The 57,671-nt window shown below is 67.3% G+C and carries 50 protein-coding genes (1 of these 50 running past the window's edge); 18 read left to right on the top strand and 32 right to left on the bottom strand.

Annotation, left to right across the window (positions count from 1 at the left end; all coding sequences use genetic code 11):
• From AC5RWT_RS08485 to AC5RWT_RS08465, 5 genes are all read left to right on the top strand, one after another.
• Positions 1-1,758: the 3' portion of an Hsp70 family protein gene (locus AC5RWT_RS08485; RefSeq protein ID WP_494079900.1), read on the top strand. The gene continues 126 nt to the left of window position 1, outside the view; 1,758 of the gene's 1,884 nt are visible here — the last part of the coding sequence; the start codon falls outside the window, past its left edge; the stop codon is at positions 1,756-1,758.
• Positions 1,755-4,346, top strand: coding sequence for a helix-turn-helix transcriptional regulator (locus tag AC5RWT_RS08480; RefSeq protein WP_494079899.1), 2,592 nt, complete (start codon positions 1,755-1,757; stop codon positions 4,344-4,346). Before AC5RWT_RS08485 ends, AC5RWT_RS08480 begins: the two co-directional genes overlap by 4 nt.
• A gap of 210 nt (positions 4,347-4,556) precedes the next feature.
• Positions 4,557-5,912 (top strand): IniB N-terminal domain-containing protein, encoded by a 1,356-nt coding sequence (locus AC5RWT_RS08475; RefSeq protein WP_494079898.1) that lies wholly within the window; start codon positions 4,557-4,559, stop codon positions 5,910-5,912.
• Between the two features lie 94 nt (positions 5,913-6,006).
• Entirely contained in the window at positions 6,007-7,851 is a 1,845-nt protein-coding gene (locus AC5RWT_RS08470) for a dynamin family protein (protein WP_494079897.1), read from the top strand.
• Positions 7,848-9,416, top strand: coding sequence for a dynamin family protein (locus AC5RWT_RS08465; RefSeq protein WP_494079896.1), 1,569 nt, complete (start codon positions 7,848-7,850; stop codon positions 9,414-9,416). Before AC5RWT_RS08470 ends, AC5RWT_RS08465 begins: the two co-directional genes overlap by 4 nt.
• On the opposite strand, the gene AC5RWT_RS08460 is transcribed toward AC5RWT_RS08465, so the two are convergent.
• From AC5RWT_RS08460 to AC5RWT_RS08430, 7 genes are all read right to left on the bottom strand, one after another.
• Positions 9,324-9,749, bottom strand: a complete 426-nt coding sequence (locus AC5RWT_RS08460; protein ID WP_494079895.1) for a hypothetical protein — start codon at positions 9,747-9,749, stop codon at positions 9,324-9,326. The genes AC5RWT_RS08465 and AC5RWT_RS08460 overlap by 93 nt on opposite strands.
• A 254-nt stretch (positions 9,750-10,003) precedes the next feature.
• The gene (locus AC5RWT_RS08455) at positions 10,004-11,920 is read right to left on the bottom strand and encodes an APC family permease (RefSeq protein WP_494079894.1); all 1,917 of its coding nucleotides are present in this window, start codon (positions 11,918-11,920) and stop codon (positions 10,004-10,006) included.
• Between the two features lie 166 nt (positions 11,921-12,086).
• Complete coding sequence (locus AC5RWT_RS08450; protein WP_494079940.1) at positions 12,087-12,533, bottom strand: cation diffusion facilitator family transporter; 447 nt, start codon at positions 12,531-12,533, stop codon at positions 12,087-12,089.
• A gap of 108 nt (positions 12,534-12,641) precedes the next feature.
• Positions 12,642-13,046: a cation diffusion facilitator family transporter gene (locus AC5RWT_RS08445; protein ID WP_494079893.1), complete on the bottom strand. Its 405-nt coding sequence runs from the start codon at positions 13,044-13,046 to the stop codon at positions 12,642-12,644.
• Between the two features lie 25 nt (positions 13,047-13,071).
• Positions 13,072-13,821, bottom strand: a complete 750-nt coding sequence (locus AC5RWT_RS08440) for a ZIP family metal transporter (protein WP_494079892.1) — start codon at positions 13,819-13,821, stop codon at positions 13,072-13,074.
• A gap of 140 nt (positions 13,822-13,961) precedes the next feature.
• On the bottom strand, positions 13,962-14,597 hold the full coding sequence (locus AC5RWT_RS08435; RefSeq protein WP_494079891.1) for a uracil-DNA glycosylase family protein: 636 nt from the start codon (positions 14,595-14,597) through the stop codon (positions 13,962-13,964).
• 212 nt (positions 14,598-14,809) lie between these two features.
• Positions 14,810-16,399 (bottom strand): molybdopterin-dependent oxidoreductase, encoded by a 1,590-nt coding sequence (locus AC5RWT_RS08430; protein WP_494079890.1) that lies wholly within the window; start codon positions 16,397-16,399, stop codon positions 14,810-14,812.
• 399 nt (positions 16,400-16,798) lie between these two features.
• Between AC5RWT_RS08430 and AC5RWT_RS08425 the strand changes: the two genes are divergently transcribed.
• Positions 16,799-17,341, top strand: coding sequence for a YceI family protein (locus AC5RWT_RS08425; RefSeq protein ID WP_494079889.1), 543 nt, complete (start codon positions 16,799-16,801; stop codon positions 17,339-17,341).
• 145 nt (positions 17,342-17,486) lie between these two features.
• Positions 17,487-18,434, top strand: coding sequence for a D-2-hydroxyacid dehydrogenase family protein (locus tag AC5RWT_RS08420; RefSeq protein ID WP_494079888.1), 948 nt, complete (start codon positions 17,487-17,489; stop codon positions 18,432-18,434).
• Between the two features lie 91 nt (positions 18,435-18,525).
• On the opposite strand, the gene AC5RWT_RS08415 is transcribed toward AC5RWT_RS08420, so the two are convergent.
• The gene (locus tag AC5RWT_RS08415) at positions 18,526-19,764 is read right to left on the bottom strand and encodes an ROK family transcriptional regulator (protein ID WP_494079887.1); all 1,239 of its coding nucleotides are present in this window, start codon (positions 19,762-19,764) and stop codon (positions 18,526-18,528) included.
• Between the two features lie 52 nt (positions 19,765-19,816).
• Here AC5RWT_RS08415 and gap point away from each other — a divergent pair, with 52 nt between their 5' ends.
• A complete protein-coding gene (gene gap / locus AC5RWT_RS08410; protein WP_494079886.1) occupies positions 19,817-20,836 on the top strand; it encodes a type I glyceraldehyde-3-phosphate dehydrogenase in 1,020 nt (339 codons plus the stop codon).
• A 124-nt stretch (positions 20,837-20,960) separates the two neighbouring features.
• Here the strand turns inward: gap and AC5RWT_RS08405 are convergent, their stop codons facing one another.
• The 4 genes from AC5RWT_RS08405 to hpaH all read right to left on the bottom strand — a co-directional run bounded on the left by AC5RWT_RS08405 (position 20,961) and on the right by hpaH (position 24,566).
• Positions 20,961-21,713 (bottom strand): ArsR/SmtB family transcription factor, encoded by a 753-nt coding sequence (locus AC5RWT_RS08405; RefSeq protein ID WP_494042943.1) that lies wholly within the window; start codon positions 21,711-21,713, stop codon positions 20,961-20,963.
• 49 nt (positions 21,714-21,762) lie between these two features.
• On the bottom strand, positions 21,763-22,830 hold the full coding sequence (locus tag AC5RWT_RS08400; RefSeq protein ID WP_494079885.1) for a zinc-dependent alcohol dehydrogenase: 1,068 nt from the start codon (positions 22,828-22,830) through the stop codon (positions 21,763-21,765).
• Positions 22,831-22,977: 147 nt separating this feature from the next.
• Entirely contained in the window at positions 22,978-23,796 is an 819-nt protein-coding gene (locus tag AC5RWT_RS08395) for an HpcH/HpaI aldolase family protein (protein WP_494079884.1), read from the bottom strand.
• Positions 23,781-24,566 (bottom strand): 2-oxo-hept-4-ene-1,7-dioate hydratase, encoded by a 786-nt coding sequence (gene hpaH / locus AC5RWT_RS08390; RefSeq protein WP_127512373.1) that lies wholly within the window; start codon positions 24,564-24,566, stop codon positions 23,781-23,783. Before hpaH ends, AC5RWT_RS08395 begins: the two co-directional genes overlap by 16 nt.
• 242 nt (positions 24,567-24,808) lie before the next feature.
• On the opposite strand from hpaH, the gene AC5RWT_RS08385 reads away from it, so the two are divergent.
• The 4 genes from AC5RWT_RS08385 to AC5RWT_RS08370 all read left to right on the top strand — a co-directional run bounded on the left by AC5RWT_RS08385 (position 24,809) and on the right by AC5RWT_RS08370 (position 29,729).
• The gene (locus AC5RWT_RS08385; RefSeq protein WP_494079883.1) at positions 24,809-26,095 is read left to right on the top strand and encodes an MFS transporter; all 1,287 of its coding nucleotides are present in this window, start codon (positions 24,809-24,811) and stop codon (positions 26,093-26,095) included.
• A 203-nt stretch (positions 26,096-26,298) separates the two neighbouring features.
• Complete coding sequence (locus AC5RWT_RS08380; RefSeq protein WP_494079882.1) at positions 26,299-27,981, top strand: FAD-dependent oxidoreductase; 1,683 nt, start codon at positions 26,299-26,301, stop codon at positions 27,979-27,981.
• 2 nt (positions 27,982-27,983) lie between these two features.
• Positions 27,984-29,216, top strand: coding sequence for a cytochrome P450 (locus tag AC5RWT_RS08375; RefSeq protein ID WP_494079881.1), 1,233 nt, complete (start codon positions 27,984-27,986; stop codon positions 29,214-29,216).
• Positions 29,217-29,258: 42 nt separating this feature from the next.
• The gene (locus AC5RWT_RS08370) at positions 29,259-29,729 is read left to right on the top strand and encodes a hypothetical protein (protein ID WP_494079880.1); all 471 of its coding nucleotides are present in this window, start codon (positions 29,259-29,261) and stop codon (positions 29,727-29,729) included.
• 54 nt (positions 29,730-29,783) lie between these two features.
• On the opposite strand, the gene AC5RWT_RS08365 is transcribed toward AC5RWT_RS08370, so the two are convergent.
• The 11 genes from AC5RWT_RS08365 to AC5RWT_RS08315 form a co-directional block, all read right to left on the bottom strand.
• A complete protein-coding gene (locus AC5RWT_RS08365; RefSeq protein ID WP_494079879.1) occupies positions 29,784-30,383 on the bottom strand; it encodes a protoglobin domain-containing protein in 600 nt (199 codons plus the stop codon).
• Between the two features lie 81 nt (positions 30,384-30,464).
• On the bottom strand, positions 30,465-31,994 hold the full coding sequence (locus AC5RWT_RS08360; protein WP_494079878.1) for an MFS transporter: 1,530 nt from the start codon (positions 31,992-31,994) through the stop codon (positions 30,465-30,467).
• 12 nt (positions 31,995-32,006) lie between these two features.
• The gene (locus AC5RWT_RS08355; RefSeq protein WP_494079877.1) at positions 32,007-33,233 is read right to left on the bottom strand and encodes an amidohydrolase; all 1,227 of its coding nucleotides are present in this window, start codon (positions 33,231-33,233) and stop codon (positions 32,007-32,009) included.
• Positions 33,234-33,455: 222 nt separating this feature from the next.
• On the bottom strand, positions 33,456-34,913 hold the full coding sequence (locus tag AC5RWT_RS08350; protein ID WP_494079876.1) for an aldehyde dehydrogenase family protein: 1,458 nt from the start codon (positions 34,911-34,913) through the stop codon (positions 33,456-33,458).
• A gap of 64 nt (positions 34,914-34,977) precedes the next feature.
• Entirely contained in the window at positions 34,978-36,093 is a 1,116-nt protein-coding gene (locus AC5RWT_RS08345; protein ID WP_494079875.1) for an NAD(P)-dependent alcohol dehydrogenase, read from the bottom strand.
• 138 nt (positions 36,094-36,231) lie between these two features.
• Complete coding sequence (locus tag AC5RWT_RS08340; protein ID WP_494079874.1) at positions 36,232-37,329, bottom strand: branched-chain amino acid ABC transporter permease; 1,098 nt, start codon at positions 37,327-37,329, stop codon at positions 36,232-36,234.
• 3 nt (positions 37,330-37,332) lie between these two features.
• Positions 37,333-38,199: a branched-chain amino acid ABC transporter permease gene (locus AC5RWT_RS08335; protein WP_494079873.1), complete on the bottom strand. Its 867-nt coding sequence runs from the start codon at positions 38,197-38,199 to the stop codon at positions 37,333-37,335.
• A gap of 7 nt (positions 38,200-38,206) precedes the next feature.
• Entirely contained in the window at positions 38,207-38,935 is a 729-nt protein-coding gene (locus tag AC5RWT_RS08330; RefSeq protein WP_494079872.1) for an ABC transporter ATP-binding protein, read from the bottom strand.
• Entirely contained in the window at positions 38,932-39,795 is an 864-nt protein-coding gene (locus AC5RWT_RS08325; protein WP_494079871.1) for an ABC transporter ATP-binding protein, read from the bottom strand. Before AC5RWT_RS08325 ends, AC5RWT_RS08330 begins: the two co-directional genes overlap by 4 nt.
• On the bottom strand, positions 39,792-41,099 hold the full coding sequence (locus tag AC5RWT_RS08320; protein WP_494079870.1) for an ABC transporter substrate-binding protein: 1,308 nt from the start codon (positions 41,097-41,099) through the stop codon (positions 39,792-39,794). Before AC5RWT_RS08320 ends, AC5RWT_RS08325 begins: the two co-directional genes overlap by 4 nt.
• Positions 41,100-41,312: 213 nt before the next feature.
• Positions 41,313-41,903, bottom strand: coding sequence for a helix-turn-helix domain-containing protein (locus AC5RWT_RS08315; protein WP_494042925.1), 591 nt, complete (start codon positions 41,901-41,903; stop codon positions 41,313-41,315).
• Positions 41,904-41,945: 42 nt separating this feature from the next.
• Between AC5RWT_RS08315 and AC5RWT_RS08310 the strand changes: the two genes are divergently transcribed.
• On the top strand, positions 41,946-42,437 hold the full coding sequence (locus AC5RWT_RS08310) for a DUF2127 domain-containing protein (protein ID WP_494079869.1): 492 nt from the start codon (positions 41,946-41,948) through the stop codon (positions 42,435-42,437).
• A gap of 14 nt (positions 42,438-42,451) precedes the next feature.
• Here the strand turns inward: AC5RWT_RS08310 and AC5RWT_RS08305 are convergent, their stop codons facing one another.
• The 3 genes from AC5RWT_RS08305 to AC5RWT_RS08295 form a co-directional block, all read right to left on the bottom strand.
• A complete protein-coding gene (locus AC5RWT_RS08305; protein ID WP_494079868.1) occupies positions 42,452-43,057 on the bottom strand; it encodes an isochorismatase family protein in 606 nt (201 codons plus the stop codon).
• 116 nt (positions 43,058-43,173) lie between these two features.
• Entirely contained in the window at positions 43,174-44,106 is a 933-nt protein-coding gene (locus AC5RWT_RS08300; RefSeq protein WP_494079867.1) for a hypothetical protein, read from the bottom strand.
• 55 nt (positions 44,107-44,161) lie between these two features.
• Complete coding sequence (locus AC5RWT_RS08295) at positions 44,162-44,578, bottom strand: ChaB family protein (protein ID WP_494079866.1); 417 nt, start codon at positions 44,576-44,578, stop codon at positions 44,162-44,164.
• 83 nt (positions 44,579-44,661) lie between these two features.
• Between AC5RWT_RS08295 and hrpB the strand changes: the two genes are divergently transcribed.
• Positions 44,662-47,391: an ATP-dependent helicase HrpB gene (gene hrpB, locus AC5RWT_RS08290; protein WP_494079865.1), complete on the top strand. Its 2,730-nt coding sequence runs from the start codon at positions 44,662-44,664 to the stop codon at positions 47,389-47,391.
• Positions 47,392-47,417: 26 nt separating this feature from the next.
• Here hrpB and AC5RWT_RS08285 read toward each other — a convergent pair whose 3' ends face one another.
• Complete coding sequence (locus AC5RWT_RS08285; protein WP_494043484.1) at positions 47,418-48,560, bottom strand: acyl-CoA dehydrogenase family protein; 1,143 nt, start codon at positions 48,558-48,560, stop codon at positions 47,418-47,420.
• A 282-nt stretch (positions 48,561-48,842) separates the two neighbouring features.
• Here AC5RWT_RS08285 and AC5RWT_RS08280 point away from each other — a divergent pair, with 282 nt between their 5' ends.
• The 4 genes from AC5RWT_RS08280 to AC5RWT_RS08265 all read left to right on the top strand — a co-directional run bounded on the left by AC5RWT_RS08280 (position 48,843) and on the right by AC5RWT_RS08265 (position 52,728).
• On the top strand, positions 48,843-49,940 hold the full coding sequence (locus AC5RWT_RS08280) for a LolA family protein (RefSeq protein ID WP_494079864.1): 1,098 nt from the start codon (positions 48,843-48,845) through the stop codon (positions 49,938-49,940).
• A complete protein-coding gene (locus AC5RWT_RS08275) occupies positions 49,937-50,902 on the top strand; it encodes an ABC transporter ATP-binding protein (protein ID WP_494079863.1) in 966 nt (321 codons plus the stop codon). The genes AC5RWT_RS08280 and AC5RWT_RS08275 overlap by 4 nt, the downstream gene beginning before the upstream one ends.
• The gene (locus AC5RWT_RS08270) at positions 50,892-51,839 is read left to right on the top strand and encodes an ABC transporter permease (RefSeq protein ID WP_494079862.1); all 948 of its coding nucleotides are present in this window, start codon (positions 50,892-50,894) and stop codon (positions 51,837-51,839) included. Before AC5RWT_RS08275 ends, AC5RWT_RS08270 begins: the two co-directional genes overlap by 11 nt.
• Positions 51,840-51,942: 103 nt before the next feature.
• On the top strand, positions 51,943-52,728 hold the full coding sequence (locus tag AC5RWT_RS08265; protein WP_494079861.1) for an isocitrate lyase/PEP mutase family protein: 786 nt from the start codon (positions 51,943-51,945) through the stop codon (positions 52,726-52,728).
• A gap of 92 nt (positions 52,729-52,820) precedes the next feature.
• Here AC5RWT_RS08265 and AC5RWT_RS08260 read toward each other — a convergent pair whose 3' ends face one another.
• The 5 genes from AC5RWT_RS08260 to AC5RWT_RS08240 form a co-directional block, all read right to left on the bottom strand.
• Positions 52,821-54,872, bottom strand: a complete 2,052-nt coding sequence (locus tag AC5RWT_RS08260; RefSeq protein ID WP_494079860.1) for a purple acid phosphatase family protein — start codon at positions 54,870-54,872, stop codon at positions 52,821-52,823.
• Positions 54,873-55,198: 326 nt separating this feature from the next.
• A complete protein-coding gene (locus tag AC5RWT_RS08255) occupies positions 55,199-55,492 on the bottom strand; it encodes a hypothetical protein (RefSeq protein WP_494079859.1) in 294 nt (97 codons plus the stop codon).
• 228 nt (positions 55,493-55,720) lie between these two features.
• On the bottom strand, positions 55,721-56,176 hold the full coding sequence (locus AC5RWT_RS08250; RefSeq protein WP_494079858.1) for an SRPBCC family protein: 456 nt from the start codon (positions 56,174-56,176) through the stop codon (positions 55,721-55,723).
• Positions 56,169-56,513, bottom strand: coding sequence for an ArsR/SmtB family transcription factor (locus AC5RWT_RS08245; protein WP_494079857.1), 345 nt, complete (start codon positions 56,511-56,513; stop codon positions 56,169-56,171). Before AC5RWT_RS08245 ends, AC5RWT_RS08250 begins: the two co-directional genes overlap by 8 nt.
• Before the next feature lie 85 nt (positions 56,514-56,598).
• On the bottom strand, positions 56,599-57,671 hold a 1,073-nt coding region (locus AC5RWT_RS08240), incomplete at its 5' end, for a DUF5129 domain-containing protein (protein ID WP_494079856.1).

The raw sequence follows: 57,671 nt of genomic DNA, 5'->3' as shown, positions 1-57,671 counted from the left end.
CGGCGGATCGGCGATTCTGTGCCGATCATGGTGGGGGACCTGTTCGTCACGCCCGAGAGTATTTTCGCCACGGTAGTCCGATGGGTTGTCGACAGGACTCAGGAACGCGAAGGCGAGGCCCCGGAGAGCGTGGTGGTTTCCCATCCGGCTAGCTGGGGCGACTACAAGACGGGACTGATCCGGGACGCACTGGCCGCCGCCGGACTGGCCGACGTGGTGCTGCTGAGCGAGCCTGAAGCTGCGGCCTTGCACTACGCCTCGCAGACACGTGTGGCGGCCGGAAGCCTGATCGCAGTCTATGACTTCGGCGGCGGCACCTTTGATGCCGCCGTTTTGCACAAGGACGACGCATCCTCGTTCACCCTGCTGGGCAGGCCCGAAGGCCTTGAGCGGGTGGGTGGAGCGGATGTCGACGATCTTGTCTTTGCCCACGTGGCTGCAAACCTCGACGGCGGATTCGGCGGCGTAGACCTCAGCGCACCGGAGACGCGTCTGGCCCTGGACCGAATCAGGCGCGAGTGCGTCGAAGCCAAAGAAGCCCTCTCAGCGGATTCCGAGGCGACGATCCCCGTTTTACTGCCGGAGTTGCAGGCGGGAATCCGGCTGGTGCGGACAGAATTCGAAGGCCTGATTGAGTACTTGGTGCGCGATACTATCGGTTCCCTGCACCGGGCACTCGAGGCGGCGGAGATTGACTCCGCTGACCTGACTGCTGTCCTGCTGACCGGGGGCTCGTCCCGGATCCCGTTGGTCGCTCAAATGCTGTCCGCCGAGTTGGGGCGTCCCATCGCCATAGACGCGGATCCGAAGGCTTCGATCAGCTTGGGCGCCGCCTACTTCGTGGCGCGAAACAATCTGGCCCTGGCCCACGAGCGCAGTGTGGAAGACGGAGCAGCAGGGACGAATATTGCGGACGAACGGAAGGTTCCGTCCTTCGAGCCTCCTGCCGATGTCGCGTCGACGACCCACAGCGTGGGAGCCGCCCGGAAGCCCGCCTTCGCCATGCGTGCCGCCGCTGTGACAGTGGCGGCGGCCGCCCTGACGGCGTTGACCGCAACCGCCGCTTACAGTCCCCATGATTTCGGTTTGTTCGGCTCATTGCCGGGGATTGCCCAAGGCAGCGCCGCAGAACGGAACAGCTACATACCCGGAAGTGCTTACCAGCAGAGCGAAGGCGCCGGTCCGGCAAATTCCGTGCTGGCCGCTGAGACACCTCCGCCCGGTTTGAGTCCTGTCGTTTCGTGGGACACCCCGGATACAGAGACGGCCGACAAGGCCGGCCAGAGCGCCGAAGATGCGCCCACGTCGGACCCCAACGGGAACGCCCCGCAGGATCAGACGGCGGGAACGTCAACGACGGCGCCGAACGGCACACCGGGGACTGCTCCGGGCAGGACCCCCGCGACAGGTACCGGCAGCACATCGACTGGTAATCCCGGCACGACACCCGATTCCGGCACCAACAGCGGCACCGGCACTCCTGCTCCGGCAAATCCTGGAACTCCGGTGCCGACCCAACCGTCACAGCCGAGTCCGGCGCCCGTACCTTCCACCTCCGTGCCGGACCCGGTTGTTACTCCTGTACCGACCACCGAACCAGAGCCTGTGCCGGCGGAGCCAGCCCCGGCGCCGGAGCCGACGCAATCGGACGCCGCTGTCGAAGCTCCGCCAGCCGACGTTCCGACATCACCGGCTTCGACAGGCGCCGAGCCACCGACTGCTCCGGCCGCCGAGGCGACTCCTTCGGTGCCGGCATGACGGCTGCGAGAGCCGTCCACGCGGCCGCTGTGCGGCGGCTGGTGAACCGGAAAGCCATGCAATTGTTGACGGAGGCCTCAAGGGACCCTCGGTCACAATTGCTGGCCAGCGTGTCCGGGCCGGGCGGCTCGGGCAAGAGCACCCTGCTGGAGAACTTGGCGATGGTCTACAGCGAGGCAGGAATCGCCGTCAGTTCGGGAAGGCACGTCCTGCAGCACGGCACCGTGGACGAGGGCACTACCGTACTGATCGACGATGCACATCAGTGGAACGACCTCGACTTGGAACGCATCCACCGGCTGGTCGACGGGCAGCCTGTCAACGTCGTCGTCGCGTATCGCTTGTGGCCCCAGCTGCCGGCTCTGAAACGGCTGACGGCAAAGTTAGAGGCCCACCGCCGGCCGGTCCTGCTGGGATCATGGACCCGGGACGACGTCGCCGCCCACGCCGCGGCCACCCATGGGGAAGCGCTTTCCGGTTCCGTCGTTGACCGGATCTTCGAACTCACAGGCGGCATGCCGTGGCTGGTCCAGCACGCCTTGGAAGCGGTGGACGATGGAAGCCGCACGCTGCCGAAAGATCCGCTGGAGTTCGGCGGGTTAGTCGACCAGGTGGGCTATGAACTGGAACGGCTGGAGCCGGAACTTCGCGAATTGCTGCTGGCCCTGGCGGTCGGTTTCGATCCAGCCGGGCCCCTGCCGGCCGGCGTGGAGGACGCATCGGGCGGCATCGACCCTCTGATGTCACAGGCGGCGGCCGCCGGATTGATCCTGCCGGAGGGCTGCCTTCCCCCGCTGATGCGCAGCGTCCTGCTTCAGACCACCCCGCTGCACCAGGTGCGGACGGCCCAGCTTGCCTTGGCCGACCTCCTGTCCACCGGCAATACCCCGGATCCCACTGACATGGCCCGTGGTCTGGCCCAAGGGGGATTCCAAGATCCGCGGGTGGCCAGCACCCTCCAATCAGCAGGCGATAGTGCCCTGGCGACGGAGCCGCACTTGGCTGCAATGCTCTACGAGGAAGCGACGGCTGCCGGTGCGCCGGAAGTGTCGACGGCGGCGCGCCGCGCCCAGGCGGCTTTGGCCACCGGTGACCTTGAGGGCGCCGGCCGGCTTGTGGACCCCCTCCTGTCGCAACCCGAGGCACCAGACAAACACCGGGGCGCGGATGTGGCGGCGTCGTTGTGGGCTCAGCGGGGCATGCTGGCGCGCAGCGCCCAGGTTTACCGCTGGGTTGGCGCGCCTGCCGCCGACGCGTCCAAGGCCCTCGCCGCCGTCGTAATGATCGGCACTGGTGACCGCACCGCCGCCCGGAGCCTGCTCGCCGCCGGCCGGCCGGAAGAATCACCAACGCTGACGAACGTCGCCGTTTCGCTCATGGGACAAGGCATCGCGGAATCCGTTGGTGAACACACCGAGCGCGCACTTCCAGCCCTGGTCCGTGCCTCCGACATGCTGACTGCCTCCGGCGCCGCGATCCCACTGCCCGACAGCCCGGCGGCACTTGCCGCCCTGGTGGCACTGCACAGCGGGGAGCTTTCGGTGGCCGAATCCGTGCTCGACGATGCGCTGCGCGGGGGCCAGGGCGGGCGGGCCGGTCGGCTCCGGTTGCTGCTTCTGCGCGCATGGGTCGCCATGCTGCAGGATCATCCAGACAACGCCAGTGCTGCTATAGCGGAGGCCACCGCCGGCGGAATCCGTCCTACTCCGCGCGACGAATTGTTGCTGGACGCCTTGCACGTGGGCCTGGCCCGCCGGACCGATGACATGGCTGGTTTGGTGCGTGCCTGGGAACGTGCGCGGGGACGGCTGCTGCACGTCGCCGTCGACCTCTATAACCTCTTGCCGCTGGGCGAACTGGCGGTGGCAGCCGCCCGCCTGCGCGATTCCGAACGGCTTCGTCCGCATCTGGCCGACGCGTGGGCGCTGTTGGAAAAGCTGGACGAACCTGCGTTATGGTCCACCCCGCTGCGCTGGTACGCCGTCCAGGCCGCCATCCTGGCGGAGAAGCCAACCGAGCTGGCACCCCACGCCTCGGCGCTGGTGCGGGCCTCGGGAAAGTATCACTTGGCCGCCGTGCTCGCGGCAGCCGGCCGGTGCTGGGTTTCCGTCCTCGCGGGCAGGATTGAACCGCGGACCGTTGAGGAATCCGCCCGCGCGCTCGCGGCCGCCGGCCTGACCTGGGACGGGGCCCGGCTGGCCGGGCATGCAGCAGCGCACGCCGAAGAGCGCAAGGACATGAGCCGACTCTTGGCCTGCGCCCGGGACCTACACCCAGGGACGCGAGGCACAACCGAGGCTAACCATCCCGCCCAGTCCACCGCCGCCGAGTACGAGCCGCGGATGACCGCCACCACCGGAAAGGCATCTGCTCCGGAGGCAGCCTTGAGCGAGCGGGAGCGCGAAGTGGCCCGGCTGGTTTTGGAGGGCAAGACCTACCGAGAGATCGGCGCCGCGATTTTCATCTCGCCGCGCACCGCCGAACATCACATCGCGCGGATCCGACGGCGGTTAGGGGCTTCAAACCGCTCCGAGCTGTTGACCCAGCTGCGGCTTGCGCTGGGCGAGGACGGCTCGCAAGGCCCGTAGTTCCGCGTCGTAGCGGGACCTGGACCCACCCTCCCTAGTCCCCGGAAGCGGCAATCCCCCTCCGGGGGTCGGGGAGCGGGGGAGGAAGCCCCGATGCCGGCAGCAGCACCCCGACCGTAGCTTTGAATCAAGCCAAGCAACCTAGCTCGGCGGGCCACCATCCATAGTTTTGGCCACATCCAGTAGGACCTAGATTGGGGAATCAATATAATGCCTACGCTTGCTAGCTCACTTCTCGAATTCATCATGAACCTGCTCCGGGATCCGCGCGCTGCCGACGAATTCAACGAAAACCCGGACGCAGCCTTGGCCAGCGCCGGCCTGTCCGACGTCTGCTCGGATGACGTGGACGCGATCATGCCGGTCATCCTGGACTACGCACCGGTTGGTTCGGGCTCGTCCTTCGACCGCGAGTACAACACCGGTGGCAACCACGGCGGTGACACCGGCGATTGGTCCAGCGACAACGGTGGCTGGGGTCACGGACGCGACGAGGATGACGACGATGACGACGACGATGACGACCATGGGCATGGGCGGGGCCGGGACGACGACGACGACCATGGCCACGGGCGGGGCCGGGACGACGATGACGACCGCGGCCACGGACGCGGCCGGGACGACGACGATGACCGCGGCCACGGACGCGGCCGGGACGACGATGATGACGACCACGGCGGCGGGGGCCGCGGCCATGGCGACGACGACCATGACCACGCGGTGCAGCAGTTGACGCACATCGTCAACAACTACTCCTACACCTCCAACATCGACGACCGGGACACCAACGTTGACCAGTCCGTGAACCAGAACATCTGGGCCGACGGGGACGTCACTCAGTGGTTCGACAACGACGCCGTGGTGGCATCGGGCGACGACTCGATCGCGGCCGGCGGGGATGTCGATGTGGACAATTCCACCGGCGACGAAAACGACCACTCCATCAACCTGACGACGGGCGACGTCGGCGGTGGAATCGCGATCGGCAACACGGACAACTCCATCGAGGACTCCTACAACGAGGACCACTCCACCAACGATGACCACTCCATCGAGGACTCCTACAACACGGACCTCGATCTGGACGTCGACGTGGAGGACTCGTTCAACGACAACTCCAGAAGCGTTGATCTGGAGAATGTTGGCAACGAAGACAATGACGTCACCGTTGGCGACGTCGCCATCGATGCCTCCCAAGACAACGACGGAATCGACGTCACGACCGGTGACATCGACGTCGACGCTTCCCAGGACAACGACGGCATTGATGGCAACGGCAACGTGGTCGGCAACGACGGCAACGCGATCGACAACGATGGCAACGCGATCGGTAATGACGGCAACGCCATCGGTAATGACGGCAACGCGATCGGCAACGACGGCAACGCGATCGGCAACGACGGCAACGCCATCGGTAATGACGGCAGTGCGATCGGCAACGAATTCGAGTTGGAGTTCACCGAGATTGACGAGTCGGTCAACGACTCGGTCGTCATCGCGGACAACGACAACAACGATCTGCTGACCGATAACGACGTGGTCGACGCGGATGTTGTGGTCGAGTAACCGATCTGACAACTGAATCACGACAGATCAGCTGTCCAGCAGGAGGCCGGGGGACCTCCTGCTGGACAGCGTCACGGTCCGGCTAGGGCCGGAAATGGGAGGGGATACGGTGGCCGAGCTCGTCAAACTGGTGGAACAGGGCCTGGAACTGGCCAAGAAGGGCGAACGCGCAGACTTGCAGCGTCGCCTGGAACAAACTCTCAAGCGCCTGAAGGACCCCACCACCAGGGTGATCGTCGTCGGCGAATTCAAGCAGGGCAAGAGCCAATTGATCAACGCGCTGGTGCACGCACCGGTTTGTCCCATCGACGACGACGTCGCCACCTCCGTGCCTACCGTGGTGAAACAGGGGGATCCCGCCTCGGCCGTGATCCTGGTGCCGAAGGACGGCAGCGAGTCCGCGGACGGGGAAGGGGAGCTGGAGCGTCGTCCGATCGCTCTCGAGGAGCTCGCCCAGCACGTTTCGGAACGGGGCAACCCGGGCAACGAGCGCCGTTTGGCAGCCGCGGAAGTCTTGCTCCCGCGCAAGGTCCTGGACGGCGGGCTGGCCCTGGTCGACTCTCCGGGCGTCGGCGGACTGGACTCGGCGCACTCCCTGACCACGCTGACCGCGCTGCCGACGGCGGATGCCATGCTGCTGGTCTCCGATGCATCGCAGGAGTTCACCGAACCGGAACTCCGGTTTCTCCGGCAGGCCCAGCGGATCTGCCCGAATGTGGCCGGCGTCCTGTCCAAGACGGACCTGTATCCGCAGTGGCGCAAGGTGGCCGAGCTGGACCGGGGGCATCTGCAGCGGATCGGGGCGGACATGCCGCTGATTCCGATCTCCTCGGAGCTGCGCCTGCAGGCCGCCGCCCTGCGCGACGGTGAACTGAATGCCGAATCAGGGTTCCCGGAGCTGGTGGCATACCTGCGGAACAACATCCTGGCGCAGAGCGAGCGGCTCCAGCGGCGTTCGGTGGCGCAGGACCTGGTCTCGGCGACCGATCATTTGCGGCTGTCGCTGAAGTCCGAACTGAGCGCGTTGGAAAATCCGGACGGCACGCCCGAAATGCTCGCCGAACTGGAAGCGGCCAAGGAACGCGCAGATGAGCTCCGCCGTCGTTCTTCCCGCTGGCAGGTCACGCTCAACGACGGCATGAGCGACCTCATCTCGGATATGGAACATGACCTGCGCGACCGGCTGCGCAGTATTATGCGGGACGCGGAGCAGTCCATCGATGCTGGCGATCCCGGTCCGCAGTGGGACCAGTTCGTGCACTGGCTGGAACAGCGGGTCGCGTCTGCCGTATCAGACACCTTCGTGTGGACGAACGAGCGGTCGCTGTGGCTGGCGGAAAACGTCGCCGAGCACTTCAACCGCGACGAGGTAACCCTGCCGTTGCTGCACGTGGACTCCACGGAGAACGTGCTGGATCCGGTGGAGGGGATCCCGGGCCTGGATCCCGGCCGGATGGGACCGGTCCAGAAAATCCTGATCGGCATGCGCGGCTCGTACGGAGGGGTGCTGATGTTCGGCCTGCTGACCGGAATCATGGGGATGGCGTTGATCAACCCGATCTCGGTCGGCGCCGGCCTGCTGCTCGGCGGCAAGGCGTACCGGGAAGACAAGGAAGCCAGGTTGAAGCGGCGCCAGCAGGAAGCCAAGGCGTTGGTCCGGAAACAGGTTGACGAGGTCGTGTTCCAGGTGGGCAAGCAGCTCAAGGACCGGCTACGGATGGTCCAGCGGTCCACCCGCGACCATTTCACCGCGCTGGCCGAAGAGCACCACCGCTCGTTGGCCGATTCAGTGCTGGCCGCACAAAAGGCAGCGAGCCATTTCAACCAGGAACGCGACCTGCGGATCCGGGAGATCAAGGCGTCGCTCGCCCTCGTTGAAGCGCTGCGCAAACAGGCGTTGGCGCTGGACACCGCGCCGCAGCTGGCGGTACAGGCATGAACGGAGCGGGAGCGGACCTGGAGGCGGCGCGCGGGCTGGTCCGGGAGGCGATCGACGCCTACCGCGACGACCCGGCCGTGCGCCAGGTGCTGGAGGGCTATGCGCGCCGGCTCGACGAGCCCCTGCGGGTGGCCATCGCCGGCATGGTTAAGGCCGGCAAATCGACGCTGCTCAACGCCATCATTGGCGAGGAGATCGCACCGACCGACACGGGGGAGTGCACCAGGGTGGTCACGTGGTATCGCTACAGCGACACTCCGCGGATCACCCTGTACCCGCGGGTCGGACCGCCACGGAACGTGCCGGTCAGGCGAACGGACGGCCGGCTGGTCTTCGAGCTCGGCGGGATCGAGGCCGGCGACGTCGCCCGGCTGGTGGTGGACTGGCCGTCCAGGACCTTACGGGACATCACGCTGATCGACACACCCGGCATCGCCTCGCTCTCCCGGGACGTGTCGGCCCGCTCCACGGAGTTCCTGGCGCCCAGCGACGCGCCCTCGGAGGCGGATGCCATCATCTACCTGCTGCGGCACCTGCACGCATCCGACCTCGGCTTCTTGGAGTCTTTCCGGGACACCGCGGCCGGACAGAGCGGTACGGTGAACGCGCTGGCGGTATTGTCCCGCGCGGACGAGGTCGGAGCGGGCCGGATCGATGCCCTGCTCTCCGCCCAGGAGATCGCCGCACGCTACCGTCGAGATGGCGCCTTGCGCTCGCTGGCGTTGGGGGTGGTCCCGATTGCCGGCCTGCTGGCGCAAACGGCCCGCAGCCTGAGGCAGGCGGAGTTCTCCGTCCTCAGCGAACTCGCGTCCCTGGACAGGCGGGAGCGGGAGCGTCTCCTGCTGTCCGCCGACCGGTTCGTCCGCCCCGGGGGTCCGCTGACGGCGTCGCCGGAAGCGCGTGCGGACTTGCTGGACCGGTTCGGGGTCTTCGGACTCCGGCTGGCAGCGGCGCTGCTCCGCGGAGGCATCTCGGATCCGACCGTGCTGGCCCACGAACTGGCCCGCCGAAGTGGGCTGGACGAACTGCTGGCCGTGATGACCGGGCAGTTCCAGGCCCGTGCCGGACAGCTGAAAGCCCGCACCGCCCTGATCGGCATCGAAAAGCTGCTGAAGGAACATCCGCGTTCCGGCACGGACGCGGTCGCGGCAACTTTGGAACGGTTGCTCGCCGGCGCCCACGCCTTCCGCGAGCTGCGGCTGCTGGCGGTAGCGCGCACCACGGGGCTGCCGCTGGAAGCGCAATTGGCCGCCGAAGCCGAACGCATGATCGGCGGCGACGGTGTTGCTGCCCATGAGCGGCTGGGACTGTCCAGAGACACGTCCGAGGACGAGCTGCGGGAACACGCCCTGGCGTGCCTGCGACGTTGGCACGCGGTAGCGGCTGATCCACTGCGCGGCCGGGCCGTCGCCGAAGCCTGCCAAACGGTGGTGCGCAGCTGCGAGGAACTGCTGGCCGGGATGCAGCCCGGTTCAGGTGGCCGGGTGGCCGCGCGTCTGGTCCTCGGCTCGGAACCATTGGCCGGCCCCGTGCAGGACGCTGGCGACTACCGCCGCGCCGGCTAGGGCCAGCTGCATCAGCAGTAGGACTCTGATGCCCAGCTCTTGATCGCCGGGGGCCGCCAGGAAGGCATCGGCCATAAGGGTGACTATTCCATGGACAAGCAACATGGCCAGCAGCACAAAGCGCACTTTCCCGTGCCGGCGCAGCAGCACAACCAGCAGCACTGCTTCAACCAGGATGACCAGCGCCAGCAGGCCCAAGGTCCCCCAAAAGACCACCACCGCGAGGGCCTCCACGGTCTCCTGGTCGTCGCCTCGTTCCAGGCCGTTGATGAGCCCGCGCACGTGCTCCAGGACCGCCTCCCGGGCGAAGAACGCGAAGATCCCCGCGATCACCCCGGAAGCGAAACTCAGGATCCACAGGAACCGGACCCTTTTGACGGCAGGCGGCGGCGTCGGGATCGCGCTGATGGGTGCTGGTGTGTGGTCGGACAATGGCGGACGCGGCGGCGCAGGACGTTCCGGTTCGCCGGACAAACTCCCGGTTCCCTGAGCACCAGGCGCCCCCATTCCTGGTTCATGAGACATGCCAGTAATCTAACCGCCGCCCCTTCGGGCCGCAATGGTGCTCCCAATACTTCCGAGGTCTGCTAGCCCACATGGATTCCGGGGCGGCGGGCCGGATCGGGCTCGTTTTGGCGGATGATTTCGCGGACTACGGGCGCTGTGTCCCCCTGTCCCAAGAGCAGATAGCGGAAGAGGTGGCCCAGCGGGTTGCCCTCGGACCAGTCGAAATAGGCGTGAGGTCGGACTCCGGTCGCGTCCCGGACCGCCAAGAGGATGGACGCAATCGCGTTCGGCACAGCGGAACTGTCCGCCCGCAGCACCCGGTACCCATCGACGTCCACGCCGCGGACGCGCAGCACCTTGGTGAAGGCAGACGGGTCAACAATGTCGATCTCGAGGAACAAGACGTCAGCAGTTCCCGGGACGGCATTCATGTACCGTTGGGAGGCCTCTTTGGCGTTGTAATCGGACTGGCTGCCGTGCCCTCGTTTGGCAATGATGTTCAGCGCGCCGTCATAGTCCAGCGAATCGCTGATGAACCGCCGGGCAGTCTCGTCGAACTCGATGCGTTCGGTGCGTAGCTCGGTCGTCCGGGTGACCCGGGAGACCAGCGAGACCGCGACCATGCCGAGGACGAAGAGTCCGCAGATGGCGATGCCGTCCGGCTTTTCCACGATGTTGGCCACCAGGGCATAGAGCAGGACCAAGCTCAGCGCCGCGTAGCCGGCGGCGGCGCTGAGCTTCTGCCGGCGGGCAACGGTGACCGTCACCGCGACGGCCGCCGAGACCATCATGGCCAGAATCCCCGTCGCGTAGGCACCGGCCTGGGCATTGACGTCGGCCCGGAAACCGAGGGTGATCAGGATGCTGACGCCGGTGTAGACCAAGACCACCGGTCGGATGGCCCGGGTCCATTCGGGGGCCATGCCAAATCGGGGCAGATATCGCGGGACAATGTTGATCAGCCCCGCCATGGCCGAGGCTCCGGCGAACCACAGGATCAGGATGGTTGCCGCGTCGTAGAATGTCCCGATTCCTTCGCCAAACATTCCGTGCGCCAGATAGGAGAGGGCTCTGCCGTCAGCGGGGCCACCGGGAGCGTAGGCCGCAGGCGGGACCAGGACCGCCGTGACGAAGCTGCTGCCCACCAGGAAAACGCTCATCACGGCCGCCGCACACGTGAGCAGCTTCCTGCTGTTGTGGATGCGCGAGGCCAACCGCTGGGCCCGGGTTTCGCCGGTAGACGCGACCAGCGGCATCATGCTCACGCCCGTTTCGAATCCGGACAGCCCCAGGACCAGTAAGGGGAAGGCCAGCAGCAGGGACATCGCCAGACTTCCAGGACCTGAGTGCGACGAAGCCACCGCCTGAGTCCAATGGGTGATCAAGTTAGGTTCTTGGGCGATCGCTGCCAGTCCCGCGGTGATGACCACGGCATTCATGACCAGGAACACGGAAACCAGCGGTACGGCAATGGCCACGGCCTCGCTGAATCCTGCAAGGAAGATGCCTCCGAGGATCAGCAGCAGGATGATGGTGACGGGTACGGCGCCGCCGTGCAGGTAGTCCTTGAAGTAGGGGTTTTCGAGCGCGTGGACCGTTGCGTCGGCGGCGGAGAGCGTAATGGTGATGATCCAGGAGGTGGCGATGAAGCCGAGCAGCACCAGGATGACCACCTTCCCCTTCCAGAAGGGCAGCAGCCGGTCAAGCATGGCCACCGAACCCTGTCCGTGCGGACTCTCGGCGGCCACACGCCGGTACAGCGGGAGCATGCCCAGCAGGGTGAGCCCCACGATCATCAACGTGGCCAGGGGCGACAACGGTCCCACAGCGATCAGGGCAATGCCAGGAAGGTAGGAGAGTGTCGAAAAGTAGTCGACGCCGGTCAGGCACACGACCTTCCACCAAGGGTAGGACGCGGTGCCCGGGGCGCTCTCCCGGCCCACTGGCGGGACCTTTTCCTTCACCAGCCAGCGGCTCAGCGGGTGGCGGAGCGGCACCGGGAGACCCGGCCTCGGCACAACGGCTGGGACCGTATGTTCAAGCGACCAACGCACCAGATTCTCCAGTTGCCCCGGCCGGCGGACCCCGGTTTGAGGCCCTGTCGCGGGGCGCTCCCACAGTATAGATCCGTCATGGGCCGGGCACGAGCGTTGCCGGGTCGCTTCAATCTCCCAGCAGGGGCTGTTCGCCCGGCGTCGCCAGGGTGAGGACGGCTTCTTCGATGAGGTCGTGCTCCTCGAGGGCGTGCTCCACCCGGCGCAGCGCCACCGCCACATCGTGCTCGGGCAGGTCGCCGGCCATGTCTACCGCGGCCACCACGTACAGCCGGGAGGGTCCGACGAATTCCATGTGCAGGTAGGTCACCCGGTCCACCTCCGGATGCTGCAACAGCAGATTGATGACGGCGGTGCGCGCCTCGCCGGTCGCGGGTTCACCGACCAGGAACTTTCGGTTACGGTCGATCAGCACTACCGCTATGGTGCCCAGCAGCAGGCCCACCAGAATGGAACCGATGGCGTCCGGGACAGCGGATCCGGTGATGTGATGCAGGGCGACGCCCGAAGCGGCAATGGCAATGCCGATGAGGGCCGCAAAGTCTTCGGCGAACACAGCCCGCAAGGTGGGATTGGAACTGACGACAACGTATTCCAGCGTGTGGCGCCGGTAGAGTCTGGCGCCCTTCCGGGCCTGTCGCAGCGCCTGTACAAAGGAAACCCCTTACAGCACAAACGCGAGCGCCAGCACCACGTAGGCCACGATGAAGTCGCCGGCCGGCTCGGGGTTGGCCAGGACCTGGATGCCGTGCCATACCGAAACGACGGCCCCGGCGGTGAACAGGCCGAAGGCGGCGAACATGGACCAGACATAAGCTTCGCGCCCGTAGCCGAGCGGGTGGCGCGCATCCCGCGGCTTGGTCGACCGGCGCTCGGCGATAAATAAGAAGACTTGGTTCCCGGTATCCGCCCACGAGTGCGCTGCCTCCGCCGTCATCGACGCAGATCCCGTCAGGACCGCCGCGACCGACTTTGCCACCGCCACCAGCGCGTTGGCGCAAAAGGCGATGATGACGGTCAGAACGCTCGACTTCGCCTCCACCTCGCGGGCCGGCATCGTCGCCTTCATGGCCGGATTGGGTTTGCCGGCGCGATCATAGGGCCTCAAGGACCAGCGCCGTGGCAAAGCCCAGCGCCGCGGTGAAGCCGGTGAGGAGGTGATGCTCTTCGAAGGCTTCGGGAATCATGGTGTCGGCGATCATGGCGAGGATGGCGCCGGCCGCAAGCGCATTGATGAAGGCCACGGTCTCGGCCGGGGCGTCTTGGAGCGCAACGTAGCCGATCAGCGCGCTGATGCCGGACAGAACAGCAATTCCGCTCCACACGCCAAAGACATAGCCAGCGCTGCGCCCGGCTTTCTTCATCCCTGCCGTGCTGGAGAGCCCTTCCGGGACATTGGAAATAAAGACCGCCCCCAGCATCGCCGGGCTGACGGTGCCTCCGGCGACCAAGCCCAAACCGAGCACCAGGGACTCCGGAATCCCATCCAGCAGGGCGCCCACGGCGATCGCCGTTCCGCTGCCCGGATCCTCGCCCTCGGCAGGCTGTTGATCGCCGGAGCGTTTTCGATGTTTCGCGCCCTTCCTGGCCAGCAGCACGTTGGCGCCCACAAAGAGGCTGGCGCCGACGAGGAAGCCTTTGATCGTGGCGCCGATCCCGCCGGTTGTCACCGCCTCATCGACCAGTTCGAAGGCGAGAGCCGAGATCAGGACGCCGGCGCCGAACGCCATGATGGTGGAGACGATCTTGGCGGGAAGAGTCCACTTCCAGGCAACAGCACAACCAATCACCAGCGCGGCCCCGCCGAGCAACCCGAAAGTAAACGCGGTCATCCACAAGGGCATTGGCGCTCCTCCCGTCCAGCTCAGGCTAGCGGCGGGATGGCGAAATCGCTACGGCACCATGCCGTGGGCGCAGGGAGGGAGGGGGCCCCGGGTGACGTAAGTCCCGGAGCTTTCGTGATGCTGCCCGGGGCGCAGATGCGCTACTTGCTTGGACGGCCCAATCCGGTCCGCGCCATCGCATCCGCGTAGGCCTCATGCATGACGTCCAGCCATTCCTGCTGGCGTGCCGGCGAACCGGCGAACGCCCGGCCGCTGAGCGCCCGCACCTTGAACGTCTTGAAGCCGCGCCGCCAGAGCAGCGGGTTTTCCGTCTTCAGCAGCAGCGCGGCCAGCCGCTGGGCTTCGGTTCCATGGGCCACCAGCACCGATGCCCGCGGCACCAGCGCCAGCATCCGCAACAGGGGCTTGAGTCCGGCGCTGATCTGGTTCGGCGTCAGCTTGCCGTTGGCTTCACCGGGGGTGAACCACGGGTGCACATTCCAGGGCATGACGCATTCCGGCCGTAGGCCCAGCTGCCACTGCAGCCCAAGCATCCGCGTGGTGGCTTCCTGGTCGCCCGGCCAGATAAAGCCAGTGTCCGATGCCTGCCCGATGTTGGAGTACAGCGACACAATCCGGCATTCGTCGGCGTTGTGGATCGGGTCTACGTACGGGACCTCGGTGCCCGGCTTCTGCTCGCGCAGTTCGTCAATCAGGCGGTTGATGTCGGCGACGCCGGAATCGTACCTGCGGTCCATGAGGTCCTTGTGCTGATCGGATAGTGCCGGGCTGGTCATCGGGGTGCGGGTCTCCTGGAAGGAAGGGGAAATGAACGGTAGGTGAATCGGTCTGCCGAGAACGACGGCGGTGCCCACCTGTGGCGGACGGCCGCCTGCCGCTGAGGGAGGCGGGCTATTGAGCATAGCAACCGAAGCTGGGAGCCTCCTGCTGCCGCGGTGCGGATTCCCGCGGCCGACCTGCCCGCCCTGTGACCAAGATGACCCGGGCGTTAATCCGCGGTGAATTCAATACTGTGCCAACCGCTGGCGCCATTCGGGGCCGGCGGCGCCAGAGATTCCGTCTGCAGCTTGCCGTCGCCATCCCAGGCCCGTACCCGCAGCCTGTGCCGGCCGGCGGAAACATCGTCGCGCCCCACATACCACTGGCGCCACGTGTCCACGGAAGCCTCCGCGGCCAGTTCGGCGTCGGCCCAATCGCCGTCGTCCAACTGCACTTGCACCTTCGAGATGCCCCGGTGCTGCGCCCAAGCCGTCCCCGCGAATGCCATCCGGCCGGCGGCGACGTTGGCCCCGGCGCGCGGCACGTCGATCCGCGAGGCCGTCTTGATGGGCCCATGGTCCGACCAGCCGCGGCTGGTCCAGTACGCAGTCTTGTCCGCAAACCGGGTCACTTCCAGGTCCACCACCCACTTGGTTGCGGACACGTACCCGTACAGCCCCGGCACCACCATCCGCACCGGGAAACCATGCTCCAGTGGCAGGGGCTCGCCGTTCATCCCGATCGCGAGCAACGCGTTGCGCGCATCGGTGAGCACCTCCAGCGGGGTGGAAGCCGTGAACCCGTCGATGCTGGTGGACAGCACCATGTCCGACTCCGGCAGCGGCCGTGCACGCGCCAACAGTTCGCGCAGCGGATAGCCCAGCCAGCGTGCATTCCCCGCCAACCCACCGCCCACCTCATTCGAAACGCAGGTCAGGGTGGTGTAGCTTTCCACCAGATCGGCGTCGAGCAAGTCCTGGAAGTCGATGCTGAAGCCTTCCTCCACCAGTCCGTGAACGCGCAGTGTCCAATCCGCCGGATCCACCGACGGGACAAACAGTGCCGTATCGATGCGGTAGAACTGCGCGTTCGGCGTCACGAACGGAATGGCCCCGTTCACTGGGGCCTGCACCCCTGCCGGCAACGGCTTGGCCGGGCGCGCCGGCGCAGGCAGCCCCAGGGCCTCGCGCACCTGCCGTGCGCCGTTCCGGGCAGCGGAGACCGCGCCGGCCGCAATCCCCATGACGACGGCGGCGCCCGCCATCAGCCCTGCCGTCGCGAGGAATTTTCGGCGCCCCGGATCTGATTCCTGTGCGGCTGCCTCCGGATCGGCTCCCTCTCCTCCGGCCGGGACGGCCGGATTGGGCAGGAGCCGGATCAGCCAGCGCAGGCAGAACAAACTAACCGCGGTGCCCAAGGCGGTTGGAATGGCATCCGCAGGCACTGCCCCGGCCCGGGTGAGGACGCACACCACCATGCCCACGCCCAGCGCCGCCACCACGAGCGCGCCGGCGGTCCAGTTCCGCAGGGCCAGCACGCCGATCCCCGCGGCCAGGATAGTTGCGCCGATTCCCATGGCGATGAACAAAACCAGTTTGTCCGCCGTTGCGAACGTGGAGATGGCAAACTCGGTCAGCCAAGGCGGCGAGAGCTCAACCACGGCGGCGCCCACCGAGCCAAACGGCGAGGCGGCCGGACCGAAGAAGGCCGCGGCCAGTTCCGCCACGGCAAAGAGCACCGCCGCTGACACGATGCTCGCCAACATTGCGGGCACCCACGCCGTCAACACTGCGGCCTTCGACACTGGCGGTGCTGCCATGCCGGTCCTTGCCTTCCATCGGTTCCGGGTCCTGCATCCCCGTAGACACCTCGGACCCTGGTTCGATCATCTACCCGGCATGACCGCAACACAACCACTCCCGGCTGATTCTCCGCCCCGCCGGATTGCGGACTGGTTCACCATGCGCCACGTGGGTTCACCGGGCGTCACGTGGCACGCTGCAAGGGGAGCGCTTCCGCAACTGCGACACAGAGGCAATTTTTGAGCCGAGGATGCGGGCTGTGCGCCCAGGGTGTGAGGCAATGTGGCACCGGGGACACAGTTTCCCGTCCGTTCAGAAGAAATTGGTTGACACTTCAACCATCAGGTGTTATTGTAGATGCATAAGTATGAAGTTCACCTGAGCTTCTGACTCACACTTCAACCAGGAGGCACCACATGGCCGTACAGCTCACCCCAGGAACTTGGAACCTCGATAAGTCCCACACCGAGGTCGGCTTCTCCGTCCGCCACGCCGGCATCAGCAAGGTGCGTGGCCAGTTCACCGATGCCGACGCCACCCTCGTGGTCGGCGACAGCCTGGCCACGTCCTCTGTCGAGGCCGTGGTGAAGACCGCCTCGTTCGACTCCAACGATGACAACCGCGACGCCCACGTCAAGGGCGAGGACTTCTTCAACGTGGAGCAGTACCCGGACATGACCTTCAAGGCCACCAGCGTCGAGGGCAACCCGGAAGAGTTCAAGCTGGCCGGCGAGCTGACCATCAAGGACACCACCAAGCCCGTGGTCTTCGACGTCGAGTTCGGCGGCGTGGCGGTTGACCCGTTCGGTGCGACCCGCGCCGGCTTCTCCGCCACCACCCAGATTTCCCGCAAGGAATTCGGCATCACCTGGAACGCCGCCCTGGAAGCCGGCGGCGTGCTGGTGGGCGACAAGGTCACCATCACGGTGGACTCGGCCTTCGTTCTGCCGTCCAACTAAGTCCCGCGCCACGCAGGCAGGGTCCGGAAGTAGTCCGGACCCTGCCTGCGGCGATTAACCATGCCTCGTTAGCGACGGCCCCTGTCCCGATCCTGGTCGGCTGTCCTGCTCCGGGTTCGGCCTCGCCTGCCGCTAGGCTGGCCTCGTGAAGATCGCGATCCTCGATGACTATCAGGACGTAGCGCTCAGCAGCGCGCCGTGGGAGCAGTTGCCGGAGGGCATCGCCGTCGAACGTTTTACTGACCATCTTGACGACGTCGGTGCCCTCGCCGAGCGCCTGGCCGGCGCGCAGGTCGTGGTCACCATGCGTGAGCGCACGCCGATCACCGCCGAACTGATGGACCGGCTGCCGGACCTCAAACTGGTCACCACTACCGGAATGCGCAACGCCTCGATCGACCTGGACGCGGCGCGCGAGCGCGGGGTGACCGTGTGCGGGACGCAGAAAGGCACCGCGGCACCCGCCGAACTTGCCTGGGCGCTGGTGATGGCGGTGGCGCGGGAGATCCCGCAGAATGACCGGGATGTCCGCGCCGGAATCTGGCAGGCCCGGATGGGAATCGATCTGGACGGGTCAACAATCGGTCTGCTCGGACTCGGCCGGTTGGGCCAGCTGATGGCCGGCTACGCTTCGGCCTTTGGCATGGACGTACTGGCCTGGAGTCCGCATCTGACCACTGAGCGCGCCGCGGAACACGGGGCGCAGCTGGTGTCCAAGGAGGACTTGTTCCGCCGCTCGGACATTGTCAGCATCCACCTGAAGCTCGCGGACTCCACCGCGGGAATCGTCGGCGCCGCGGAGCTGGACCTGCTCGGTCCGGCGGGCCGGCTGGTCAACACCTCGCGCGGCCCGCTGTTGGATGAGGCGGCCTTGGTTGCGGCGCTGGCCGAAGGAAGGATCGCCGGGGCTGCCCTGGATGTTTTTGACGTGGAACCGCTGCCGCAGGACAGTCCGCTGCTCGGCGTGCCCAACCTGATTCTCAGCCCGCACATCGGTTTCGTGACCGTGGAGGCCCACCGGCTCGGCTACACCCAGATGCTCGAGGGCATCCTCGCCTACCTCGACGGCGCACCGATCAACGTCCTGGCCTGACCGCCCCGGCGGGGCAGTGCTGGCGTCCGGCACAACAGGCAGCGCCGAGGCGGGAAGCAGCGCAGGCGCGACGCCGCCGTCGTGCCGTGGGTCAGGCCGGTGCCTCGGCCGGGGCAAGTTCCATGGCGTGTTCCTCCACGTAGTCCAGCGCCAGGCGTACGGCGCCGGCGGCCACAATCGCATCGCCGAATTCGGACACAGCCACGCGCGGAGGGGTTGCGGTGAGCCGGGGGAGTTCGCGGGTGATGGTGGGAAGCAGGGCCGATGCCGAGGCCGCCACCGCGCCGCCGATGACCACTAGTTCGGGGTTGAAGAACGTTCCCAGCACCGCGATCACCCGGGCCATGCGCAGGCCGATCCGTTCCAAGATCCCCTGAGCCACCTCGTCCCCGCGCTCCGCCGCCTCGAAGACGAAGCGCGCCGAGACCCGGCTGGTTCCCGGCCCGACCAGTTCGCGGATCAGCGTTGGCGTGTCCGCGGCGAGGGCCTCGTTGCCCCAGTAACGGGCGAGCCGGGCGATGCCGTCCTGGCTGCCCACCCCGTCCACCAGTTCGAGCGTGCCCACTTCGCCGGCGCCGCCATTGCAGCCGTGCAGCAAACGGCCCGATTCAATCAGCCCGGTGCCCAGTCGCTCGCCGGCCAGCATCACGGCCAGATCGTCGACGGCTGTCCCAACGCCGCTCCAGCGCTCGGCCAGCGCTGCCAGATTCGCATCGTTCTCCAGCAGCACCGGCCAGCCGTAGTCGGCAAATACTTCGGTCTGGAGGCCGATGTCGAAGTGCTCGGACAGCTCGTGCCCGGGGGCCACCTTGCCGTGACGGTCCACCACCGTGGAGACGCCGATGGCTGCGGCCAGCACGGCTGACGGCAGCAGCCCGGCCTCGGTCAGTGCGGTGGCGACAACCTGTTGGATGGTGGCGCGGCGCGAGGCTGCGCTGGCGGGCGGCTTTTCGAACCGCTCGGACACCCTGGCCAGCGTCCGGCCCTTCAGGTCGGCCACCAGCACGGTCGCGGTGGCCATACCCACGTCCATCCCCAGCACGCAGCCGGCCGCCGGGTTGAATTCGAACCGCCGTGCCGGTCTGCCCTTCGTGGTGCCCACCAGTCGTTCACCCGGCAGCTCGCGGACCCAGCCGCGGGCCGCCAGGTCGTCGCAGACCGCGATGGCCGTGGCTCGGGTGAGGCCGGTCGCCGCGATCAAGTCCGTGCCGGTCACCGCGCCGTTCGCCCGCATCACGGACAACACGGCTTTCAGGTTGGCCAGCCGCAGCACTTGCGGAGTGGTGGCTGTGGTGCTCACATCGTTCCCCTTGACCTCGTCAGGCAGCATCAGGATAATAGTAATGGAACATAAATTTAGACGCTAAATAAAAGGAGTTCCCATGGCAGTTCGGGTTGGTATCAATGGTTTCGGGCGGATCGGCCGCAACTACTTCCGGGCCGCCGTGGCGCAGGGAAAACTGGGTTCCGACCTGGAGATCGTGGCCATCAACGACCTCGGCTCGCCGGAGACCCTGGCGCACCTGCTCAAGTACGACTCGGTGGTCGGCCGGCTGGCCGCCGAGGTCAAAGTTGCCGATGGCGACCTGGTGGTGGACGGCAGGGTCATCAAGGTCCTCGCCGAACGCGACCCCGGCAACCTCCCGTGGCGTGAACTCGGCGTGGACATCGTGATCGAATCAACCGGCCGCTTCACCGCCGCAGCCGATGCGGAAAAGCATTTGGTGGCCGGCGCCCGCAAGGTGCTGATTTCCGCCCCGGCCAAGGGTGACGTGCTCAGCGTGGTGATGGGCGTCAATAACGAGGAGTACGACGACGGGGCTCACCACATCGTCTCCAACGCCTCCTGCACCACCAACTGCCTGGCGCCGCTGGCCAAGGTGCTGCACGAGAACTTCGGCATCGAGCAGGGCTTGATGACCACCATCCACGCCTACACCGCGGACCAGAACCTGCAGGACGGCCCGCACCGCGACCTGCGCCGTGCCCGCGCCGCCGCCATCAACATGGTCCCCACCTCCACGGGCGCCGCGAAGGCGATCGGGCAGGTGCTGCCGGAGCTGAAGGGCAAGCTGGACGGGTTTGCCATCCGCGTGCCGGTGCCCACCGGTTCCGCCACCGACCTGACCGTCACGGTGGGACGCGAGGTCAGCGTGGAGGAAGTCAACGGCGCGTTTAAGGCGGCCGCCGCCGACCCCCGGCTGGCCGGCATCCTCACCTACACCGAGGACCCGATCGTCTCCTCGGACATCGTCACCGATCCGGCATCGGCCATCTTCGACTCCGGCCTGACCAAGGTGATGGGCAACCAGGTCAAGGTCATTGGCTGGTACGACAACGAGTGGGGCTACTCCAACCGCCTGGTGGACCTGACTTCCCTGGTGGCGTCCAAGCTCTCCTAACCCCGCTCCCGGACCCCGGTTAACTATTCAGCAGGCGCCCTTTTCAGCCGTGAAAAGGGCGCCTGCTGATTCTTCGATGGGGTGATGGAGTGACGGGGCTAGGGGCAGGGCGGATCCGGCCGGCTCAGGTGTACATCAGCGAACCCGGGGTGGTGAGCAGCTCGCCGGTTTCCAACCAGGTTTTCAGCCCGGACAGGATCATGGGCCAGCCGCCGTACAGCTGCTCGTTGGCACCTTCGCGCAGCTGGTCGTGCGTGACGGTAAGCCGGCAGGAGTCCTCCACCTGCTCGATCTCCCAGGTCACCCGCGATGTGCCCTCGGCGATCACGTCCTCACCCCAGAGCGCGCGCATGGTCTGCACCAATCTGCGCGGCGGGTCCACTTCCAGGTTCTCGCCTTCGCCCAGCGGAGCGTCCGCCCGGGGGTTGGTCATGGTGTAGCCGGAGCCCGGTGTCCAGTCCGTCTCGATCCGGTTGCCGAACGTGTACTTGCTCCTGATCTCGCTGTCCGTGATGGCCTCCCAGAGCTTGTCCGGGGTGGTGCGGATGTAGATCTCAAAGATCTTTTCCATCGGATTTTCCAATCGGGATTTGAGGTCGCTGAGCGCAGCGGCCCATGGCTGTGCATACTTGCTCACCCAGCGGTCGTGGATGAGCCGGATGGGCACCGGATTGAGGAAGTGGAGTTTTTCCCGGCCGCGGCGGCGGGTGACCACCAAGTTGGCCGCTTCCAGCTGCTTCAGGTGCTTCATGACGCCGAAGCGCGTGATGTTGAAGTGCGCTTCGAGCGCGGAGAGGGTTTGCCCGTCCTCGCGGAACAGTTCATCCAGCAGTTCACGCCGGGTGGGATCTGCCAACGCTTTGAACACGGCATCCATAGGCCCCATAATAGGTGACCATATAGTCACATGTCGAGGCTTATCCGCGTCAAAGGTTCGGCTGCAGCACGGCCTTGATCAGCGGCCGTCCGCCGGCGTCGGTGCTGCCGTCCGCGGTTAGCCGCAGCGCTTCCACGGCCCGGTCCATCGGATAGGTCGTGATCAGGCGCTCGCCCAAATCCGGCAGGGTGGCCAGGAAAGCAAGGGCCTGCTCGAAATCCTGCCGGATGGAGATGAAGCTGTGCAGGACGTCAAGGTTCTTGCTGGTCCGGACCACGGGCGCCGGGGCGGTCCCGGTGGCATACATCGCCACCATGACCAGGCGGCCGAGGGGCCGCAGCTCCTCGACGGCCCGGGCCAAATGTATGCCCGCACCGGTCGCCTCAATCCACACATCGTAGGTGTCGGGCTGCTGCCCGGTGGTGCTCCCCAAGCCAAGGCTGGCGGCCAATTCGACTCGAGCCGCGTGCCCGGGACCCTCACGGCCGATCATCGTCACCGTGGCGCCGGCGCGCTGTGCCATCAAACCGGCGAGCAGGCCAATGCTGCGGGTGGTCGAAACCGCCACCCGCTCCCCGGGCTGGATCCGGGCCACAGTGGAGACGGCGCGCCAGGCGATGGACGCAGGCTCGGCCAGAACCGCGGTGGTATCCGGAACCGACTCCGGCACCGGCACCAGATTGCGCCAGGGGACAAGCGCACTCGCGGCTGCCTGGCCGTGCTGGGTCAACCCCAGGCCGGACCGATTGGCGCAAAGGTGCGGCTGGTCCGCCCGGCACGCCGCGCAGTGGCCGCAGCCGACGGTGGAAATCGGCACCACACGGGTCCCCGGCGCGAGCCATTCCGGAACCAGCAGCCCCGTGCGGAGCACCGAGCCGACCGACTCGTGGCCGAGCACCATGCCGAGCGGAACCGTCGCCGCTGCCGGATCGGCGCGGTAGACAATGACGTCCGATCCGCACAACCCGCAGAGGCTGACCCTCAGCTCCACCTCGTCTGCCCCCGGCGCACGGAGCGGGTGGTCCATCAGCCCGACGCCGCCGGGCTCAGCCGAGATGCGCGCCAGGGCGGGATTCATGGCCGGCTGACCGGGCGTCCGGCCGCGTGCAGCTGCCACTTTTCAACCTCCTCGACCACGCGCAGATTCGTTGCTCCGATCTTAACGCCGGGGCGGCCTTAACGCCGGGGCGGCGCATGACGACGACGGCGGCGCTTCGGTGGGCTGCGAAACCCAGCCGAAGCACCGCCGTCGTTGTCTGTTGGATCAGTAACTGGCGGGCGTCCCGGCGGCGCCGTCCCCGTTCGAGGGGAGGTACTTGGCGGCCAGGGCCTCGGAGCCGCGGGCCAGCAGCGCCACGTCGGCGCCGACGCCCACAAAGTCTGCGCCCCACTCCATGTAGCGGCGGGCCGAGGCTTCGGCGAAGGCGTTGACCCCCGCAAACTTGCCGGCCGCCTTGGCAGCCTTCAGTGCCTTCTCCACGCCGGCCACCACCTCGGGGTGCTCCTGCTGGCCGATCACGCCCATCGATGCGGCGAGATCGGACGGGCCGATGAACACGCCGTCCACGCCGTCCACTGCGGCGATCTCGGCGGCGTTCTCCACGGCCTCCGCGGACTCGATCTGCACGATCAGCGTCAGCGTTTCCTCCGCGCGGGTGAGGTAGTCCGGGATCCGGTTCCAGCGGGCCGAGCGGGCCAGCGCGGAACCGACGCCGCGCACGCCGGCCGGCGGGTAGCGGGTGGCTGCCACGGCCGCCCGGGCCTGCTCGGCAGTGTGCACCATCGGGATGATCAGCGTCTGCGCGCCCAGGTCCAGGTACTGCTTGATCAGCACGGTGTCGTTGACCGGCGGCCGGACCACCGGAATGCCGGGGTAACCGCGCACCGCCTGCAGCTGGGCCAGCACGGACTCCAGCCCGTTGGGGGAGTGCTCGGCGTCAATGAAGATCCAGTCGAAGCCGGCGCCGGCGCACAGTTCCGCGATCAACGGCGAGCCGGAGCAGACCCAAATCCCGGCCAGCGGGCGGTCGGCGGCGGCCAACGCGTCCTTGAAGGACGGATCGGGTTCTACTCGAAACGGCATGTGATGGTTCCCAGCTGTCCGTAGTCCGCGAACACGGTGTCGCCTTCGTGCACCCACATGGGGCGGGTGAAGGAGCCGGCCAGAATGGTTTCGCCGGCCTTGAGGTGGTCGCCGTGCGGGGCGATCTTGTTGGCCAGCCAGTAGACGCCGGCGGCCGGGTGGTTGAGCACACCGGCGGCCACGCCGGTCTCCTCCACGGTCTGGTTCTTGTACAGGATGGCGGAGATCCAGCGCAGGTCCACGTCCTGCGGGCGGACCGGGTTGCCGCCGATCACCATGGCGCCCATCGCCGCGTTGTCCGAGATGGTGTCCACGATGGTGCGGCCCTCCATCTCAATCCGGGAGTCCAGGATCTCCAGTGCGGGAACCACGTATTCGGTGGCGTTCAGGACGTCGAAGATGGTGGCGTTGGGGCCCTTGACGTCGCGGTTGAGCACAAACGCCAGTTCCACTTCGATCCGCGGGTGGGTGTACTGGTCCCACTTCACCGTGCAGCCGTTTTCCAGGATCATGTCGTCGAAGATGATCCCGTAGTCCGGTTCGCTGATGCCGGTGGCGTACTGCATCGCCTTGGAGGTCAGCCCGATCTTGCGGCCGGCCAGGGTCCGCCCGGCGGCCTCGCTGCGCTCCCGCCACAGGTTCTGCACCTTGTAGGAGTCCTCAATGGTCATCTCCGGGTACCGGGCGGTCAGCCGTTGCACCGGCGTCCGGGTCCGTCCCGCCTCCACCAGCTCGTCGGCGATGGACTCAATCGTTGACTGGTCAAGCATGCTTGTGGCACCACTTCCTTGTTCCTCGGGCGGCCGCTTACCTGGCCCGAGAGGGCGTTCCGCGGTCCCGGCGCCGCATGGGGAGGGCGCCAGCACCATCTTACGGTGGCGCCTGTCACCCCTTGTAAGTTGGTTACGGCGGAGGGACCAATGCAGCGCCATGCCGTTCATCTGGCCCGGCTGCTGCGCCGCGATCCGTATCCTGCCAGGTGACGGGGGCAACCCCCGGCTAGGGTAGGCAAGTGAACTCCTTCCTCCGCAAGCCCTGGACCGGCCGGATCGGTGCGCTGCTGGGCATCCTGACCATGGCGCTGAGCTTGCGCGCTGCGGTCTCCGCGGTGGGGCCACTGCTGGGGGAACTGGGGCCGGAACTGGGCTTCGACGCGACCACCATTGGTGCGCTCGCCATGCTGCCTCCGCTGGTTTTCGCGGTGGCGGGTTTGTGCACCCCGGCGCTGATCCGCTGGCTCGGGCTGGAGAAGGTGCTGGTGGCGGCCGTGCTGCTGGCGGTTGCCGGACAACTGGGCCGCGCCGCCGTCGACGGAGTCTGGCCCTTTTTGGCCCTCAGCGGGGTGGTGATGGCCGGATATGGAATCGGCAATGTGGTGCTGCCGCCGCTGGTGCGGAAATACTTCCCGGACCGCATTGGGGTGGTCACCGCCGGCTACGTAACGCTGCTGGCGGTGGGCACCGCGATGAGCCCGCAGTTTTCGGTCCCGTTGGCGGATGCGGCCGGCTGGCGGGTATCGCTGGCGCTCTGGGCCTCGGTCAGCGCCGTGGTGCTGATCCCGTGGGCGGTGCAGGCGGCGCGCGACCGCCGGAAAGGCAGGACGTACGACGGCGGTGCCCCGGCTTCAGCGGCTTCCTCGCCTGCCCCCGGGAAGCTGAACCCGTGGCGCTCGCCGGTGGCCTGGGGGCTGGCGATTTTCCTGGCCGGCAACTCCGCGCAGACCTACGTGTACTTCACCTGGTTGCCACCGTACCTGACCGAGCACGGCGTGGACGCCGCGACGGCCGGTTCGGCGTTGGCCTACTTCGCCATCCTGGGGCTGCCCGTCAGCCTGCTGGTGCCCCTGATTGTGCCCCGGCTGAAGCAGCCGATCGCCGCCATCCTGATGTTCACCGGTTGCTGGATCGGCGGGCATGCGGGCCTGCTGCTGTCGCCGGACGCCGGCATCTGGTGGTGGGTCACGCTGTCCGGGCTGGGCCAGGGCACTTTCGCCACCGCACTGCTGATGGTCAACCTGCGCTCGCGCACCACCCACGGCTCGGCCGTGCTGTCCGGCTTCAGCCAGGGCATCGGCTACGCCGGTGCCAGCGTGGCTCCGCTCTTGTTCGGGGTGGTGCACGAGTCCACCGGTTCCTGGACCGCTTCCTTTGCCATGCTGGGCGTCTGCATCGTGGTGATGCTGGTGGGTGCGGTCATGATCAACGGTCCGCGCCGTATTGAGGACCCGCCGGGAGTCGGCCGGAGGCGCAAGGCCTCGCTCCACCCCGTGGGCACCGAGCGACAAGACGCCCGCCGGTAACGCACCAGCAAGGTCCCCTTCCGCCGTCCGCCCACCCGGCCTAGACTCGATTCACTTGATCATGAATCAATTTGTGGCCCCTCCCCGGGCCCGCCTCGGGACCTCAAGACCTGCCGGGACGGGGGCCGTCACGGTTCACTCCTGAGAGGCAACGGCCGATCGGCGGATCGCGGCCGCAAGCCGGCAAGAGGAAGAAGTGCGGCATGCGGATCGCCGTCGATCTTACTAAATGCCAGGGTTACGCCCAGTGCGCCTTTCTCGCCCCGGAGGTCTTCCGCATCCAAGGCGACGAGGCGCTCACGTACGACCCCGACCCGGACGGCGCGCAGCGCACCAAGATCCGGCGGGCCGCCGCCGCGTGTCCGGTCCAGGCCATCACCCTCGAACAGCCGGACGGAGCGAACGGACCGCAGCACTCGGATGCCCGGCAGGGGACGGCCGACCCCGCCGGGGACGGTAAAAACACGTTCAAGAAAACAGGGCGAATCGTCATCGTTGGAGCCTCGCTGACGGGGCTGCACGCGGCGGAGCGGCTGCGCGAAGAAGGCTTCTCCGGCTCGCTGACCTTGGTCGGCGAGGAACCCCACGAGCCCTACGACCGGCCGCCGCTGTCCAAACAGCTCTTGGCCGGGTCGATGCGCTCGGCAGATACCTCGCTGCCCCGCCGCCGGGACATCGACGCCACCTGGCGGCTGGGAGTCGCGGCGACCGGTCTGGACCTGCCGGCGAAGCAAGTCCACCTCGCCGACGGCAGCCGGATTGAATTCGACAAATTGTTGGTCGCCACCGGCCTGCGCTCGCGCCCCTGGCCGAACTCTGCGGAGGCAGCACTGGACGGTGTGTTGACGTTGCGCACGCGGGAGGACGCCTGGAAGCTACGGCAACTCCTAACCGGGCGGCCCCGTCGGGTGCTGGTCATCGGCGCCGGATTCATCGGTTGCGAGGTCGCGTCCGTGTGCCGTGAACTCGGTCTGCCGGTCACCGTCGCGGAGGCCGGGCCGGCCCCGCTCGTTGCTGCCCTCGGCGGCACGATCGGCGCCATCGCCGGTGAGCTGCAGACCGAGAAGGGCGTGGATCTGCGCTGCGGCGTCCGCGTCACTTCCCTCGAAGGCGATGCCGCAGGACAGCTGCGCGGGGCCGTTCTGTCCGACGGGACAACAGTTGAGGCCAACGTGGCGGTCGCCGCGCTGGGCTCCGTGCGCAACGTCGAATGGCTCGCAGATTCCGGGTTGGCATGCGGCGTGTGGGGCGTTGCCTGCGACGCCGGCTGCCGCGCCTTTGACGCGAACGGGCTGGTCACCGATGACGTCTTCGTCGCCGGGGACATAGCGCGGGCCCCACAGCCGATGTACGGCTACCAATTCCTGGCCGTTGAGCACTGGGGCAATGCCATCTCGCAGGCCGAGGTCGCGGCGCACAATATGGTCAGCCGCGAGACCGAACGCTGGCCGCATCTGGCGGTGCCGCAATTCTGGTCGGTGCAATTCGGCACCGAAATCAAGAGCGTCGGGGTTCCCTCGGCCGCCGATGAAGTCGCCGTCGTGCAGGGATCTGTGTCCCAGCGGCGCTTCCTCGCCGTCTACGGCTACAAGGGTCGGATCGTGGCGGCTGTCGCCTTCAACCAGAACAAGTGGCTCGAATTCTACGAACCGTTGATCGAACAGGCGGCGCCCTTCCCGCCGTCGTTCCACCACGTGGACGAGTCGGCCGATGGACACGCCGTGCCGGCTGGCTTTAGGCCGGCGGTCAGCCCGACGCAGGATGCAACCGTCGTGGTGACCGGTCACGACCCCAACGAACGTCGCGCCAGATTGACCCATCCCGCCGCCGGTGACACGCCGTCCCGGAGACCGGCGGAAACCGCCCCGCGATCAAAGGAACATTGACCATGAGCCAAGCCAGCTCCTGGGAGCAGGTCCTCGACTACTCCAACCGGGCCAACCCCTACCCGTTTTACGCTGAGCTCCGCAGGACACCGGTGACGCGGCTGCCGGACGGAACCTACTTGGTCAGCACCTACGCCGAGATTGCCTCGCTGCTGCACGATCCGCGGGTGAGTTCCGAGATCAGCCGCAATCCGTCCGCAGCCGCCGCGGGCGTCTCCGCGGGCGAGGGCGACGGCGCCGACATGACGCCAACGTTCCTGAGCATGGATCCACCCGATCACGATAAGTTTCGCCGGATGACCATGCGCCACTTCGGACCACCCACGACGCCAGGCCGGATCGCCGGGATGGAGCCCCGGATGGAGGAAATCGTCACCGACCTGATCGACAAGATGGCGGGCCGCAGCAGGATCGACGTCGTCGATGAGCTGGCCTATCCGCTGCCGGTCACGGTGATCTGCGAGCTGCTCGGTGTGCCTCCGAGCGATAGGCAGCGCTTCCGGGTCTGGGTGGACATCGCCCTGCAATCCATCGATCCCGGCCTCGATCCCGAAACCCAGCAGAAAAAGCGGGCGGAAGCAGGTGCTGAGCTTCGCGCTTTCATGGAAGAGCTGGTCGAGTCCCGCCGCAAGTCGCCGGGCGACGACATGCTGTCGGCGATGGCCACCGACGACAGCCCGGGAGGCAGCTTGCCGGCAGAGCAGTTGGTGGGCACCGGACTCCTGCTGCTTATTGCCGGACACGAGACCACCGTGAACCTCATCGCCAACGGCGCACTGACCCTGCTCCGCCACCCGCACGAGCTCCAGAGGCTGCGCAACGACCCAGACCTGGCCATCCCGATGGTGGAGGAATTGCTGCGCTACGAGCCGCCCGTGCATTTCGTCCCCTTCCGCACCGCCCTCGACGACATCGACATCGGCGGCACCACCATCCCGGCAGGTGCCTCCTTCACGCTGCTCCTGGCCGCCGCCAACCGCGACCCGGCCCACGTCTCCGACCCCGACCTCTTCATCCCGGACCGGCCCAACAATGGGCATCTGGGCTTCGGCGGCGGCATCCACCTCTGCTTCGGAGCGCCCCTGGCCCGGCTGGAAGCCCAGATCGCCCTCACCGGATTCGCCAGCAGGATCGAGAACCCGAGGCTGGTGGACGACCCTCCGGATTATCGGCCGAGCCCGTTCCTGCGCGGACCTTCCCACCTCCCGGTAGACATCGACGGCATCTCGGGCTAGGTCGATCGGAACGTAGGATGGGTCCGGAAAAGGAGGCCCATCATGGTTCGCCTGCGCATTGCGGCACGGCTGGTGCTGCCAGCCCTCTGGCTCGGCCTGATCATCGGCATTTCGCTGATCGAGGCACCGCTGAAGTTCCAGGCTCCCGGCATCACCATTCCGCTGGGACTGGGCATCGGCCGGCTGGTGTTCACCGCCATGAACATCGTGGAACTGGTCCTCGCCGGGCTGCTGATGCTGTCCCTCATAGGGCAGCGCGTGGACCGCAGGTTCTGGGCCCTGGTGGGTGGCGCCGTCGTCGTGCTGTTGGCCAAGGTGATGGTGATCCGGCCGCTCCTCAACCGCCGGACGGACCTGGTGCTGGCAGGCGCCGACGACGGCGGTTCCGCCCTCCATTACGTGTACATCGCGGCAGACGGCGTCCTGATCGTCCTGCTGGTACTCATGCTCATCGCCGCGGCACGCCGCTGGGTCCCGACGCCGGTTGCCGAACCGGAGCAGCGCCTGAGCTGAGCCCCTGAAGCCGCCGGCTGGCCCAGTTAGTAGTCGCCGGTCACCGCTCGCTGATCACCACTCGCCGTCGAGTGTGTAGGGCCGGGACCACAACGCAATCTGCAGGACCACGGCCTTCAGCCAAGCCTGCATCATCGCATCCACGTCCTGCGCGGAATCACTGCCACGGGAAAGGAAGGGCCGCATGGTGGTGACCACCGGCCCGATCAGCGCGATCAGATGCCGCAGCGGGACAACCTGGGTGGACCCGACGTGGTCGGTGTCGTTCTTGTGTTCGGGGGTGTGGCGCAGGGCGATCTCGTTCTGGTAGTCGAGCCACTCTTGGTCGTAGGGCCTGCTGCAGGTGTCCCGGATCCACTGGCCGAACCGCAGGCGAACCGCCGCCAGATAGTCCTCGATCGGCGGGCCATCGGGCCGGGAAAAGTGGGCCACCAGATGGGGCTGCCCGGCGATGAAGCGGTACCAGACGTCGAGCACGTCCTCCACCTGATCGTCGAGGATCTCGCCGGCACGGCGCAGCATGGCAGCGTCTTCCTCTCCCAGCATGACACTCGCTTTGAGGTCTTCGAGCTCGGCCAAAGTGACCGGTGAATGGGACACCGTGCCGTACTCATAGCCCGGAATGCTTGAACCGCCTGATGCATGGACCGACATGGCAGTGCCTCCACTGAAGGGAATGGCGCACGGCGCCCTGAACGGCCATTAATACTCCGCGGCGCGGGTACGGTCAACGAGTCAGTTTCCGAAGGCCGGCGGAGCGACTTCGTCGGGCCGGGCGTCTTGCTCCTTCTTGCTGCGCTCGGCCGGCACGGTGACGATGATCGAGGCGATAGCGATCACGACCATGAACACATTGAACAGCAGCCCCACAGCTCCGCCGAAGCGCAGCGCCACGTTGTCCTGCCGGCCAATGAACAGCCCCCAGGACTGGATAATTTCAGGGTTCACCGCCTGGGCGGCCACGTACAGGGCAGCGGAAATGGCGACACCGATGGCGTTGCCCAGCGAGGACGCCATTTTGTAGATGCCGGAGGCCGCGCCGACCTGGGCATCCGGGACGTTGGACAGGGCAGCATCGGTGGACGGGGTGGCGTAGAAGCCCAGGCCCACGCCGAAGAGCGTGAACCCGATGAACGTGAGCACGATGTATTGCCCGATGAGCAGGAAGGTGGTGGAGCACAGCAAAATGCCGACGCCGGTGATCATGCTGCCCCACAGCATCGGTTTCTTAGGACCGAACCGCTGCAGCAGTTTCTCGCCGACGCGGATGGTGGCCAGAATGGCGATTAGATAGCCGAGCGTCAGGAGGCCCGACTGCAGCGAATTCATGCCGGCGGCCACCTGTACCAGTCCCAGCGAGACGATCAGGGTGCCCGCGGCGCCATTGAGCAGGAAGTTGGACAACGTGGCGCCGGTGAAGGTGCCGTTGCTGAAGAGCTTCAGGTCCACGAAGGCGAAGCTGCGGCGGCTCTCAATCTGCAGGAAGAGCAGGCCGAACACCACGAACGCGGCCACCAGGCCCAGACCGGCCCAGCTGAACCAGCCGATGGCCGGGCCCTGAGAGATGTAGATGTTGATCGCCACCAGCATCACGATGAAGCAGGCCAGGCCGGACCAGTCGAAGTGGCGCTCGCCGGCGTCGAGGTCGGCCGGGGCACGTGATTCCGGCGTGCCGCGGAGCAGGAACAGCGCCAGCACGGACAGCACGATTGAGATCCAGAAGATGGACCGCCAGCCCAGGAAGGAGGAGGCCATCAACCCGCCGAACAGTGCGCAGAAACCGGATCCGCCCCAGGAACCGATGGACCAAAACGACAGTGCACGTTGCCGGTCTTTGCCCTCGTAGTAGCTCTTAATCAGCGCCATGGTCGAGGGCATGATGCACGCCGCGGACAAGCCTTGGATGGCGCGGCCGCCCAGCAGCATGACCGTGGTCAGCCCGCCGAGGTTTTCCGGCGTCAGCGCGATCAGCAGCGAGCCCAGGATGCTCAGGTAGATACCGATGTACATGATCCTTACCCGGCCGATCCGGTCGGCGAGCCCTCCGGCGACGACGATGAAGATGCCGGAAAACAGCGACGTGATCGATACGGCCAGGTTTGCCAGCGTCTGTTCGACGCCGAGCTGGTCCTTTATACCGGGGATGACGTTGAGCAGTGTCTGGGCGAAGAGCCAGAAATTGATGACGGCCAAGACGATGCCCAGCAGCCACTTGTCGGTTGGTTTCCAATCGGTCCGAACGGGGACCGACGTTGAGGAGGTCATGGGACCTAGCCCTTACTGTGCCAAGTACGCCAGAGCGGCCACGGCCTGCGCCTGGGTGGCGACCGAGAGGGTCGGGTCGATGGCGGGAGCGAAGAATGGTGAATGGTTCGCCGGGATGTCCTGGGAGAAGGTGCCCTTCTCTACCGCAGCGCGGTAGGTTTCGGGCGGGACGGAACCGACGGTCCAGTACGTGTACGGCACGCCGAACGCGTCCGGTAGCCTGCTGAAGTCTTCGGAGGCGGTGTTGGGGCCGGTGTGGAAGACTTGGTCGCCGCCAAAGTGCTTGGTGAAGGCCGCGGTGATCTTCTGGGTGGTTTCGGCGTCGTTATCGGTCAGTGGGAACTGGTCGTAGTATTCGAACTCCGCATCGCGGGGCGAGCCGGAGGCCGAACATTCGCCGCGGACAATCCGCTCGATCGAGGTCATGATCCGTTTTCGGAGCCCCATATCGTAGGTGCGCAGGTTCAGCAGCAGCTCCGCTCGGTCCGGAATGATGTTGGACTTGGTGCCGGCGTTGGAAGCCCCCACCGTCACCACGGCAAACTCGCCGGGCTCGGTCTCGCGTGACACGATGGTTTGCAGCCGCAGCACGATCGACGCGGCCAGCACCACCGGATCCACGGCGTTGTGCGGCATCGAACCGTGGGCGCCCCGGCCGTAGACGGTGATTTTGAGCGAGTCGCCGGCGGAAAGGATGGGTCCGGCGGTGGTGCCGACCTTGCCGGCCTCGGTGGTCATCACGTGCTGACCGAAGGCCACATCGGGCTTGGGCAGCTTGGCAACCAGGCCATCGTCGACCATCGCCTGCGCTCCGGCTGCCGTTTCCTCTCCGGGCTGGAAGAGCGCCACATGGGTTCCGGCCCAGCCGTCGCGGTGGGCTGCCATGAGCTTCGCCGCGCCCAGCAGGGCCGTGATGTGCATGTCGTGGCCGCAGGCGTGCATCACGCCTTCATTTTCGGAGGCGTAGTCCAGCCCGGTGGCCTCGGTGACCGGAAGCGCATCAATGTCCGCCCGTGATAGCACCGTGCGGCCCGACCCGTTGTCCAAGACGCCGACAACGCCGGTGCCACCGATCCGCAGGACCTGGTAGCCGAAGCCGGTCAGCTCCTGCTCGATCCGATCGGCCGTGCGGTGTTCTTCCATGCTGAGCTCGGGGTGCCGGTGCAGTTCCTTGTACAGGTCCCGTTGCCAGTCCAGTCCTTGCTCGAGGGACGTGAAAACGTCATCCGCGATCGCCATAGTGCGCTCTTCTCCTCCGCCGGCACGGGAAGCGCGGGCACGCGGCTCCCGGAGGCGCGGTTTCCCTTAACGTAGACCCGGGCTTGCCTCCACACAACGACGCCGGTGCCTTGGTGGGGTGCGAAACCCCACCTTGGCACCGGCGTCGTGATGGCGGACGTCAGTCGGCCAGGTACAGCGTGAGACGGTCAGGCTGGCGAGCTACAGCGCCGACCGTCGGGATTAGAACGGGTAGTTGGCGATTTCCGGGCGGACGGTGAGCCACTGGGTTTCGGTGAAGGATTCCATGTTGGCCTGGTGGCCGCCGATCCGGGAGCCGTTGCCGGAGTTCTTGGTGCCGCCGAACGGGGCGTTGGCTTCGTCGGAGACGGTTTGTTCGTTGATGTGGACCTTGCCGGAGTCCACCCGGTCGGCGACCTGCATGGCCAGTCCGACGTCGCCGAGGATGGACAGCGAGAGCCCGTACTCGTTGGCGTTGGCCAGTTCCACGGCTTCGTCGATGGTGGAAAACTTGATCACCGGGGCGACCGGGCCGAAGATTTCGTCCTTCCAGGCGGTGTTCTCCGGGTCGAGGTCGGCGAGCACGGTGGGGGAGTAGAACGGGCCCTCGTTGGTGCCGCCGGCGGCCAGTCGGGCTCCGGCGGCGACCGCGTCCTGCACGATGGAGTCGATGCGCTTGAGCTGGTTCTCGTCGATGATCGGGCCGAGGGCGACGGCGCCGGTCTTCGGGTCGCCGACGGGCAGGTTCTTGGCCTTTTCGGCTAGCGCGGCGACGTAGTCCTCGTAGATGTCTTCGTGGACGATGTGCCGGCCGGTGGTCATGCAGATCTGGCCCTGGTGCATGAACGAGCCGAACGCGGCGGCGGACGCGGCCTTGGCCAGGTCGGCGCCGGGCAGCACGATCATGGCGTTGTTTCCGCCCAGTTCCAGGTGGGCGCGCTTGAGGTTGCGGGCGGCGGATTCGCCGATCTTCCGGCCGGCGGCGGTGGAGCCGGTGAAGGAGATGACCCGGACCTCGGGGGCCTCGACCACGGCGGCGCCGATGTCCGCGCCGCCGGGCAGCAGGGACAGCAGTCCGGCGGGCAGGCCGGCTTCCTCGAAGATGCGCATCAGGGTCACGCCGCCGCAGACGGCGGTGCGGGGGTCGGGCTTGAGCAGCACCGCGTTGCACAGTGCCAGCGCCGGGGCGACCGCGCGGATGGAAAGGATCAGCGGGAAGTTGAACGGCGCGATCACGCTGACCACGCCGACCGGGCGGCGGCGGGCGAAGGACCAGCGGTCCTCGTTGGAGGTCAGCACGTCGCCGGCCGGCAGCGAGGGCAGCGCGGCGGCTTCGTAGCATTCGTTGGCTGCGATGTGGGTTTCCAGCCCGGCCTTGGGGCCGATGCCGCCGGATTCGCGGACGATCCAGGACTGGATCTCCTCGGCGTGTTCTTCCCAGAGCGCGCCGGCGCGGCGCAGCACCGCGGCGCGTTCTTCGGGTTGGCGGGCGGCCCATTCCTTCTGCGCGGCGGCGGCAACGGCCGCTGCCTCGTGCACGTCCTCGACCGAGGCTACGCCGTAGGTGCCCAGCGTGTCGCCGGTGGCCGGTTCCACGGAGGCAGCAGTGCCGGCACCGCCGTCGCGCCAGCCGTTGAGGTAGATCTTGCCCTCCCACAGGGAGGCATCAAGCAGGGACATGTCCCGTCCTTTCAATGATGGGTAGGTTCGTTTCGGCCGCCGCGCGGCGGGCCAAGGGCATACGTCAGGAGGTCGTTTTCAGCACGGCCTTGATGGTGCCGCCCGAGGTGGAGTCGGCGACGGCAGTGTCGATCTGGTCGAAGTTGTAGTACTTCACCAGCTTGTCGAACGGGAACCGGCCGACCTTGTACAGCGCGATCAGGCCGGGGATCAGCTGTGCGGAGGTGCTGGAACCGCCCAGCGTGCCGATGATGCGCTTGCCCCAGAGCGTGCGAAGGTGGTCTACCGAGAACCGCGCCTCTGCGGGCGCCCCGCCGATCAGGATCAGCGTGCCCAGCATGCCCACCGCCTCGGCGGCTTCCTCCAGCACCTTGATGTTTCCGGTGCACTCCAGCACGTAGTCGGCCGGGCCGCCGCAAATCCGTTGGATCTCCTCCAGCGGATTGGTCTGGCCCGAGTTGATGGTGTGCGTGGCACCGAGCTCGCGCGCCAGTTCCAGCCGCGAATCGTGCAGGTCAATGGCGATGATGGTGGCCGCCGGCGTGTTCTTCGCGGCCATGACGGCTGCCAGGCCCACCGCACCCGCGCCGTAGACCACCAGCGACTGGCCCGGCTCCGGCTTGGCCGTGTTAAAGACCGCGCCCGCGCCGGTGGTGATGCCGCAGGCCAGCGGTCCCACCAGCTCCAACGGAATGTCCTGATCCACCTTCACCAGCGACGTTGCCAGCGCCAGCGAATAGTCCGCGAAGGAGGACTGCCCGAAGAAGTGGCCGGAAATCTGGCTGCCGTCGGCCCGCGTGTACGCGGACGTCCTCGCGTCCGGCCCCTTGAACCGGCTGCCGCTGACCAGTGCCTCACCCAGCCGCAGGCAGTAGCGGTGCTCGCCGCGCAGGCAGTTCTTGCACTCGCCGCAGTACGGCCAGCCCATGATCACGTGGTCGCCCACGGCAACGTTGGTTACGCCGGCGCCGATCGCCTCCACCACGCCGGAGCCTTCATGGCCCAGCACGCCCGGCAGTGGCAGCGGCATGTCCCCGGCCTGGGTGATCAGGTCCGTGTGGCACAGCCCGACGGCGGCCACCTTCACCAGCACTTCGCCCGGCCCGGGCGCATCCAACTCCAGCTGCTCGGGCACGAACGGGGCGTTCTTCTCCTCGACTACCAGCGCATTGATTCTCATGTTCTGCTCCTAACCCTGCGAGATTTTGTTGATACATCGATCAGTAGTCCAACGGGCGACGGCGGTGCAAACCTTCCGGTGTGGCGGCGCCGTGGGTGACTCCCGGTTTCGGCGGTGTCCGCTGGGTGGGTTCCCTGTCTATCGCAGGGTTGGCGGGGTCGTCCATGGTTGGTTGAGGCGGTAGCCGACGGGGAAGAGTTGGATGCCGGTTTTGTTGGTGATGGTGCCCCAGAGGCCGCGGGGGAGCCAGATGGCTCCGGCGACGCCGATGGCGCCGAGGATGATCAGGTACCAGGAGCCGTAGCCGGCGAGCAGTTGTTGGAGTGCGTAGAAGACGATGGCTCCCAGCAGTGGTCCTTCGAGGTAGCCGATGCCGCCGATGATGACGATGAAGATCATGTAGGCGGACCATTGGACGGAGAAGATGGCGTTGGGTTGGACGCTGAGCGAGTCGATGATCAGGATGCCGCCGGCAGCGCCGCAGCCGGCGGCGGAGACCAGATAGACCAGGCGTTTGGACCAGGTCACGTCGACGCCGTTGGCGCGGGCGGCTGTTTCGTCATCGCGCACCGCGGTCAGGGCCAGTCCGGTGCGGCCGCGCATGAGCAGGTAGCAGCCCAGGATGGTCAGGGCGGCCAGGGCGAGGGCAGCCCAGTAGGTCAGTGCCCCGCGGAGCACGGGGTCGATGCCGGCCAGGCCGGGCAGGGACATGCCGGAGGGTCCGCCGAGGTTGTCGAAGCGGATGATGATGAGCCGGTAGACCTCGGCGATGACCCAGGTGCCGACGGCGAAGTAGTCGCCGCGCAGGCGGAAGGCCAGCCAGGACGTGGGGATGGCGAATACCGCGCAGGTCAGGGCCGCCAGCGGCAGCGCGACGAACGGGTTCATGCCCATGTTGGCGAAGGCGAGGACTGTGTAGGCGCCCACGCCGACGAAGGCCTGCTGGCCGATCGAGACCATGCCGCCGAAGCCGGCGAGCAGGTTCCACATGCTGGCCATGATCAGCAGCACGAAGAAGGTGACCATGGAGCTGGTGGTGCCGGCGAACGCGATGTAGGGCAGCGCGGCGAGGACGATGACGGCCAGTGCCAGGACTGCGGCGCTGGCCTTGGAGGCGCGCCCGGCGCGGGTGACCAGGGCACCGGTGAGGGGAGGAGCGCCGGCCGCGGCGGCCGGTCCCGGCGTCGTGCCGGGTTTGGTGGGGTTGTGTTTGGTGGGCGGGGTGGTGTGTGCCACGGGTCAGACCGTCCTTTGCGGGATCAGGCCCTGCGGGCGGAAGGCGAGCACGGCGAGGAAGACCAGGTGTCCGGCCAGGATGGTGAAGGAGGGGTCCAGGTGCGCGGCGAAGGCCTGGGTCAGGCCGAGGACGGCGCCGCCGGCCAAGGTGCCCCAGAGCGAGCCGAGTCCGCCGATGACCACGGCTTCAAACGCGAAGATCAGCTGGGTGGGTCCCAGCGACGGGTCGAAGGAGGACCGTGCGCCGGACATGATGCCGGCCAGTGCCACCGTGCCGAACGCGATGGCGGTGGCGATCGCGTACAGGTGCTTGGAGTTGGCGCCGACCAGCGAGGCGGTGTCGGCGTCGTCGGAGACCGCGCGCATCATTTTGCCGGTCCGGGTGCGGGAGAGGAAGAGCTGCACGCCGGCGATCACCACCACGGCCAGGACCAGGGTGAGCAGGCCCAGGTAGGAGATGGAGAGCTGGTTGTTGAGGTGGAACGCGCCGGTGTTCAGGGCGCCCATGTCGATGGTGCGCGTGTCCGCGGAGAAGCCTTGCAGCAGCGCGTTCTGGATGATGATGGAGAGCCCGAACGTGACCAGCAGGGTGGAGAGCGGGCCGGCCTTGAGGCTGCGGCTGAACAGGCTGCGGTGGATGCCGTAGCCGATCATCGCGAAGAGGGGCAGGGTGATCAGCACGACCAGCCAGAGCGGGAACATGGTGCCGCCCAGGAGCACCAGGACCAGATAGGCGGCGACCACGGCCAGGTCGCCGTGGGCCAGGTTCACCATGCGCATGACGCCGAACATGATGGACAGGCCGGCGGCGAACAGGGCGTAGAGGCCGCCGAGCATCAGCCCCTGCACCAGGGTATTGAGCAGATCCATGGGGTAGTCAGTTTCCTTCCGTGCCGCCGCCGGCATGGGCCAAGCCGAAGTAGGCCTGTTCCACCTGGGCGGGGGTCAGATCGTGCGGGCGGCCGGAGAGCACGGTGCGGCCCTCGAGCAGGCAATGCACCAGGTCGGCGGCGGCCAGGGCCTGGGAGACGTCCTGTTCGACCAGCAGCACGGCGGTGCCGCGCTCGACGATCTGTGGCAGGAGCGCGTACATCTGCTTGACCACGGACGGGGCCAGGCCGAGGGAGAGTTCGTCGATCAGCAGCACCCGGGGGTTGGCCACCAGGGCCCGGCCGATGGCGACGGCCTGCTGCTGGCCGCCGGAGAGCGAGGCGGAGTTCTGCCGGGAGCGTTCGCGCATCCAGGGGAACAGGTCCATCACCGCGTCCACGTTCCACGGGCCGGTGCCGGCACGGTAGGCGCCGGTTTCCAGGTTTTCCTGCACGGTCAGCGACTTGAACAGCCGGCGGCCTTCGGGCACCAGGCAGATGCCCTGGGCCACCCGGCGGTGGGCGGGCAGCCCGGTGATGTCCTTGCCGTTCAGCCGGATGGTTCCGGCCGTGGGTGGGTGCGATCCGGCGATGGCCCGCATCAGGGTGGACTTGCCGGCACCGTTGGCGCCGATCACCGCCACCGTGGCACCGGGTTGCACGGACAGGCTGAAGCCGCGCACGGCGTGCAGTTGGCCGTGGTGGACGTCCAGGTTCTCAACTTCCAGCAGCGTCATCGCGCCGCCTCCTCTCCAGGGTCGCCGGCCTCGCGAGCCGACGTCGGCTCGCAGCCTTCCGCTGCGCCGCCTTCCGACGCCGGCGTCTGGCCGTCGGCCGCGTTGCCGGCCGGTTCCTCGTCCAGAACCGTGACGGTCTCGGGGCCGGAACCGAAGTACAGTTCCAGCACCTGCGGATCGGCCAGCACGGTGGCGGGGTCGCCGTCGGCGATGAAGCGTCCGCCGGCCAAACAGAGCAATCGGTCCACGGATTTCACCAGGGCGTGGACCACATGTTCGATCCAGACCACTGCCACGCCGCGGGCCTTGACCCGGCCGATCAGCTCGACCAGTTCCAGCACTTCGGGCTCGGTCAACCCGCCGGCGACCTCGTCCAGCAGCAGCAGCTTGGGGTCGGTGGCCAGCCCGCGAGCTACTTCGAGCCGCTTGCGCTGTAGCAGCGACAGGGAGCCGGCGCGCTGGTTCGCCGCGGCGGCCAGGCCGCATTCGGCCAGCACCTCGGCGGCCTGCTGCTGCGCGGTACGGCCGTGCAGGCCGCCGCCCTGGGCTGCCGCCACCAAGACGTTCTCGAAAACGGTCATTCCCTCGAAGGGGCGCGGCACCTGGTAGGTGCGGCCGATGCCGGCCCGGCAGCGTTGGTGCGCCGGGCGGGAGGTGACATTCTCGCCGTCGAAGGCGACCCGGCCGGCGTCGGGCTTGAGGTCCCCGGAGACCATCGCGAACAGCGAGGATTTGCCGGCACCGTTGGGGCCGACGATGCCTACGGACTCGCCTTCCGCAACGGTGAGGTCAAGCGCTTCGGCCACTACTACCTGGCCGAAGCGCTTGTCCAGTCCGGACAATTGGAGCAAAGCGGTCACGCGTTGGTCGCCTCCAGGTCGCCGCCGACGGGGACGTCCGGGTTGGGGGTGTTGTCCACAATGGTGATGTCCCAGTCGAACTTGGTGCCCTTGCGCCACTGGCCGCCCACCGGGTGCTGTATGGCGATGCCCGGCTCGGGTCCCTTGGTGAAGTCCAGCGGGCCGGACATACCCACGGTGTTCATGTTGCGCAGCTTGTCCGCCACATCGTCGCGGTCCTTCGGATCGCTGGCTTGCTTGAAGCCTTCCACCGCCAGCTCGAACAAGGAGTAGACAGAGCCCAGCGCCTGGGTCCACTGGTTGCCGGTTTCCTCGGCGAACCCATCTCCGAGCTGCTTTGCGGTAGTGCCGTCCAAGGAGGACTTGTACGGGTGGAACGGGCTCCACCAGATGTCGGTGGCGATGTTGTTGGAGAGCTTGCCCAGTGCCTCGGCCTCCGACGGGAACAGCATCACCTTGGCCACGGTGGCCAGCTTCGGCCGGTAGTCCTGCTGCGCGGCCTGCTTCCAGAAGGTCTGGAAGTCCGGCGGAATCGGCGTGCAGGTGAAAAGCTCCGCGTCGGCGCCCTTGAACTTGGCAATCTGCGAGCTGAAGTCGCTGGCCCCGTTCTGGTAGGCGCCGCCGTCGACCATCTTGAAGCCCTGGGCCTCGGCCAGCGGGGTCAGGCCCTTGCGGAAGGCGTTGGCGTCCGTATCGTCCGGCCACAGGGCCGCAACGTTCTGGTTCGCCACGTCCATCCGCTTCCACATCGGGACGAAGCAGTCGGCGAATTCCTGCATGCCGAAGAAGAACAGGGTGGTGTACTTGAAGCCCTCGCCGGAGACGCCGCCGCGGCCGTGGAACCACGCCTCCCACGGGGCGATCGTGGTGATGTTCGGAATGCCGGACGCTTCACACTGATCGGCGACCGGGTTGGTGGTGTCCGGTGTGCCGGAGCCCACCACAATGTCCACCTGGTCCTGGGTGATCAGTTCCTTGGTCACCGCGGTGGCCCGGGTGGAACTGGACTGAGTGTCCTTGACGACGATTTCGATCTTCCGGGTGGATCCGCCGGCCTTGAAGCCATTGGCCAGCGCCTTCTGGACCTGCTGGACCACGTATTTGTCCGCGCTGGCAAAGCTGGCCAGCGGGCCGGTCTGTGGGCTGACGAAACCGATCTTCAGTACGTCGCTGGAGCCGCCGCCCGAACCTTTGAGGCCGCCACAGGCCGTGAGCGTGGAGGCGCCGCCGATGGCGGCGGCGCTCAGGCCCAGGACCTTGAGCAACTGGCGGCGGTCCATGCCGCCAACGATCGTTTTGGACATACAGGTCTCCTTTGACGCACAGAGCTTGAACGGGGGTGCCGGACACGACCCGGCGTAGCCGTCGAATGAACAAGAACCATTCTTGAATGAACACCGGCCACACCCAAGATATGGTGCAGATCACCCTAGCGTCAAATGGTCTGGATCACATTCGCGTCACGACGCTGACGGGCCATTTCAGGGGGCGGGACCCGGACGGGGACTGTCGAAAGCTCAGCCGTTGTCTGGTGGCGGAACTTCTTTCAGCGCCGTGGTCCGGGGGAAGGTGTGCACGATCCACAGGGTGCAGTCGCCGCCCTCCGCCTGCCAGCGGTGGGACTGGTCGGCAAGGTAGGTGACGTAGGTGCCGGCGTGGACCAGTACTTCCTGTCCAATAGGTCCCAGGCGGATGGAGCCGGTCCGAATGAACACATGCTCGCGCGTGCCCGGACCGTGCGAGACGGATAGTTGTATTTTTCCGTGGTGGAATGTCTTGGCATGGATTTCCACCGTTCCGGCGCCGACCAACTGGCGGCGCAACACACGGCCGACGGCGGCTTCATCGGTGATTTCCTCGCCTTCGCCGTCCAGCATGATTTCAACGGCGGGGGCCTGCGGCGGCGACAGCAGTTCGGTGACATGGATGTCGAAGGTCTGCGCGATCGCCTGCAGAGTCTCGATATTAGCGTTCGTTTGGGCCCGCTCCACCTTGAACAGGGTTCCCTTGGCCACGCCTGACTTTTCGCCCAGCTGGGACAGCGACATCCCATGGACATCGCGCAGCCGGCGGACGTTGGCAGCCAGGTGCTCCAAAAGCTCACTCATGGAAACATTCTGCACTACGCATGAAAGCTGTACATTCACACTGTGAGCCTGCTGAGGCGTGAGGATAAGGACTGGTGGGACTGGCTGTTCATCGCCGGGGTGATCCTCAAGGGACTGGACGGTGCAGTCGAAATCATCGGCGGCCTGCTGCTGCTGGTGGCAGATCCAGCCCAGATCCACAGTCTTGTCCTGCGGCTGACCCAGCCCGAGCTCGCCGAAGACCCGAAGGACTTCATTGCCACCCATTTGCTGCATGCGTCCGGCAGCTTGACCGGCAGCGCGATAGCCTACGCGGCCGTCTACCTGCTGGTGCACGGTGCGGTGAAGGTCGTGCTGGTGACGGCCGTGCTGCTGAATAAGCTCTGGGCCTATCCGTGGATGATCGGGGTCCTGCTGGCGTTTATCGGCTACCAGCTCTACGAGCTCGCGGTCTCGCCCACGCTGGGCCTGGTTGCCCTGACCGTCTTCGACGCACTGGTCGCGGTGCTGACCTTGCACGAATACCGCCGCCAGCGGGAACGCCGCTTCGCCTGAGCGCCAGCAGCGCGCTACGCCGTGGTGCCGATTTCCCGTTCCATGTCAGCGATGCTCAGCACCCGGCCGAAAAACGTCCCGACGGCGTCCAGCGTGGCGGCTTGGGCTGCCTCGGACCGGCCCCCGGTAGCGTCCGACAGGAACGCCACTTTGTAGTCGTTCATGTAGGCGCTTCGGGCAGTGGATTCGCAGCAAACTTCGGTCAGCGTGCCGACGATGATCACCGTGTCCACCTTGTTTAGCCCGCGGATGGTGGCCAACACGCTCTTGAGCGGAGTGTTGTGGAACGCGTCGTAACGGTGCTTGTCCAGCACGTAGTCGTCGCCTTCGGGCTTCAGTTCCTCGACAACTTCCACGCCGTTGGTTCCGCGGCGCATGCCCACCGTCTGCAGCCGCTGGTTGTAGGTGGTCTCCAATGGCGACACATCGAACGAGTCCAGCAGCACGTGCCTGGTGTAGATCACCGGGATGGCGGCCTGCCGGCAAGCGGCGACGGCGGTCACCATCTCGGGCAGCCGCTTGCGTGCCATCGGCACCTCCATCGGCGCGCCTTCCAGCACAAAGTCGTTCTGCATATCGATCACCAGCAGCGCGGACCTGGCCGGATCAATACTCCACATGGTGCCCCCTGGTGAGGTTCTGGCCGGCGTGCGGCAGCTGACTGGACTTGAGACCTAGGTTACATGGCCCGCACGGTGCGGCCGGCAGTGTGTGACGGGGAGGGCGACGGCAGGGGCTACGCCTGCACGTCCAACTCCCGCCGTGCGGCGGCGGCGGCTTTCCGCGTCCGGTCGGCGGTCTTGGCAGCAGACACCAGATCTTCCTCGGCCGCTTCGATCTTCCGGTCCGTGGAAGCTACCTCACGCTTCAGATCCTCGATGCGCTGTTTCAGTTCAGACAGTTCGCCGGCGAGTGCGTCGCGGCGGTTCTGCAGTTGGTCCAGCTTGTCCAAGACTTTCTGTTCTTTGGCCTCGGCGTCAGCTTTGCGCTGCTCGGCCTTCTCCACCTCGGCACGTGCCGCAAGGCGCCGCCGCTCCGCCTCCTCGGCTTCCTGTTTGGCGGCGCGGGCTGCCCGGGTCGCCCGGCGTTCGGCGAGCTCGTCCCGTGCCGGAGTCTTTGCGCTGCGGCGGGGCGGGGGAGCGGGCGCCGCGGGCGAGCCGACGGCTTCCGGCACGGCGACGATCCCGTCCAAGTCCACCGGGTCCAGCCCGGTCGAAGAGAACGACTCGGTGAGCAGGCCGCTGGCCAGCGCAGCCCCCGCTAGTGGGTCGGACATCGCGGCCCGCAGCGTCTGCTCCACTTCGGTGGCGACGGCCTGGCTGACTGGATGGCCCAGTTCGTCGGCCAACTGGCGGCCGCTCAAAGCCATGGCGGACAGAAGCCCGCGGCGCTGATCGCCCAGCGTCCGCATCTGACCGGGGTCCAGTTCCTGCTGCGCCTGGCTCATCGCCGCCCCCAGTTCGATGACCCCGTCGATCTCGTCGCGGCGGTGGCGCGCCATCATGTTGAGCAGCCACGCGGCCGCCGTCGGTTTTGGCAGGCCGCGCAACCGGGCTGCCAGAGCCTTGTCTCCGTCCTGCGCGGCTTCCTTGGCTTTCGCGTTGCGGGCAGCGGTGAACTCACCGGGCAGCAGCGCATATAGCTCCCGCGCCGCGCTCTCCAGGTCCATGCGGCCTAGCCTAATCGGACCTGCCCCCGGCGCCTTTCAGGCACGGCGCAGTTGCCTACCGGGATTTCCGAGTCTCCCTGTCGTTGGCCTTGCGCAGCGCCTCGACCAGTTCGGACTTGTCCATCTTCGACCGGCCGGGAACGTCGAGCTTTTTCGCCAGCTCGTAGAGGTGCTCCTTGGAGGCGTTTTCGTCCACTCCTCCCTTGGTCTCCCTCGAGGTGTTCTTGCCGCCCTGGGCCTGCTTGTCCGAGGGGCCGTACTTATCCTTCGGCTCCCAGTGATCGCCCACTTTTTCATGCGTGTGCTTGAGCGCGCTGTAGGCCACGCGGTGCGCGCGTTCCTCGTCGCCGTACGTTTCGGCGGCCGAGTCGTGGGCCTCGGCGAACGTTTCCTGCGCCTTCTTGCCCGAACGCTGCAGCGTGCTCGGCAGCTCGCTCTGCTTCGGCTTCCCGCTCTTGGTTGTCTTCGGCATCCGGACCACGTCCCTTCACCAAGGAGTTGTTCACGCTTCCACCTCCAACGTGGCACAGTTCCCCGGCCCGGCACAATGGAAGGGTGACCCAGCCAGCCTCCCGCACCACGGAACCTCCGCGCAGCCAGTACCGGCCGTTCGATCTGCAGGCCATCGGCGCGGGATTGGTCTTCGCCCGGTCCCTGAATGATTTAGCCGCGGCGCTGACGGCGGGTGCGGCCGTTTCCCCGCCCGGCACTTCCGCAACGGAGCCCGCCCAAGGCGGCACCGCCGTCGTGCAGGCCCCGCCGGGCACGGGCAAGACCACGCTCGTGCCGCCGCTGGTGGCCAATCTGGCCGCCGGGACGGCAGCCGACCGCCGGCCGCGCGTCGTGGTCACCCAGCCTCGCCGGGTCGCGGCGCGTTCGGCCGCGCGGCGGCTGGCCTTCCTCGACGGCAGCAAGTTGGGCGGCCGCGTCGGCTACACGGTCCGCGGCGAGCGCCAGGCCGGTGCGCAGACCCTGGTCGAGTTCGTCACGCCGGGGATCCTGCTGCGCCGGCTGCTCTCCGACCCCGGGCTGGAGGGAACGGACGCCGTGATCCTGGACGAAGTGCACGAGCGCGGGCTGGAAACCGACCTGCTGCTGGGCATGCTCGGCGAGGTGCGCCAGCTGCGCACGGACCTCACGCTGGTGGCGATGTCAGCGACTCTGGATGCTCCGAGGTTCGCCTCCCTCATCGGCGCGCACGACGGCGATGGGCCGGCCCCGGTGGTCGACTGCCCTTCCGCACTGCACCCCATGGAGGTGCGGTGGGCGCCGGCGGCCGGACCGCGGCTGGAAGAGCGAGGCGTGACGCGCGGCTTCCTGGACCATGTTTCCTCCACCGCGGCCGCCGCCCATGCCCAAGCGCTCGCCGGTGATCCCACCGTGGACGCCCTGGTCTTCGTTCCCGGAGCATGGGAAGTGCAGCAGGTGGCAGCGCTGATCCGGGACAAGATCAGAAGCGCCGGCGGCCGCCCCGGCCCCGAAGCGGCCAGGATCCGGGACACCGAGGTGCTGGAACTGCACGGCCAGGCCGATGCCACCACGCAGGACCGTGCCGTCTCCGGCAGGGAACCGGGCGGGCCGCCGCGCGTCATCGTTTCCACCTCGCTGGCCGAGTCCTCGCTCACCGTGCCCGGAGTGCGGCTGGTCGTCGACTCCGGTTTGTCGCGGGAACCGCGCCGGGATGCAGCCCGCGGCATGTCCGGGTTGGTCACGGTCTCCGCCTCGCGGGCCTCCGCCGACCAGCGTGCCGGCCGCGCGGCCCGCCAGGGGCCGGGCACCGTTGTGCGCTGCTGCGACCAAAAGACCTTCGGCGCCGCCCCGGCCCATCCCACGCCGGAGATCGCCGTCGCCGACCTCACCGCGGCCGCCCTGGTGCTGGCCTGCTGGGGTGCCCCCGGCGGCGAGGGGCTGCGGCTTCCGGACGCGCCGCCGGCCGCGGCGATGGCGGATGCGCTGCGCACCCTGCACGATCTGGGCGCCATCGACGACGACGGCCGGGCCACCGAGCTGGGCCGGACCCTGTCCCGGGTTCCGGCCGACCCGCGGCTGGGCCGGGCGCTGTTGGACGGCGCGGCGGTCGCCGGGCCGCAGATCGCCGCCGACGTGGTGGCGCTGGTGGCCGGGGACCAACGCGCACCCGGTGCCGACCTGGCCAAACTGCTGGCGTCGCTCCGCGCGGCTGGCCGGGGCGACCCGGCAGCCCGGCGCTGGCGCGAGGAGGCGCGGCGGCTGGCGGAGATCGCGCGGCAGGAGGGCACCGCCGTCGTGCCTTTCCGCAGCCCGGCAGGCCCGGCGGAAACGGCGGGACATATTGTTGCGCTGGCCTTCCCCGAACGGGTCGCCCGCCGCGTCACCGGAGGTACCGGCCAGACCTACCTGCTGGCGTCCGGTACCCGCGCCGGCTTGCCCGCGGGCAGCCCGCTGTCCGGCCATGAATGGCTGGCCGTGGCCGAAGTGTCCAGGGCGCAGGGCCGCGATGCCGCCGGGACCGGGGCGGTGATCCGTGCCGCGGCCCCGCTGGAGGCGGGCACGGCGGAAGCCGCCGCGGGAACGCTGCTGACCGACCGGGTGGAAGCGCGGTTCGACGCGGGCAGGGTGGCGGCCCGCCGCGAGCGCTGGCTGGGGGCGATTGTGTTGTCCTCGACGCCGGTCAAACCCTCGGCCGCCGAAGGCCGGGAAGCAGTGGCGCGCGCGCTGGAGTCCGGCGGTCTGGGCATCATCGGCTGGTCGGAACCGGCCGAGGCACTGCGCCGCCGGCTGGCGCTGCTGCACCGCGAGCTGGGGGAGCCGTGGCCCGATGTCGCGGAATCGGCGCTGCTGGCCCGGCTTGCCGACTGGCTCTCGCCGGAACTGGAGGCGCTGGCCGGCGGCAAGCCGGCTGCGGCGGTCAACCTGGCCGAGCCGCTGCGCCGGCTGCTGCCCTGGCCCGAAGCAGCCCGGTTCGATGACTTGGCGCCGGAGCGTCTCCAGGTGCCCAGCGGCTCGCGGGTGCGGATCGACTATCCGGCACCGGATGGCGCCGGCCGCCCGGTGGTGGCGGTGAAACTGCAGGAATGCTTCGGCTGGGCGGATACGCCCCGGCTGGTGAACGGGCGGGTTCCGGTGCTGTTCCACCTGCTCTCGCCCGCCGGCAGGCCGCTGGCCGTGACCGACGACCTGGCGTCGTTCTGGTCCGGCCCGTATGCGCAGGTGCGCGCCGAAATGCGCGGCCGGTACCCGAAGCATCCGTGGCCGGAGGACCCGTGGACCGCCCCGGCCACCGCCCGGACCAAGAACCGGATGTAGCCGGAGGAGGGGAGAGGGCCGCGGGGTTAACGCGTGAGTTGGCGGGAGATGAGCAGCCGCTGGATCTGGTTGGTGCCTTCGAAGATCTGCATCACCTTCGCCTCGCGCATGTACCGCTCGGCCGGGAAGTCCCGGGTGTAGCCGGCCCCGCCCAGCACCTGCACGGCATTGGTGGTCACGCTCATGGCGTTGTCGGTCGCCACCAGTTTGGCGATCGAGGCCTCCCGGCCGTACGGCAGGCCGGCGTCCTTCAACCGGGCGGCGGACAGGTACACGGCACGCGCGGTCTCCGTTTCCACGGCCATGTCGGCGAGCAGGAAGGCCAGCCCCTCGTGCTCGATCAGCCGCTTGCCGAACGCTTCCCGTTCGTTGGCGTAGGACGCCGCCAGGTCCAGCGCGGCCTGTGCCAGGCCGGTGGCCACCGCGGCAATCCCCAGCCGGCCGGAATCGAGCGCGGCGAAGGCGATGGCCAGGCCTTGGCCTTCCTCGCCGATCATCCGGTCGGCGGCAACATGCACGTCGTCGAAATGCATGGTGGCCGTGGTGGAGCCGGTCAGGCCCATCTTGTGTTCCGGCGGCGCGGCAGTCAGCCCGGCGGCGTCGGACGGCACCAAAAAGCAGGAGACCCCGCGCCGCGGATCGTCGGAGGTCCTGGCCATGACCGTATAGAAGTCGGCCTGGCCGGCATGCGTGGTCCAGGCCTTCGCGCCCCGGATCAGATAGCCGTCGCCGTGCCGCACGGCCCGGGTCCGCATCGCCGCCGGATCGGAGCCGGCGTGCGCTTCGGAGAGGCAGTAGGCGCCCAGGGTCTCGCCCGAGAGCATGTCCGGCAGCCAGGTCTTGCGCTGCGTATCGCTGCCGAAGTGCACCAGCGGGAAGCAGGAAAGGGCATGCACGCTGACGCCGACGGCCACACTGCTCCAGGCCGCGCCGAGTTCCTCGAGGACCTGCAGGTAGACTTCGGCCGGCTGGCTGCCTCCGCCGTACTCTTCCGGGTACGGAAGGCTGAGCAGCCCGGCTTCCCCCAGCGTCCGGAAGACCTCGCGCGGGAACCGTTCGGCTTCTTCGGCGGCGGCGGCCTGCGGCATCAATTCGCGGGCGGCGATGTCGCGCACCAGCTCGAGCAGGTCCTGCGCTTCCTCCGTTGGCAACAAGCGCTGCACAACCATCGTCACTCACCCCTCCGGCTGCCGGCCTGGGTGTTGGCCGGCTTCAGGATGTCCGCAGCGTCGGTGGGTTCGCCGCCGCGCCGCGGAGTATCCGTATGTCATTGCGTGCGTCAACTACAACACGGGGCCCCGGCAGGTACAAGCACATGCGCATCACGATGTTGGCCGCGCGTCCTAGTCGGCGGAGCGCGGTCCAGAGGTCCGGGTGCCTTGACCAGTGACCGCGGCCTCCGGCGGGCGTAGTCTGGGACCGAGCCCTTCAGCATCGGAAGGTGATGTGCCATGGCCCGGACCTGGAAACGGTGGCTGCCCGCCGCCGTCGTGCCTGCCGTGATTGCCGGCGGCGTGCTCGCCGGTTCGCTGCAGGCCAACGCCGCAACCGATTTGCCGGACAAAACACCGCAGCAGTTGCTGGAAATGGCGGCCGGAAGCGACGTCCGCGCACTGTCCGGTACCGTGGAACAGGATTCCGCGCTGGGGCTCCCCGAACTGCCCCAAGACAAGCCCTCGGGCGAGGGTGGCCAAGTGGCCGACGCGCTCGCGCTGCTCACCGGCTCCCACACCGCGCGCATCTACCGGGATGGGCCGGACCGGGCCCGGCTGCAGGTTTTCGACCGCTTTGCCGAGCGCGATCTGATCCGCAACGGCACCCAGGCTTGGTTCTACGACTCCAAGAAGAACGAGGCCGTCCACCTGACCCTGCCCACCGGCACAGGGGACAAATCCGACGGCGGCGCCTCACCGCAAGCCGAGGCCTACACGCCAGAGCAGCTCGCCAACCACCTGCTGCAGAGCATCACCCCGGAATCCAAGGTGTCCGTCGGCGACGACACCTCGGTCGCCGGCCGCGGCGCGTACCAGTTGGTGGTGGAGCCCAACAGCACCGAAACGCTGGTGGGTTCCATGGTGGTGGCCATCGATGCCGAGACCGGCCTGCCGCTGAACGTGCAAGTCCAGGCGCGCGGACAGCAGGAGCCGGCGTTCCAGCTGGGCTACGCCAAACTGAGCCTGGGAGCGCCGGATGCCGGGCTGTTCGACTTCACTCCGCCGGCCGGCGCCACCGTGACTGAGCACGCGGTGCCGCAGCACAGCCCGGACGCGAAGATGCCGCAGCACAAAGGCAACAACGACGGCGGTGCAGGCGTTGGGGATCAGGTCACCAAGCATGGTTCCGGCTGGGAGACGGTGACGGAAGTCCCCGCGGCGGCCCTGCCAAAGGGCTGGGCTGATTCTCCGCTGCTGGCACAGGCCACCGAAGCCGTGGCCGGCGGCCGGTTGATCTCCTCGTCACTGGTCAACGTCTATTTGACCGACGACGGCCGCGTTTTCGCCGGCTCCGTCCCGCTGGAGCAGTTGCAGGCAGCCGCGGAGGGCCGGTGAACGGCAGCGGCACCTCCGCCGCGCTGGCCATCGAAACCTCCGGACTGACCAAACGCTTCGGCCGGCAGACCGCCGTCGACTCCCTTGACCTGGCCGTTCCGCACGGCTCGGTCTTCGGCTTCCTGGGCCCGAACGGCTCCGGGAAAACCACCACCATCCGCTTGATGCTCGGGCTGGCCGGTGCCACCAGCGGGAGCGTCCGGATCTTCGGGCAGGACATGCCTGCGTCGTTGCGGAGCGTGCTTCCGCAGGTCGGCGCACTGATCGAAGGCCCGGCGTTCTACCCCTTCCTCTCCGGCGCCGCGAACCTGCACCGGCTGGACACCGCTGACCGGTACGCCCCGGCAGCAACGCGCCGCCGCCGGATCGGCGAGGCGCTCGAGCGGGTCGGGCTGACGCACGCGGCCAACAAGAAGGTACGGGCGTATTCGCTGGGCATGAAACAGCGGCTGGGCATCGCCAACGCGTTGCTGATGCCGCGCCAACTGCTGGTGCTGGACGAGCCCACCAACGGGCTGGATCCGCAGGGCACCCGCGAGGTCCGCAGCCTGGTGCGCTCGCTGGCCGGCGAAGGAACCACGGTGTTCGTCTCCAGCCACCTGCTCTCGGAGGTGGAACAGATCTGCAGCCACGCCGCCGTGATGCGCGCGGGCAAGCTGGTGGCGCAGGGGACCCTGGACGAACTGCGCCGCGTGGGCCTGACCCACCTGAGCATTCAGACCCCCGACGCCGAGGCCGCCCGCGGCGTGCTGCGCCGGCTCGGCCTGGACCCCGAAGCGGCTGAAGCGGCACTCGACGGGCACGTCTCCACCCCGATGAACCGTCCCGAGCTGCTGCCCGAGGACATCGCCGCCGCGCTGGTGGCGGACGGAGTGAGGATCCGCGGGTTCGTGGTGGAGGCGGGCAGCCTGGAGGACCGGTACGTGGAACTGACGGGGGAGGGGTTCTACGTTGTCCAGTAACGCACAGCCCGTTCCCGCGGCGGCCGCCAACGAGCAGGCGGGTCCCCGCATCACCGAGCTCCACGGTGGTTCGGAGGGAAGCCCCGGCCCATCAACGACCGCCCTTGCCGGCAAGCGATCGGCCGGATGGGCGCTCTTCGGCTCCGAACTCAGCGTGCTGTTCCGGCGGCTTCGGACCTGGGCCATGCTGCTGGCCCTGGCCGCCGTCCCGGTGCTCATTGCCGTGGTCGTCCGGCTCGCTGCCGACGAAGGAGGGCCTGGCGGCGGCCCGCCGTTCCTGAACCAGATCACGCAGAACGGCTTGTTCGTCGCGCTGACCGGCCTGGTGGTTTCCATCCCGTTGTTCCTGCCGCTGACCGTCAGCGTGGTGGCCGGCGACACCATCGCCGGCGAGGCCGGCCACGGCACGCTGCGCTACCTGCTCACCGCCCCCGCCGGCCGGCTCCGGCTGCTGGCGGTCAAGTACGGTGCGGCCGTCGTCTTCTGCATCGCGGCTGCGCTCGCCATCGTGGTGGCCGGCGCGCTCATCGGCACCGTCCTCTTCGGCACCGGGCCGGTGACCCTGCTGTCCGGCGACACCGTCGGCGTCGGCGAATCCCTGGTCCGGCTGCTGCTCGTTGCCGCCTACGTCGCCTTGTCGCTGGCCGGCCTGGCCGCCATCGGCCTCTTCATCTCCACCCTCACCGAAGTCCCCGTCGGGGCGATGGCGACGACGGCGGTGCTCGCCGTCGTCACCCAGATCGTCGGCGCCCTGCCGCAGCTCGACTGGCTGCATCCCTGGCTTTTCACCCACCACTGGCTCGACTTCGCCGACCTGCTCCGCCAGCCCATCTCCTGGGATGCCTTCGGCGCCAACGCCCTCCTGCAGGGCGGCTACATCGCAGTCTTCTGCGCCCTCGCCTACGGCCGCTTCAGCACCAAGGACGTGCTGTCCTGATCAGGCATGGGCTCCTGCCTTGCCGGCCCGCTTGCGCGCTCCGGCCGCGCTTGTAGGATGACGGAGAACTCACCCTTATACGGATGGCCCGGGATGGACTGACATGGCCACTTTTCTGGAACTGCACCACACTGGCACGCCGCTGCTGCTGCCGAACGCGTGGGACGTGGGCTCGGCCCTGGCCTTTGCGTCGGCAGGGTTCCCCGCCGTCGGCACCACCAGTTTTGGCGTCGCGGCCAGCGCCGGACTGCCCGACGGCGGCGGGTCCAGCAAGACGGCGACGGCGGTCCTCGTGGCGCAGCTGGTTCGGTTGCCGGTCCACGTCACCGCGGACGTCGAAGACGGCTACTCGGACGACCCGGACGAGGTTGCCGGCTTTGTGGCGGAACTGGCGGCCCACGGCGTGGCCGGGATCAACATCGAGGACAGCAAGGCTGGGCACCTGGTGGAGCCGTCAGTCCTGGCCGCCAAGGTCGCAGCCATTAAACAACGCACCCCGGATGTGTTCGTCAACGCGCGGGCAGACAACTTCTGGTTTGCCGAGCAAGCAACCGTGGATGCCGTCCTGCTCCGGGCTCATGCCTACGCTGACGCTGGGGCCGACGGAATCTTCGTCCCTGGACTTGCAGACCCTGAGGACATCCGGAGCATCACCGCAGGGATCAGCTTGCCGGTCAACGTGCTGGCGCATCCCTCGCTGACTGTTGCCGAGCTGGGGAAACTGGGAATCCGGCGGGTGAGTTCGGGGTCCCTGCCATACCGCGCAGCCGTGGACGCGGCCGTCAACATAGCCACTGTCCTCCGCGACGGCGGGCAGGTGCCGTCCGCCACCTCCTACTGGGAGATGCAGTCGCGCCTCGAGGCTTTCAGCCAACACCCGACGGCCTGACCACCCGGCGGGGACAGAAGCGCCGCCCTCCGGTGGGAGGACGGCGCTTCTGCGCGACTGGCAGGGCCGGTCAGTTTGCCTGCTGCAGCGACTTACTTGTTGTGGCCTGGGGCCAGATGGGAGCGGCCGCGGTCATGCATGGTGTCCTTATTGTGGCCCGGGGCGTCGGTCGACTTGCCGCGCTTCTTCCCCACCTCGGCCGGCATTTCGTAGGCGACCCACAGGATCGGGGCCTCGGCACCGGAACCGCCCTCGTAGGCCTCGGCGGTCCGATTGCCGGTGCCGGACAGCGCCAGCGTGAGCGCATTGCCCTCTTCCCAGCCTTCGCCGTCGACGATCGACTGGATCAGTGCGGACAGGTCAGGGGTGCGCTGGTCGAGGCCGGCTTCCTGCGCCAGGGTCCAGAGCGGGATGTCCTTCCATTCCACGGTGGTGTCCAGGAAGCTCCGCGAGGAGAGGTTGTTGTCCTCCTCCGTGAACGGCAGGGAGTCTGCTGAATTCTCGACGGCGATCGCCACGTTGAACGGGTCAGCGGACTTCTTGGGCTCATCGGTGGTGAACTGCAGGTGTGCCGAGGTGATCTTGGCACCGGCCGGAATGGCCAACCGGTCGTAGCGCAGGCCGATGACCTGCTGTTCGGTGTCGGCCTCGCCCGGGCTCTCTTCGGTGACTTCAAGGTCAGAGGAGTCCAGGTACAGCTCGCCCGTCGCGACGTACTGCTCGACGTCGTCGTTGCCGGTCAGGATGCGCGCCTGCGCGGTCACCTCGCCGGTTGCTTCGTCGACCACCGGTGCGATCGGCTCGTCGAAGACAGGCTCGGGTTCGAACACGGTCTCCGCCGGGTAGTCCGGAACGGGGTTCGGCGTGGCGCCCTCGGGTGCATCGGAGAGCGTGACGTCGTCCAGGACCTTGCCGTCCGCTACCTGGTAGGTGACGGCGCGCAGGGACTCGTCCGTTACCTCCACGTGCGTGTAGCTGGGGGTGCGCTCCTGGCTCGTGATGGCGTTGAACGGGTAGTCCATGCCGGTGACCTGGTAGTACTTGGAGCCGGTGGAGGAGTTGTGGCTCATGTAGAGCACCTCGCCCGGGAACTTCTCCAGCTTGCTCGGCGCGGACAGGTCGCCGACCGCGTGGCCGCTGTGCAGCAGGTGCGAGCGGGTGTAGACGTGGTCGTGGCCGGAGAGGACCAGATCGATGTCCAGCTTCGACATCTCCAGCGGCATGTCCGCGCGGCGCGCCTCGACGTCGCTGTCGGTGGAATGCGAAGCAGTCGAGTAGAGGGCATGGTGCCAGGTGGCGACCTTCCACCTGGCGTCCTGGCCGTGCTCGGCTATGACCTGTTTCATCCAGTCGAAGTGCTGCTGGTTGTCCCGGACATTCGAGTTCAGGGACAGGAACAGCACATCGTTGTAGACGTACCAGTAGTTGCCCAGGCCCGGGTGCTGGGCACCGGCTACCGCGTCGGAGTTAGGCATGAAGAAGTACTCACCGTAGCTGGGGCCGACGTCGTGGTTGCCGACGTTCGTGGCCAGGGCGTTTTCGCGCAGCTGGTCGGGCGCCAGGAAATCGGCGTACTCGGCCTCGTCGTCGTCGGTGTTCACTTGGTCGCCGACGGACAGCAGGAAGTCCGCCCCGGGGAATTTCGAGGTCGACGTCGTCAGCGTATTCTGCCAGGCGCCGCCGTCCGTGGGCAGGCCGCCGCCGGAACCGATCTGCGGGTCGCCGAACACGAGGAAATCGAAGTCGCCATCGGTCTGCGTGGAGAATTCGTAACTTTCGGACCAGCCGTCGGTGTCCGAACCAACTTGGTAGGTGTAGGTGGTTGCGGGGGCCAGATCGGTGAATGTGGCTTGGTGGTACGTCTGCCCTTCGGCCTGGGCTGCACCGGACTTGGTCGGCGTGACCGTGCGGGTGGTGCTGGTTTCGTTGCCCTTGACCGCGATGCGGGCGGCCTGCGGGTTGGAGGAACTGGAGTACCAGACGAGATTGCGTTCGGACTCGTTGGCTCCGATGTTCAGGACGGTGGCAGTGGAATCGGCGGTCCCGTCGATCGGCGATGCCGTGGCAGAAGCCATCGGACCCACAACGACCGCCAGCCCCAGTGATGCCGCGGCGCAGCGCGTGAGCACCTTACGGTTCTTCATCAAGTCTCCTGTTGAGTTTGCGAGCGGGACACTTTGCTGGGCCCCACCGTTGGACTCTAGGAGCACGGGGAGTGGCTTTGATGGAATGGGACTGAACCCCGGGTGAACCGCGGCTGACGGATAGGAATGCAACGATTACGCATTGATGATGCGCAGCAACAGCGCACCACTGCACAACGAAACAGACGGCGGCGGGCCCGCCCGGCCTCGCATCACGGCAGAAAATGCGCGGTCCTTGGCGCTCACCACTGGCTTAGCTTCACCGGTGGCGTGCGGAACCTATCCGTTGACTGGAGTCCCGCCTGTTCGGCCGGGTTCCGTCCCGTTTACGCCAGGCGGTGACGGCCGGTTCCGCGGCTCCACGGAATCCAGCTGCGGCTCCGGCGCGGCTGTTCGAGATGGCCTGCTTGCTCCATCGGATCCGCTGCATCGTCTGGCAGCCGTCGGTCCTCGCCCGCCACAACATGTGCGGTTCCCGGCCCGGGTATTTGGGCGGCGGCCAGGTTCGGCATGCCGATGTCCCTGCCCATCCCGTGCAGGGGCTTTGGACCCATCCGCTCCATCGTTTCGGATGAATTGTCGTCGCGCCGTTCCTGCTTTTCCCGCATGATTGCCCCCATGGCTGTTCGGTAAATCCCCTGCGGCCTAGAGTAAACCGGTTTTCTCGAAAATGGTCGAAAAAAGCCCAACAAATTTTGCCCGACGTTCCGTTGACGGATCGTTACATCGGCGAGGCCGAGCCAGTCTGCTCAGAAGACCCCTTGGTTTAAGAACCGGAAACCCGCTGCATGGTGGGCGGCGTCCGACCTAAGCCGGACGCCGCCGTCGTCATGGGCGCCGTCTAGGAGTCAGCCGAGCTGCTCCGCGAGGATGTCCAGCGCCTCGCTCCAACCGTCGAAGACATTGTTATCTCCGGCGAAGCCAGCAATGCCGCGGAGGTGGAAGGTCATCTCGGTGCGGCCGCCTTCAAGCTCGGCCAGCTGCACAGTGATGACGGGCGAATTTTCAACCCGGTCACCGGGCGAAGCCCAGGTGAAAACGAGTCGTTCCGGTTCCACCACTTCAAGGTACTGCCCGGCCGTGGGATATTCGCTGCCGTCGGGAGCGATCATCTTGTATTCGTAGGTCCCGCCGACGTGCGCGTCGATTCGGACGAACTCGCGCGGGCTGGCGACTTCGCGGGGGTGCCACCAACGGGCGGCTTCGTCCGGGTCGGTCCAAGCGCGCCAGATGCTCTCGCGGGGTGCGTCGAAAATCCGGGTGATGGTGAACTGCTTGTCTTGTGTAGCGGTTTGCTCAGTCATTTTTGGCCTTCTCCTTGAGTTCGCGGAGCCGCTCGTCCAACAAATCAAAGCGCTCGTTCCAGAGACCTCGGTGGTGGTCGATCCAGGCCGAAACGTCGTCCAAAGGTTCGGTGCGGAGGGTGCAATTACGCCACTGCGCGGTGGCGGTCCGTTCGATCAGGCCGGCCTTTTCCAGCACCCGTAGATGCTGTGAAACAGCGGGCCGGCTGATCTGGAACGGTTCCGCGAGTTCGCCGGCAGTGGCCGAACCTTGCCGCAATCGGGACAGGATGGCCCTGCGCGTGGGATCCGCCAGCGCGGCAAAGACCAGGCTTAGCTGATCCTGACCCCCTGCCATGTAAGCAACTCCTTATGTAAGTTATTCCTTAAATATACTCACGTCTGCCGGGTCGTCAAGAGCTCAAGCTGCTCGGACGGGAGTTCTAGAATCTGGACGAACTGCCCGATCCGCTGAAGCTCCCGCCGCTGTTGCCATAACCAGTGGTGCTGCCGCTGCTGCGTGAAGAATCGACGCTGCTTTGCGCCGAACTGTAGCCGGCGTTGAAGGCATACGCGGAGTAGAACATGTACGGCGGGTACACGGTGTCGAGGATGGTGGGGGAGGACCGACGGTCGCCGCTGCGGAGTTCGTCGTCCATCTCCTCGCGCATCTTGTCCTTCTCGGACGACGTCTTGGCATAGGCGTCAATCACCGTGTCCGCGTGGGCCTTGAGCAAGCCGGTGAATTCGCTCCGGCTGCCCTGTACCAAACGCAGGGCGGCGTCCGGAGTAATCCTCCCGTCGGCGAGGCGAGCGGCCCAGTCTTCCAGATCCTCCAGCGTGCGGTCGCGGAAGGAGCGCAGGGCAGCAGCCGTTGCCGAGGACCGGGCGGTCTTTGGCCCCTCCTCGATCAGCGAATCGACGCCGTCCAGATCCTCGCGCAAGGGCGCCAGCTGCCGGTCCCAGGCACGCTCCCACCCGGAGGCCACGTTCAGGAACGTGTTGGTGTCGGCGATGACGTCGTCCAGATCGTCCAGCTCGGTCGCAATGCGTGCGTACTCCGCGGCAATCTTGACGTTCTTGCGTGACTTCAGCTCCTGGTCGGTCAGGGCGTGAACCCTGTCGTTGAGCGTACTGGCCTCGGTATAGGCGGTCATGAAGCCGCGGTATATTTCCAGCACCCGCGAACCGTATTCCGACGCCGGGGGAATGGTGTTCGCGTTGACCTCCGTGGCGTCGAGGTCCATGGAGACGCTGGAGAAGCTGCGGTCCCCGCGTTCTATCTCGCGACGGGCTCTGAGCAGATTCTGCCGACGCACACCAAAACGGACTCCAAAGAACCCGACGACGGCGATGCCCGCCGCCCAGACGCTGCCAATGAAAACCCCGGAACGGTACCACGGGCGGTTGATCAACTCCGCGCCGCGCTGGATGCCGGCGATTGTTCCGTCCGTCCACTGGGCATCGCGGAACAGTTCCTTGGTAGCCTCCTGGATGTCCTCGCGCTGTTCAAGCG

It is taken from the genome of Arthrobacter sp. Dra40, from assembly GCF_059091905.1.
The sequence above is the reverse complement of the archived record's forward strand: the minus strand, read 5'-3'. Positions and strand labels throughout refer to the sequence as shown.

What these genes read in the sequence shown, in the direction of transcription:
- AC5RWT_RS08480 (WP_494079899.1), top strand. Translation starts at nt 1,755, where the DNA reads ATGACGGCTGCGAGAGCCGTCCACGCGGCCGCTGTGCGGCGGCTGGTG.
- AC5RWT_RS08475 (WP_494079898.1), top strand. Translation starts at nt 4,557, where the DNA reads ATGCCTACGCTTGCTAGCTCACTTCTCGAATTCATCATGAACCTGCTC.
- AC5RWT_RS08470 (WP_494079897.1), top strand. Translation starts at nt 6,007, where the DNA reads ATGGGAGGGGATACGGTGGCCGAGCTCGTCAAACTGGTGGAACAGGGC.
- AC5RWT_RS08465 (WP_494079896.1), top strand. Translation starts at nt 7,848, where the DNA reads ATGAACGGAGCGGGAGCGGACCTGGAGGCGGCGCGCGGGCTGGTCCGG.
- AC5RWT_RS08445 (WP_494079893.1), bottom strand. Translation starts at nt 13,046, where the DNA reads ATGAAGGCGACGATGCCGGCCCGCGAGGTGGAGGCGAAGTCGAGCGTT.
- AC5RWT_RS08440 (WP_494079892.1), bottom strand. Translation starts at nt 13,821, where the DNA reads ATGCCCTTGTGGATGACCGCGTTTACTTTCGGGTTGCTCGGCGGGGCC.
- AC5RWT_RS08435 (WP_494079891.1), bottom strand. Translation starts at nt 14,597, where the DNA reads ATGACCAGCCCGGCACTATCCGATCAGCACAAGGACCTCATGGACCGC.
- AC5RWT_RS08430 (WP_494079890.1), bottom strand. Translation starts at nt 16,399, where the DNA reads ATGGCAGCACCGCCAGTGTCGAAGGCCGCAGTGTTGACGGCGTGGGTG.
- AC5RWT_RS08425 (WP_494079889.1), top strand. Translation starts at nt 16,799, where the DNA reads ATGGCCGTACAGCTCACCCCAGGAACTTGGAACCTCGATAAGTCCCAC.
- AC5RWT_RS08415 (WP_494079887.1), bottom strand. Translation starts at nt 19,764, where the DNA reads ATGCTGCCTGACGAGGTCAAGGGGAACGATGTGAGCACCACAGCCACC.
- gap (WP_494079886.1), top strand. Translation starts at nt 19,817, where the DNA reads ATGGCAGTTCGGGTTGGTATCAATGGTTTCGGGCGGATCGGCCGCAAC.
- AC5RWT_RS08405 (WP_494042943.1), bottom strand. Translation starts at nt 21,713, where the DNA reads ATGGATGCCGTGTTCAAAGCGTTGGCAGATCCCACCCGGCGTGAACTG.
- AC5RWT_RS08395 (WP_494079884.1), bottom strand. Translation starts at nt 23,796, where the DNA reads ATGCCGTTTCGAGTAGAACCCGATCCGTCCTTCAAGGACGCGTTGGCC.
- hpaH (WP_127512373.1), bottom strand. Translation starts at nt 24,566, where the DNA reads ATGCTTGACCAGTCAACGATTGAGTCCATCGCCGACGAGCTGGTGGAG.
- AC5RWT_RS08380 (WP_494079882.1), top strand. Translation starts at nt 26,299, where the DNA reads ATGCGGATCGCCGTCGATCTTACTAAATGCCAGGGTTACGCCCAGTGC.
- AC5RWT_RS08375 (WP_494079881.1), top strand. Translation starts at nt 27,984, where the DNA reads ATGAGCCAAGCCAGCTCCTGGGAGCAGGTCCTCGACTACTCCAACCGG.
- AC5RWT_RS08370 (WP_494079880.1), top strand. Translation starts at nt 29,259, where the DNA reads ATGGTTCGCCTGCGCATTGCGGCACGGCTGGTGCTGCCAGCCCTCTGG.
- AC5RWT_RS08365 (WP_494079879.1), bottom strand. Translation starts at nt 30,383, where the DNA reads ATGTCGGTCCATGCATCAGGCGGTTCAAGCATTCCGGGCTATGAGTAC.
- AC5RWT_RS08360 (WP_494079878.1), bottom strand. Translation starts at nt 31,994, where the DNA reads ATGACCTCCTCAACGTCGGTCCCCGTTCGGACCGATTGGAAACCAACC.
- AC5RWT_RS08355 (WP_494079877.1), bottom strand. Translation starts at nt 33,233, where the DNA reads ATGGCGATCGCGGATGACGTTTTCACGTCCCTCGAGCAAGGACTGGAC.
- AC5RWT_RS08350 (WP_494079876.1), bottom strand. Translation starts at nt 34,913, where the DNA reads ATGTCCCTGCTTGATGCCTCCCTGTGGGAGGGCAAGATCTACCTCAAC.
- AC5RWT_RS08345 (WP_494079875.1), bottom strand. Translation starts at nt 36,093, where the DNA reads ATGAGAATCAATGCGCTGGTAGTCGAGGAGAAGAACGCCCCGTTCGTG.
- AC5RWT_RS08335 (WP_494079873.1), bottom strand. Translation starts at nt 38,199, where the DNA reads ATGGATCTGCTCAATACCCTGGTGCAGGGGCTGATGCTCGGCGGCCTC.
- AC5RWT_RS08330 (WP_494079872.1), bottom strand. Translation starts at nt 38,935, where the DNA reads ATGACGCTGCTGGAAGTTGAGAACCTGGACGTCCACCACGGCCAACTG.
- AC5RWT_RS08320 (WP_494079870.1), bottom strand. Translation starts at nt 41,099, where the DNA reads ATGTCCAAAACGATCGTTGGCGGCATGGACCGCCGCCAGTTGCTCAAG.
- AC5RWT_RS08315 (WP_494042925.1), bottom strand. Translation starts at nt 41,903, where the DNA reads ATGAGTGAGCTTTTGGAGCACCTGGCTGCCAACGTCCGCCGGCTGCGC.
- AC5RWT_RS08305 (WP_494079868.1), bottom strand. Translation starts at nt 43,057, where the DNA reads ATGTGGAGTATTGATCCGGCCAGGTCCGCGCTGCTGGTGATCGATATG.
- AC5RWT_RS08300 (WP_494079867.1), bottom strand. Translation starts at nt 44,106, where the DNA reads ATGGACCTGGAGAGCGCGGCGCGGGAGCTATATGCGCTGCTGCCCGGT.
- AC5RWT_RS08295 (WP_494079866.1), bottom strand. Translation starts at nt 44,578, where the DNA reads ATGCCGAAGACAACCAAGAGCGGGAAGCCGAAGCAGAGCGAGCTGCCG.
- AC5RWT_RS08285 (WP_494043484.1), bottom strand. Translation starts at nt 48,560, where the DNA reads ATGGTTGTGCAGCGCTTGTTGCCAACGGAGGAAGCGCAGGACCTGCTC.
- AC5RWT_RS08280 (WP_494079864.1), top strand. Translation starts at nt 48,843, where the DNA reads ATGGCCCGGACCTGGAAACGGTGGCTGCCCGCCGCCGTCGTGCCTGCC.
- AC5RWT_RS08265 (WP_494079861.1), top strand. Translation starts at nt 51,943, where the DNA reads ATGGCCACTTTTCTGGAACTGCACCACACTGGCACGCCGCTGCTGCTG.
- AC5RWT_RS08260 (WP_494079860.1), bottom strand. Translation starts at nt 54,872, where the DNA reads ATGAAGAACCGTAAGGTGCTCACGCGCTGCGCCGCGGCATCACTGGGG.
- AC5RWT_RS08255 (WP_494079859.1), bottom strand. Translation starts at nt 55,492, where the DNA reads ATGGGGGCAATCATGCGGGAAAAGCAGGAACGGCGCGACGACAATTCA.
- AC5RWT_RS08250 (WP_494079858.1), bottom strand. Translation starts at nt 56,176, where the DNA reads ATGACTGAGCAAACCGCTACACAAGACAAGCAGTTCACCATCACCCGG.
- AC5RWT_RS08245 (WP_494079857.1), bottom strand. Translation starts at nt 56,513, where the DNA reads ATGGCAGGGGGTCAGGATCAGCTAAGCCTGGTCTTTGCCGCGCTGGCG.